Below are 57080 nucleotides of genomic sequence, written 5' to 3'. Positions count from 1 at the left end.
CGGAACTGGCCGATTAGTTCCTCGAAGTGAGCGAGTTTGACAGGTTGCAGGTCTGTTTTGTGGCCATGATTTCATGGTTCGTTGAGTGAACCATCGCAAACGTTCGAGATTGGCCGAAGCTCCTCAACTTCGTCATCCCTGGGCGTAGCAGGAGCGAAGCTCCGTCGCGGAGACCCCAGGATGACGAAGCGATGGACGCTTCAACTAATCTCCAAGACATGAGAACCGTCACGCGTTCAAACGGCAGCCGAGCATGGTTAACGAAATATCTCGCTCGAATTTACCTAGATTTCATGAGTGGTACACATTGGTAAATTTTTCGCGGCGCCGGTAAGGTTTTGTTAAGGCCCGGCATCGATAGTCGTGCGTAACTTGAGGGAGAAATCCCGTTCCTCTAAATCCCCAGAGGATCTGAATTCGCTCAAGCCCCCGTTGTAACAGCAATCCAATCATTCAAGGCGTCCTGTTGGACGCCTTTCTTTTTAACTAATCCGCGAGCACGCGGGTCGACGGGAAAGCGACTTCGACCAGGGTGCCCTCGCCGGGGGTCGAGTTGATGGTGAACCGGGCCCGGTTCGCCTCGACCATGGCCTTGGTCAGCGGCAGCCCGAGGCCGGTGCCGTCGCCGCGCCCACGCTTCAGCGCGTTGATCTGTTTGAACGGCTTGAGTGCCTGCTCGATCTCGGACTGGCTCATGCCGATGCCGGTGTCGCGCACGCGCATCACGACGTCGCCGGAGATCTCGTAAGCTGTCGATACGATCACCTGGCCGCCGGCCTGCGTGTAGCGGATGGCATTCGACAGGATGTTCAGCGCGATCTGGCGCACGCTGCGCAGATCGGCCACCACTTCCGGCAGCCGTGAGGCGAAGCTGGAGCGGATGATGACACGTTCGCGGTTGGCTTGCGGCTGCATCATCGCCACTGTCTCGGCCAGCGTGTCGTTGAGCGACACCGCCTCATAGGCCATCTCCTGCTGGCCGGCCTCGATCTTCGAAATGTCGAGCAGGTCGTTGACCAAGTCGAGCACATGGTTGCCCGACCGGTTGATGTCGCGCAGATAGTCGCGGTAGCGGTCATTGGCGACCGGCCCGAATTTCTCGTCGACCATCAGCTCGGAAAACCCGATGATGGCGTTGAGCGGGGTGCGGATCTCGTGGCTGATGCGGGCGAGGAAGTCGGTCTTTTGCGAGGAGGCGCGCTCGGCCACAGCGCGCGCCTGGGTCAGGTCCTCTTCGGCCCGCTTCCATTGGGTGATGTCGCGCACCACCGCGCAGAAGCCGCTGTCGTTGGGCAGGCTGCCGATGGTCATGAACAGCGGAATGAAGCGCCCCTGCGCCTCGCGTCCGATCACCTCGCGGCCGTCGTTGAGCACACTCGCCACGCCGGGCTCGGACAGTCCGTCGAGATAGTCTCGCGCGGCGCGCTGGCTTTCGATCGCGAACAGCGAGACGAAGGGCTTGCCGGCCACCTCGTCGCTGTCGAAACCGAACAGCGCTTCCGCCGGGCGGCTGATCGAGCGGATCGTTCCGTCTCGGCTGATCAGCACGACGCCGTCGGTCGCGGTGTCGATGATGGTCCGCATCTCGGCGATGCGTGCCTTGAGTTCGGAAGTGTCCGGCTGCGTCTTGTCGTCGGCGGCGCCATGCGGAATGGCTGCCTCGTCGTCGCCGGAACGGCGCACGACCAGCATCAGCGCCTTGCCTCCACGCCACGGCACTGAACGCAGAATGGCCTCGATCGGGAACTCCTGACCGTCATGCGTCTTCAACCGCAATGCGTGATCGGTTCCGTCGGAGGCGCTGCCGTCGTAAGGATCGGCAAACAGCGCGCCGAGGCCACCGGCATCCTCCAGATCGTCGAGCGTGTCATAGCCGGTCAGGCTGAGGAATTCCTCATTCGCATAGTGAAGATCGTCGCCGGAATGGATGAGCAGCGGCACCGGCAGCTTGCCGAGGATCGAGATATCCGGAGCCTTGTTGTCATCTGCGGTCGAAAAAGCCGATGGCACGAAGCCTTCGAGCTTGAGCGGCGGCGCCGGCAGGCGTGGCGGTTCGATCGGCGTCGGCTCCACGTCGCCGGCATCGCCGATGTCATCGGTTGACGAACGGGCTTCGTCGTCATCGGGCCGCGCCCAATCCTCGTTGTCTTCTGCGTCACGGAAATCGGCAGCCGTCATGCTGTCATCGTCTTCGGCGGCGGTCGATCGACCACTCGTGTCGGTGGGTTCGACCACCTCTTGCGCCGCCTTGTCCGGCTCCGAAACCGGCGCACCGTCGCTGTTGTCGGCGACATAGTCCCGGTCGGCGTAATCGAGCAGCGAGCCTGAGCTGCCGGACACGGTTGCTTCCGGCTGCTCGCCGTCGAGCCTTGCGACATCGTTCTCGTCTTCGACATCGGTTTCGGTCGGTTCCGCCGCAGCCGGTATTGCAGCATCGGGCTGTTCGGTCGGGGGATTGTCCTTCTTGAGCCGCTCGCCGATCTCACGGAATGCACTGCGTTCCAGCGTCGACAGGCCTTTGTCGTTGGCCGGCTGCCTGTGCTCGGCCAAACGGATCACCTTGTCGGCAAAGCGCCGCTCCGGCTTCGGCACGATGGTCAGCGCCGGCACCTCGCCCTGGAACGGGTCGGTTTCGTCAGGCATTTCGGCGACTTCCGGTTCGACGGCTGCGGTGGCCTCGGCATTGGGGACAAGCGCCATACCGATCGCTTCGGGATCGACCACTGCATCGCTGGTGCGAGCAACGCCGAAGCCGCGAAAACCCTCGAAGGCACGGCTGCGGCCGTAGACAGGCAGCGCCGCCAGGTCGACGGGTATCTTGAAATCGGTGCCGGCAACCGGCCACAGCACCGAGCGGCCGGACCAGGTGTCGCGTCGGTCGAGCAGGCCGGCGATCTCGCCGGACGCATCGAGGTCGAAGGTGGCCGCGACGTCCCTGAAGCGCCGGCCAATCACATCGGCGGCAGGCTTGCCGACGAGTTCCGCGAATTCCGGCGACAGCGCACTGAACCTGCCTTCGGCGTCGGTTCGCCAGACGAAACGCAGGGGCGGCGCCGCGCGGTCGATCGAGGGGATGGCACGCTCAGTCGGGGAGGCGGCCCTGATGGCATCCTGTGCGGAACTTTCCGCCGAAGCATCCGCCTCGACATGTCCGGACGCATCCGGTCCCGGCTTTTGCGCCTCATCCTCGCTGGCGCTGAAATACCAATGGTCATGCTGAGGAGGCATTCCGCCGGCTGCTTCCGGACCCTGCTCGGTCGAATCAGGCTCGGTTGAATCAGGTCCTGTCGAATCGGGCCGGGCCGAATCGGGCCCGATGGAATCGGGAACGTCATGCTCCGCCGACACCGATGTGTCTTCGCCGGCTGCCGGGACTATCTCTGCCGCATCCGTCTTCGCGACTGCTGCCGGCGCATTGTCCTGTTCTGCCTTTGGCCGGACTGCGGCAACGGCCGCCGCGGCCCCGGTTGCGGTTTCCATCCCCGCGCTGCGCTCGCCAGCAGAGGCTTCTTCGGAGTCAAGCCGGTCCTCGTCGATCACCACCAGCAGGTGCCGCTCGTCCGTCAGCCGGGCGAGGCCGGCCGGATAGGAAGTGGTGCCGCCTGGAACGAGGCGTTTGACGATGCGGTCGCTCTCGTGCGCCACATCGGCCACAAGCGCTGCCAGCGTTTCGGGCAAGATGCCGAGCGCCGAAAAACCATCGGAAGCGGCCTCGATGTTGCCCTTGGCGTCGACGAAGGCGATGTAATGACCGTCTTCGGTAAAGCCGCTGATGGCCCGAGCGGCGATCTCGGCGGCGCTGCGCGAGCCGGTCTGCGCCGCCGGCACCGCCAGCATAATCGCGTTCTCGCCGTCAGGCATTGTCACCGCGCTGGCCAGAAAGCCAACCGCGCGGCTGGTCAGGCCGGTTGCCAGCCGCACCGTGATGGCGCGGTCGCGGCCGATCTGTGGAAAACCGCTTGTCGCCATGATCTGGCGCCTGGCGATCAGCGGCAAGCCTGTCGAGGCGCCGATGATGGCCTCGATGTCGGGATAGCCGAACACCGCTGCCCCTGGTCCGTTTGCCCAGATCACCTGTTCGAGGTCTGCCGACAGAAGCGCGATCGCGTCGCCGGCGGCAAAGCGCTTGCGGACCGCGTCGAGCACGGCGACGTCGAGGAAGGAGTAGTTTTCGGACGGCATGCGCTTTGGGAGCCCTCACACAGCGGCAGTTTGCGGTTAACGCTTTGTTAATAAAAGCCGACGGCGCGAAGGTCCACAAGCCATAGCGTGCAACCGCCGGAATCTCTGGCCTCGTGGTTAACGCTGGGAGAGAAATTCTATGGTGCGCTGCAACAAAGATATTGCAATGCACAAAATTTGCCTTTATATTGCCATCATACATGAACGAGACGGCTTTCTGTCGAAGCCGCTGCCACTGCAAAGGATGGAAAATGTCCAAGACCAAGACCGCTGAAAACGTCGAATTCCCGAGCTTCGACGCTTCCAAGGCCACCGACCAGATCCGCGCTTTCGCCGAAAAGGGCGTCGAGCAGTCGAAAGAGGCCTATACCAAGCTGAAGACCGGCGCCGAAGAGACCCAGAAGGCTCTGGAGTCGACCTTTGAGACCGCCAAGACCGTTTCCAACGACCTGTCGCTCAAGACCATCGCCGCTCTGCGCGCCAATACCGAAGCCGGCTTTTCGCATTTCGAAGCGCTGATCGGCGCCAAGTCGCTGTCGGAAGTCGTCGAGCTGCAGACCGCATTCCTGCGCAAGCGCGTCGAGATGACCGTCGAGCAGGCAAAGGATTTCCAGGCCGTCGCCTCCAAGGCGGCCGAGGACGTCTCCAAGCCGATCAAGTCCGCCTTCGAGAAGGCGATGAGTGAAATTAAGGCCGCCTAATATTTGCGCATATTTCGAAGATGCAACAAAAGGTCGCATTTCTTCGAAGAGGATTATGTGAGATATAGTGGTCAAGCGAATACCCGGCGGGTGGAACCTCCTCCCTCTGCTCTCCGGGGTGACCAGCCAGCACCTCCTCCCGCTGGCTCGTAACAGGAAAAGGTCGGCACCTCCTCCCGCCGGCCTTTTTCTTTGCCCGGCGAAAGGTGACGATCTTTGCCTACAGCAAAGGACGCTGTAGAGCTTTGGATTTTGCGCATGATCCTTTCCGAAAATCGATTCTGATTTTCGGGTCATGCGCGGCCAAAAGCCTTGAATTAAACTCCGATAGCCCGTATGGACGCATCGCCGAACGACAGAGCGGGTCCTGGAGAATGAACGGTCCATTCGATCCCGCTCGGGCAATCGTGCCGTTGTAGCTCAGATGGTTAGAGCGCCGGATTGTGGATCCGGAGGTCGCTGGTTCGATCCCAGCCAACGGTACCATCAATTTCCTCAATAAACTCAATGCGTTGTGTAGACGACCAATTGTCGCTTGCAGGCATTTTGTGTCGCGTCATGTTGCAAACCGCTACCGTTGATTTCCAAGGGTTCCCTGTCACACTCGGCAGGTCCACGTGACATGGGCGCGAGATAGAGAGGGGAAACTGAATGTGGAAGGAGATCGAGATCAAAACCGGCGCGAAGACCGCCGAGATTTGGAAAACAATCCAGGACGGCTTTGAAACGATCTTTATAGCGGCTGGCGGTCCAGAGGACGCCGCAATGTATTTCAACTCACGAATTCCCGGCAATGACGTGTGCCCGGCTTGACCCACTGCGTTGCCGGCCACGTCTTCATGGCCTGTGGCGGCGGGCCTGGGTGTTCCTACCCGCGTCCAGTTCTGGCGCACTGCCTAAAACTCGTATCCAAATCGCTCTATGTCAGTCCTGTAGATAGTCCACACCATGTTCCTTGTCTCGGGCGTGTAGTAGTTGCGGTAGTCGGCCTTTCGAATTGACTTCTTGCTATGCGGCAAAGCGAGGTTTGCTAACCCGATTCTCTCGGAAACGTGGGTGAATTCCTCACGGATCTGCTCAAAGCGCCCGACGTGATCAACTAGCAAGCTTCCATCATGGTCATCAATGAACAGGTGTTGTGCCCGCCATTGAGGATGATCGACGCGTTGGATAGCCGTCAGATACGAGCGGAAAGACATAAAGCGGGTCAGACCAAGGATTTTGCGCAAATCACGGCGCCAAGTCTTGGTGTAGAGAAACTGTGAAACGGCTTTGTCCCATGGGTTTCTGACGAGGGAAAACTTGAACATACGATCAAAAGTCTCCGCCCCTATCTCTGACCGGATTTGGGCGGCGGTAAGATGATGCAGGCCTTCTTTCTGGTGACGGTTTAGTTCTGGATTCTTCCAATATTGGTCAGCCGTTCGGCTTACCCGATCCGGCCAAATGGCATCTTCGATACTGGTGCCACCATTCTTCGGTATGTGAATAAACAAGCAGCCCAATTCTCGGCTCAGCATTTTTCCCGCCCCTCGATCCCACCGCGATCGATAGCATCGAAGACACTAAATTAGAAGTGGTGCATGACATGGCCTATAGTTCGCCCCAGCCAGCACAGCGCCTCCTCTTCGATCGTCATGATGCTGGACGTTTACAGCCACCTGTTCCCAAGGGGCGACGATGGCGAGCAGATGGCGGCTGCGGAAAAGCTCTTCGGCTGAACGCAACACAAATGCAACATGCCGTAAAAAAACTCCAACGAAATCAACAGATGCTCTCGGATTGTGGATCCGGAGGTCGCTGGTTCGATCCCAGCCAACGGTACCATCGCTTTATTTGCTAAATCACTGAATTGTTGGGCGGCCGCGCTGCCTATCTGTCAGCCGCAATCGTCGCCTGCAGCCATTGCGTGATGGCATCGAACGCGATCGGTTTGGTCGTGTCGACGTCAAACAGCGGTCCGCGCCGCAGCGGCTCGGCGCGGTTGGCCAGTTCGATCAGTTCGGGGATGTAGGCCGCGCCGGGATGGCCGGCGGGACGCTGGTCGAGCCGTGCGCGATAGCGCTCGGCCAGAACCCCGCTGGGAGCATGACACCAGATTTCGGCGGTCTGCTCGACGCCGGCCCTTCGCAGATGATCCTCGAGCACCTGGCGCGGCTGGAAGCCGAACCAGGCGTCGACGACAAGTATGCTGCCCGCCGGAGCCTCGCCGACGACCGACCAGATGGCTTGGTAACTGGCGCGGCCGAGCGTGCGGTTGAATTCGCGATCGCCGCCGCCGAGCACTTCGAGGAACGGGTTCTTGATCGTATCGAGCGCGAGCAATGGCCAACCCATGCGCTCGGCGATGCCGCGCGAGACGGTGCTTTTGCCGCTGGCGGGTATGCCGTTGACGAGCACGGCGCGCCGGCTGGGCACGGCGCGCCGGCCGGGCACGGCAAGCCGGCCGGGGTTGAGCCGGGCAGATGGCAAGGACACGGGCGCGACTGCCGCCATCGTCGCGAGCGCTTGCAGACCGGCGCCGATGACGCCGGCATCGTCGCCAAGTTGCGCCGCTTCGACCGGGCATTGGTACCACGGAGCCAGGGCGGGAGCCCTGGCAAGCGCCCGATGGGCCGCCAGGCCAAGTCCGCCGCCGAGCAGGACCAGGTCGGGATCGAACATGGCCACGGTCGTATCGATTGCCGCACGCAGCGGTCCGGCCCAGGCTTCAAGTACGCCGCGCGCCAACGGATCGCCGCCCGCATCCCGGGCAAAAAGCTGATCGACCGAAACATCCCGACCGAGGCCTGCCCGCGCGATGTGACGGCCAAGCGCGGTGCCGGAGCTGGTGGTTTCAACGCAGCCGCGCCGGCCGCAGACGCACGCTTCGCCTGATATGTCGACCGTGATATGGCCGAGCTGCCCCGCCGTCCCCTTGCCGCGGACGATCCGCCGGTCTTGGATCACGGCACCGCCAATGCCGGTCCCGATCGTGAACATGACGATGCTTTCATGGCCCCTGGCGGCGCCGAGAGCCATTTCCGCGATCAGTGCCATGTTGCAATCATTGTCGATCACCACGGGCTTGCCCGCCAGGCTTTCCAGTCGTTGCGCCAGGGAGATCGAGGCAAGGTTGACATAGCCTCCGGACAAGACCGCGCCAAGCCGCGCATCGACGCGTCCGGGGACGCCGATGCCGATGGCGGCAACTTCGGGGGAATCAAGCCGGCGCACCATTTCGGCGATCCGGGAGAGCACGAACTCGGGGTCCGGCGCGCTCTTCTCGGAAATACGATCGAGGATTTCGCCCGTGCCGGAAATGCGGGCGGCGCGCAGATTGGTGCCGCCGATATCGATTCCGATGGCCATCGAACTAAGAGGCATGACGTCCTGTCATGTACTAAGCGGCTTTCTGCCGGTAGTTTCCGATCACCGCCTGAAGCTCGCGCAATCTCGACACTGCGATGGTCTTAAGCCTTTCCCGCTGAATGTCACGGTCAAGCGAGATGCAGTCCTTCCACAGCGACCGGCCGGCGATCACGCCTGACGCGCCGTTCCTCATCGCGATCTCGACCTGGCCCAGGAACGTTGCGTGGTTTACGCCGGCGGAGAGGACCGCCCATGGCACCTCGCCAGCCATGCTGCTGATCCTGGCGCAGGCTTCCGGCGTTCCGGGATAAGGAAGCTTGAGCACCTTTGCCCCGCATTCCAGCGAAATCCGGGTGCCCTCTTCGACGAGCCAGGGGACCTTGGCCGTATAGTCTTCAATGCTTTCCCCTTCGAGCTGATAGGTCAGGAACTCGACGACGAGCAGGAGGTCCTCTTGCGCGAAGTCGGCGATGCATTGGCGCAGAATGGCGACATTGTGCTCATTCGCCTCAGGCCTGTCGGCCCTGAGGTAGACCATGATCTTGCCGCCGGTGCCGCCGACCTCGCGGACGCGGCGCGCGCCGATGCCAGGAGCGAGGCGCGACAGGCGGTAACCGGCGGGCGAGACGTCGAAGCCCGAGGCATCGAGGCCGATGAGCAGAGCCGTATCGCGGTTCAGCACCCCTTCATCGACAACCCGCGGCACCGCGCAGAGCGGGTCGAGCAGCACGCAGGACGCCTGGCTGGCGAGGTATCGCGTGATGTCCGACTTGGTGTCGCCGAGCATGTCGTTGGTGATCTTGGCCTGTTCTGCAGGGTCCGCCGCAAGCAAGGTTCGCATGCCGCCACGCTGGTCACAGGCGATGGCCATGATGGCCCCGTCTTGGCCGCATATCTGCTGGTACCCGCGCAACTCTGCGGTCGTCATCTTTGTCATGGTCTTCTGTCCGATGTTGGCGCGCCCATTCACCAGGGCGCAGATCCGTGGAACAAGAAAGGTTTAGTTCTTACCTGCCTGTCGGCAGGAGAATTTGCCGCTTTGATGCGCTATCGAACCGAGAAATTTGCCCCTGGCCCGCAATTTGCCGTGGAAACGAGCCCACGTTGCGAGTCAGCCGAATTTGCGCGATAACTGCCATCGGTCGAGGTCTGTAACACATTGCTGAAAGGAATTGCAAGCTGGCTGTCCCTCCCGCACAAGATGCGGCCGCATCGCGGACGATGCTGCATACGGTCGCCAAACTGCACTATGAGGCTGACATGTCGCAGGTCGATATCGCGCGGCGGCTTGGTGTCTCCACCGCGACCATATCGCGTCTCCTGCAGCGGGCGAGAGCAGAGGGCATCGTGCGGATCGAGGTTCTCGATCTTGCAACGCCCGAAGGCATCACCACGCAATTGGTCGAGGGACTCCAACTTCGCGACGCGGCGGTCATCGAAACGCCGGCGGCCGGTGCGCTGACGGCCCTCGCTGCGCCGCTCGGCGCCTTGCTCAAGCAGTCGGAACTGACGGCCGGCTCCGTGGTCGCCATTGGCTGGGGGCGAGCCATTCGCGAGGTGATCCAGGCAGGCCTGCCTCGCATTCCCGGCGTTCTTACCGTCGCTGCCACCGGCGGTATGCAGCAGCAGGCGCCGCATTTTCAGATCAACGAGTTTGTGCGGCTCGCCGCCGAAGAGTTGGGCGGGACGCCGCATTTCATCCATGCGCCCTATCTGCCGTCCTCCGAATTGCGTGAGGTCTTCCTCGGCGATGCGGCCATCCGCGACAGCGTCGCGCTTTGGGACCGGACCGACGTTGCGATCGTCGGCATCGGCCTGCCCCATGCCATCAATCCGCCCGAAGCGAGTGCGGCCACGCTGAGCGAGCAGGCCCTGTTTCATGCGGCTGGAGACGTTATCCGTCATTACTTCGACGCCGAAGGTACGCTCATCCCGTGGGAGGGGGAGGGCCGGATGATCGCAATGTCGCCGGCCCAGCTTCGAGCCGTCCCCCTGTCGATCGGCGTTGCCGCCTCGCCGGAGAAGGCGATGGCCATCATCGGTGCCGTCCGCGCCGGGCTTATCAACGCGCTGGTTACAGACACGAAGACGGCCCAGGCCATCCTCGAGGCTCTCCTGCCCCGATAATGGTGGGCACCCCGATGTGTGACATCGGCACAGCTGATCGATCCCAAACTGATTGACACCAAACGCGGATCACGAGCCCGCCGCCGCGAAATCATCAGTTGTGTCGTCAAAGAGTTGGGGCAATAGTCTGCGTGAGGGGCTCTGCGGAGCAGACAGATGGTGTCCGGTTTGAAAGCGTTTCGATCCCGGAAATACCTTGTTGCAATTTCTTTCAGCAAAGTGTTACAACCTTGCGGCTAGGCAAGCATGCGCGCCGAGCGGCGCTGTTCCCTGCACCTTGCGGAGGCTAGGAACGGGACTGCGCATCAGGCTGGTCGGTTTCGACTGGCTGACCTAACGACTGGGGGGCGCTCGGGAGGAAAGCTGCCCATAACAGCAAGCAGGCGAAAGCTGTTTCTCGCCGCCAGCACTTTACATAGCCGGAACGAATTGACGGCCATTTCAATGTCGATCGCAACCGCAAATCTGCCAACACCATGAGGAGGATGCTATGAAGAAGATTGTTGCCGCCCTGGCGGCTCTCGCCATCGGCGCAACGGCGCTGGTCACGCCGGCGTTGGCGCAGGACAAAAAGTTCACCATTGCGCTTATTCCGGGTCTTACCACCGACGGCTTTTATATCACCATGCGCAAGGGCGCCCAGGCGGCAGCCGATGCCCTTGGTGTGACCCTGGTTTTCCAGGGCGCCCCGGATTTCAATCCGGTAACGCAAGTCCCCGTGCTTGACGCGGTCATCGCCAAGAAGCCGGACGCCATCCTGATCGCGCCGACCGACAAGGTTCAATTGGTCGAGCCGCTCCGCAAGGCCAATGATGCCGGCATTCCGGTGATCACCGTCGACACTTTCATCGGCAGCGGCGTCTACCAGACCGGCGCCGGCGAGGCGGATTTCCCACTGTCCTATATCGCTTCGGACAATATTCTGGGCGGCGAGATCGCCGCGCGGGCATTGGCCAAGGCCATAGGCGACAAGGGCAAGGTCTACGTTTCGAACGTCAAGCCTGGCATTTCGACCACCGACCAGCGTGAAGAGGGCTTCAAGAAGGAGATGGCGGCCAACCATCCCGGCATCACCGTTCTCGAAACCCAGTTCAACGACAACGACGCCAACAAGGCCGCCTCGCAGCTGCAGGCTGTGTTCGCGCGCAATCCCGATCTCGTTGGCGTGTTCGGTGCAAATCTGTTCTCGGCGCTCGGCGCGGCGAATGGCGTCCAGCAGGCCGGGCAGACCGGCACCGTCAAGGTCGTGGCGTTCGACGCGCCGACCAGCATTGTCGACAACATCAACACTGGCCTTGTCGACGTGGCGATTGCCCAGCATCCCGCGGAAATCGGTTATTTCGGCGTCATGTCGGCCTATGCCCATCTGACCGGCCAGTCGATCCCGGTTGCGGTCGGCACCGGCTTTACGATCATGGACAAGGCCAACATCGCCGACCCGAACATCTCGAAGTACCTCTATTCCGAATAAGTCCAGCAGGTCTCCTTCCGGCCTGCCGGAAGGAGACCTGCGCCGGGTCCCTTTGACCCTGTTTGACGGAGGCCGCGCTGCGGATCGGAACCATTCATGACTTCAACATCGCCAATCGAAACGCAGGTCGCTCCTCAGGCGGATCACGGTGACCCGGCCAGGAGTTGGCTCGCACGCGTCGCCGAAGGACGCGCCTGGCTGTTCCTCGCCGCCCTGATCATCTGTTTCGAGGTCTGGTCGAGGCTCTCCTTCGGCGCGACCTTCGTGCTCAACCCGTTCAACGTGCAGTCCATTGCGATATTTGCCGTGGCGCCGCTGCTGCTGGCGACTGGGCAGACCTTCGTCATCATTTCGGGAGGCATCGACCTTTCGCTGGGCTTTATCATGGGTCTCGCGGCCGTGGTTGCGGCCCACGCCACGAATATGGCTGGCGTCGCTATGCCGGTGCCTCTGGCCATGACGTTGGGCATTCTGGCGGCCGTGATCGTCGCCGGAGTACCTGGCGTCATCAACGGCTTGCTGATCTCGCGGCTTCGAATTCCACCCTTCATCGGCACGCTTGGCATGTTTGGCGTGGCGCGTGGCGCTGCGTTCCTGCTGGCCGGCGGCACGACGGTGCCGGTCCAGAATTCCTGGTTCGCGCTGCTTGGTAACGGCAGGTTCTACGGTGTGCCTTATCTCGTCATCATTGCCGCCGTCTTTGTCGTCGTGATGCACTACATCCTGAGCCAGACCCGGTTTGGCCAGCACAACTACGCCATCGGCGCCAATGTGCAGGCGGCGCGTCGCGCCGGCATCGACATCAGGGGCCACATCCTGCGCCTCTACGTGCTTTCGGCGATGTGCGCCGGCCTCGGGGGCGCGCTCTATGCAGCGCGCTTCACCGCGGGCGCCGCCCAGGCCGGCGAACCCTTGCTGCTCGACAGTGTCGCAGCCGTGGTGATCGGCGGCGCCAGCCTGTTCGGTGGCTCCGGCACCATCTTCGGGACGGTCGCCGGCGCCTTGGTGATCGCGGTCATTCAATACGGGCTGGTTTTCGTCAATGTCGAGCCGTTCTGGCAGTTCATCGCCGTCGGCCTCGTCATCATTATCTCCGTCCTTATCGACCAGGCGCAGCGCCGGTTCAGTGGAGCTCGCCAGGATGAATAGTTCCGAACAAACCACCCACCTTCTCGAAGTCCGACACCTTTCCAAGCATTTCGGTGCGGTGCAGGCGCTGAACGATTTCTCCATGGCCGTGCGGCCGGGCGAAGTGGTGGCGCTGGCGGGCGACAACGGCGCCGGCAAGACGACGCTGATCAAGGCGATATCGGGCGTCTTTCAGCCGACCGGCGGTGAAATTCTGCTGAGAGGGCAGCCGGTGACGTTCGCGACGCCGCAGGAGGCGCGCGAAAAAGGCATCGAGACCATTTACCAGGATCTCGCTCTCGCCGACAATTTGTCCATCGGCGCCAATATATTCCTCGGCCGTGAACCCATGCGCAAGGCCTTCGGTTTCTTGCCGGTGCTCGATCGCAAGGCCATGGCCGTCGCCGCCAAGCAGACCATGGGACGGCTGGACTTCCATGTCAGCCGGCTCGACGCCCCGGTCAGCAATTTCTCCGGCGGTCAACGGCAGGCCGTTGCCATCGGCCGGGCCGTCTATTGGGACGCGCAGATCCTGATCATGGACGAACCGACCGCGGCTCTTGGCGTCCCGGAGCAGCGCAAGGTCATTTCGCTCATCCACCAGCTCAAGGCGCAAGGCCGGGGCGTGATCTTCATCTCGCACAATCTGCAGGATATTTTCGCCGTTTCCGATCGCATCGTCGTGCTGCGCCGGGGCGTTCAGGCCGGCGAGCGCAAGATCTCGGAGACCAACCATGACGAAGTCGTCAAGCTGATGGTTGGCGGCTAATGCATGTCGCCCAAAAGCTTGCCCTCGGGCTTGACCCGAGGGTGCGCCGCGGGTTTGGAACAACGACATGCATAAAAACAAGAATTTAAAGCGCGTCGCATGAAATCCCTTCAGACGCGACGCGCTTTAGGCCGAACCTTTCGATTGCTGAAACAACGCACTTCCCGAGGGGATCAGCTTCCCGGGTGGCGAGCCGGCCAATGCGGCAATGTCTCCGGCGAGAAGCGACTGCGACAGGATCGCTGGCACAGCTACCGCGCCTAAAGCGCGTCGCATTTGACCGGCCTCACGCGACGCGCTTTAGGTTGTTGTTTTATGCATGTCGTTATCGCAAAACCGCTGCACACTTTGCGCGACATGCATTAGCTGCTCAGCATCTCAATGCGTCCGCCCGATTTCCGGCGAAATATGTTCGCCCCCGACGATGACAAAATGCCATCCAGATATGCTCGGCGCGGCGGAAAGAAGCAGGATGGCGAACAGAGTCGACATTGCCTGAGGATGTCACTATATAGCGGCGGCTTTGGCAGCGTATCCTAGGATCGCGCAGCGAATGGCGCCGCAAACGTGCCACGTATGTGACATCTATTGTCATACAAATTGACTGGATTACCAGAAAAAAGCAAGTAGAAACAATGGCGTGATCCGGGACATGATCCCAGCCAACGGTGCCAGTCTCCTCAAGAAAATAGAATCTCCTCAAGAATTAGAATGTGCTCCTTGAACCTTCGATTTCCGTCAGCCCTGTGGAGCTTGGGCAAGATCGGCTTGCCGGGTGACGGCGACTCGGTTGGAATAGGAGCGTGCATCTTTTCGGGGATGCCGGCGTTTATGATTACCAACCGGCGCAGCCGCCAGGGAACAGCAGCATGAGCGAACACGCGATCGAGTTCTTGCAGGAGTGGATCGGCGAAAAGGTCCACTGCCAGTCCTCGCTTGACAGGATCGAGGAGCAGGCCGAGACCCTCGCCAGGGAATGCGCGGCGAAGGCGGCTGAGGCCGGCATACCGCTGGAGGATATCCAGGAAGAGGTCGGCGACATTCAGGAACTTATCGCGTCGAGGCTGGAAGAGGCGGCTGAGGCCGACCAGGACGAAAAGAATTCGTACTAATGCATGTCGCCCAAAAGTGCGCAGCGGTTTTGGGATAACGACATGCATAAACAAAGAACTAAAGCGCGTCGCATGAATCCCTTCAAACGCGACGCGCTTTAGCGAGTGACATGCCGACCCGGCGAAAGGCATCTATCTACCAGGCTCAACCATTTCCAAGACCTGTGCGACGCGTGACACGCCACACAGTCCTACTTTCCCTGACTTGCACCGAATTTGCCCTTGAGCCATGCCTTCGGCAGCGCCGGCACGAAATTGCCGTCGCGCCCGGTCATGTCGTCATTGGCGACCAGCGCATTGAGGATTGCTTCCTCCACACATTCGATCACGGTGTCGAAGAACGGGTCGATGTCGCTATCCGGGATAAAATCGGCGCTGGCGATGCCGCCTGACGGCGCCAGCGCCGCCTCGCGGTTGGCGGTCGAAAAGGCCAGGAAAATATCGCCCGAGCTATGATAGCCGAAGCCGCCGGTCATGGCGACGCCGAGCGGCATCCGGCGGGCGAGCCGCTTCATCTGATGCGGCAGCAACGGCGCATCGGTGGCGACGACCCCAATGATCGAACCTTTCTCGGCGCGCGGCGTGCTTTCGCGGATCGCCGGTTCCACGAGATCTGGCCCGGCGCGCAAGCCGCGAATGATAAAATTGCTCCGCTTGCCGAAATTCGCCTGCACGAACGCGCCGACCGTGTAGCGCTGGCCGTGCCATTCGACGATGCGCGATACCGTGCCGGAGCCTGCCTTGAAACCGAAGGCGATCATGCCGGTGCCGCCGCCGACGCTGCCTTCCTCGATCGATCCGCCGGTCGCGCCATCGAGTGCCGCGGCGACATGCTCTGATCTGAGATGGTGGCCGTTGATGTCGTTCAGGAAGCCGTCATAGGTTTCCGCCGCCACCGGCAGGCCCCAGCCGCTGTCGAGCGCGGCCGGCAGCACGCGCTGCATCCAGCGCAGCGTTCCGTCGCGTGAAACGCCGCAGGAATGCGTGTTGGTGATGGTGATCGGCAAATTGAAGGCACCGGTTTCCTCGATGATGTGCGAGCCGGTCAATTCGCCATTGCCGTTCTGGCTGAAGATACCGGCAAAGACCGGCGTGGCGAGATCGTCGCGCGGTCTGGGCAGGATAGCGGTCACGCCGGTGCGCACCGGTCCCTTGCCGACCACCAGCGCACCATCGCCCGAAATCAGCGTCGAATAACCAACCGCAACGCCAGCCACATCGGTGATGGCGTTGAACGGTCCGGGCGTGCCGTCAAAACTAATGCCGAAGGCTCTTGCACGCGACCTGCCGGAAGGCGTCCGGTGATGTGGATTGCCGGTCATGGGCATTCGGAAGTCATCGGGATGATGGGCGCCTGAAAATAATCATGGGCACTTAGAACAGGGAGCCTTGATTGCCGGGCTCCTTGGCTTTGGCGGCCGGCTTTGCAATTGTTTTCGGTCTTGCGGTACCGCTGGTCGCAACCGCATCGGCGGTTCCGTCAGCGAACTCCAGCGAAAGTGCCATACCCGGCACCACTTCCGCAGCTTGCTTGATCACTGCGCCGTCGGCGTCTTTCACCAAGGCGAAGCCCCGCGCCAGCACCGCCTTGTGCGACAGCGTCGCCAGCAGCCGGTCGGCCTGGGTCAGTTTTCCGCGCAAGCGTTCGAGCCGCACCGAAATCACCCGGTCCTGTCGCCGCGACAGCGCCGACAGGGCATCGGCCTGCAATTTCTGCCGCCTTGCGATCGGCGCGGGCGACAACCGCGCCGCGGTGCGCGAAAACCGCGTTCGCCGCTCGCGCACGATGGCGAAGAACGCCGCCTGCGCACGGGCGAGATCGCGGCCGGCCAGCGTGCGCGCCTCATTCATGCGTCGCGACAGAGTGGCCGGCGTCAGCCGCTGCGCTTGAAGCCTGGCTCGCTTGCGCTGGACGCTGACGGACAGCGCCCGGCCGAGCCGGCTCGTCGCCTCGTCGAAACGCCGGCGCGGCAGCGCCAGCAACTGGTCGGGCGAGGGCAGCGCGCGGGCGGCGGCACGGACCGCCTGGCGCTTGCGCTCGAAATTGCGCGATACCGCGGCCTTGAGCCGCGCACCAAGGCCGGCAAGCGTTACTTCGAGGTCGGCGCGCACGGGCACGGCGATTTCGGCGGCACCCGTCGGCGTCGGCGCCCGCACATCCGCCGCCAGGTCGATCAGCGTCCAGTCCGTTTCATGGCCGACAGCGGAGATCACCGGAATGCGCGAAGCGGCGACGGCGCGGGCCAGCGCCTCGTCATTGAACCCCCAAAGGTCCTCGAGGCTGCCGCCGCCGCGCGCCACGATCAACAGGTCGGGGTGCGGGATAATGCCATCCTGCGCCAGTGCGTTGAAGCCGTTGACGGCGGCGGTCACTTCCGCCCCTGCCGTCTCGCCCTGCACCCGTACCGGCCAGACAAGCACATGCAGCGGAAACCGGTCCTTGATCCGGTGTATGATGTCGCGGATGACGGAGCCTGTCGGCGAGGTGACGACGCCGATGACACGCGGCATGAACGGCAGCAAGCGCTTGCGGCCGGCATCGAACAGGCCTTCGGCCTGCAGCCGGCGCTTGCGCTCTTCCAGCAGCGCCATCAGCGCCCCGGCGCCGGCCGGTTCCAGATTGTCGATGACGATCTGGTAGGTGGACTTTCCGGGATAGGTGGTGAGCCGGCCGGTGGCGATCACCTCCATGCCTTCTTCGGGGCGGAATTTCAGCCGGCTCATCGTGGTTTTCCAGACCACGGCGTCGAGCCGTGCGCGGTCGTCCTTGAGGCAGAAATAGGCATGGCCGGAGGAATGCGGCCCGCGATAGCCTGATATTTCGCCGCGCACCCGCACATTGCCGAAGACGTCCTCGACTGTGCGCTTCAGCGCGCCGGAAATCTCGCTCACCGTGTATTCGGTGGCGTTGGTGCGTGATTCGGATACTGCGTCGCTCATTGGCCGATTGGGGGGCGGTTGTCCGTCCGCGTCAAGACGGGTGTATCCGGTGCCGGCCAATTGCGGGGGTTTTTCACCAGCCCGGCGAGATCTGGTTCGGCTTGGTCCGCTTCGTCTTAGAGAAGGCAAATGCCGGGAAGTCGAAGCTTCCCGTGTCTTCGCCGAGCGGCACGGAAATATTGTCGAGGCTTTCCGAAATGTGACGGGCCAGCGCGTCGACGATCTCCGGACGCGACGTCTGGCCGCGCATGATGCCGATGCGGCAATCGGGCAGGGCGCCGAACCCGTCGGCGTCGCCCAGAACCCGCATGCCGGGCCGCAGCGCGCATTCCGGCAGCACCGAGATCGCCAGGCCGGAAAGCACCGCGGCGGTGATGACTGTCGCCGAGAAGCTGGTGAACAGGATACGGTAGTCGCGGTTCTGCCGGTCGAGTACGTCGACCGCAGCCCGCCGCCAGATGCAGTTCGGCCGGCCGAAGGCCATCGGCAGAACTTCCTGCTCATGCGTGGCGTGGTTGGCCGAAGTGACCCACAGCAGCGGTTCGCGCCGCACCACTTCCGACTGGCCGTGTGCGTCATTGTGCGTCACCAGCGCCAGATCGAGATTGCCGCGCTTGATATGATCGACCAGCCCCGGCGTCGGCTCGCAGATCACGGTCAGTTCGACACGTGGATTGGAACGGGCGAAGCGGGCCATGATCTCGGGCAGGAAGCGGTCGGCATAGTCGTCCGGCGTGCCGATGCGGATCGTGCCTTCGAGCCGCCGGTCGTCGAAGGCGGCCAGCGTTTCCCGATTGAGGAACAGCAGCCGTCTTGCGTAGGAGAGCAGCCTGTCGCCTTCCTCGGTTAACCTGTTGATGCGGCCGTCCTTTTCGAACAGCGGCTTGCCGATCCGTTCCTCCAGCCGGCGCATCTGCATGGACACCGCCGACTGGGTCCGATGCACCGCTTCTGCCGCGCGGGTAAAGCTGCCGGTGTCGACGATCGAGACGAAGGTCTGCAACTGATCGAGATCGAGTGGCGCTTTCATCGGTCTCATCCATCACTAGTGTTGATGCTAAAGATTAGAAACATTCGTTGGATTAATCAATCGAACGATGGCAAATTTACGACTGTCCACATGACGGCATGTGAATCGGGACCGGAACGGCCGCTGTTTCCAGCGCCGATCGCCCGTCTTCGTCCGTTCGAATATGAAGGAGACTGACATGGCTACGTTTGATTTCGCCACCGAGACTTCGCGCATCACGTCGCGTCCGGCTATTGCGACGCGCGTGGTCAACACCATCTCCAACGTCTACCGCGCCTGGAAAAACCGCCGTGCGTTCTATCGCCTTGGTGAGATGTCGGATGCCGAACTTGCCGACATCGGCTTGACGCGCGCCGATCTCCACGTCGCCATCGACGTGCCTTTCGGCCGTGATCCAACCGAGAGGCTTCGCGTCATCGCGGCCGATCGCGTAGACACGATCGAGGACCTTGCCCGCAAAATGACCTGATCGCGTTGGTTGCGTGCCCTTGGGGTGCGCGGCGCTATAGGATTTCGCAGGCTCCCACTCCCTGCCGGTTCCCCGCCGGCCCGCCTGCACACTGCCCGGTCCTCCTAAGGACCGGGCATTTTCTTTGGGCGGCGCTCAAGATCAGGTTGCGGCCGCCTCGTCGGTTTAGCGCCGGTCCATGCCTCGCTTGAACTGATCGAAGATCGATTCCACGCCCTTCTGGTAATCGTCGCGCTGCTGCGCGCCCGCCTCGAACATTTTGCCGAACAAATCGTCGAACGGATTGCGTGGCCTGCCGCTCGGATTTGCCTGTGGCTGGGGCGCTTCGCGCTGCTGTGGTGCCTGACGCGGCTGCGACTGTTGCGCACCGCCGCCGAACATGTCCTGCAGCACCTTGCCGAGCGGATTGTCGCCGTAGGGATTGGGCGCCTTCTGCGGCTGACCCTGCGGCTGCTGCGCGCCGCCGAACATGTCCTGCAGCATTTTGCCGAACGGATTGTCCATCGGGCCGGGCTGTGGTGCCGGCGCCTGTGCCCCGCCAGCCTGCCGCATCATCTGCTCGATGATCTCGCCGAGCGGATTGCTGCCGCCGCCAAATCCGCCTGCTGCCTGCATCTGATTTGTGGTCTGCTTGAACAGGCCGCCCATCATCATCGAAGCCACGACCGGCAACATCTGCTGCAAGATCTGCTGGCTGACGCCGCTCGCCTGCGCTGCCTGGCTGGCAACGGCGCGGGACAGGTCTTTCGAGCCGAACAGATGGCCAAGAATGCCGTTGCCTTCATCGACGCCCTGCGGTGAGAAGGCCCGGCCTGCGTCCTCGAAATATTTGGCGTGCTGGCCGCTGGCCATTGCCGTCATGAACGCGCCGAGCCCGTAGGGGTCGGAGGTGCTGCGCTTCAGCCCCTGTGAAAAGGCCGGCAGCAGCGCCTCGACCGCCGATTGCGCTTGCTGCTGCGAAAGCCCGAACTGTTGGGCCAGGGCCTGCATGCCGTTGCCGTTCTGCGCCTGCGCCAGAATGTCGAACAAGGAAGGCATTGGTTTTCTCCTCCGGGAAATCCTCGTAGGAGAGAGCCTATCGCATCGGCCCGAAAATCGGAATCGATTTCGGAAAGCGCCTTTCCCGAACTGTCGGCCAGGCCGATAGCAAACGGCTAATAAGCATACTCCATGAACACCGGCTCGATCGAGCCGCCCCAGCGCGTATGATAGGCGGAGAGCAGCTCTTCGGCGCTGGTGGTGCCGCGCGCGACGACTTCGTCCAGCGTGCTGAGGAACGAAGTTTCGTCGTAGCCGTCGCGGTTCTTGCGGCCGCGGTTCTTCAGCCCCATGCGCGAGACGACGAGCACGTCGCGGGCGATCTCGCGCAGTGTCGTGTTGCGGAACGGCGCCGAAATACCCTGTTCCGGCACGGCGTTGCGCATCGCCAGCACTTCTTCATAGCTCCAGCTCGAGGTCAGCGCCTCGGCCGCGTCGAGCGCCGCCGCGTCATAGAGCAGCCCGACCCAGAAGGCCGGCAACGCGCAGATGCGCCGCCACGGCCCGCCATCGGCGCCGCGCATTTCAAGGAAACGCTTCAATCGCACGTCGGGGAACAGCGTCGACAAATGGTTCGCCCAATCGCCCATCGTCGGCAGCCCGTCGGGGATCTCGTTGCGGGCCGCACCCGCCATGAACTGCCGGAAGGTGACGTGCGTCATGTCGTGGTACTGGCCATCGCGGATGACGAAGTACATGGGCACGTCGAGCGCCCATTCGACATAGTCGGCGAAGCCGAAATCGGGCGAGAAGCAGAAGTCGAGCAGGCCCGAGCGCTGGTTGTCGGTGTCGCGCCAGATGTCGCCGCGCCAGCTCTGAAATCCGTTGGGCCGGCCCTCGGTGAACGGCGAGTTGGCGAACAGCGCCGTCGACAGCGGCTGCAGCTTCAGCGACACCTGCATCTTGCGGCGCATGTCGGCCTCGCTCTCGAAGTCGAGATTTACCTGGATGGTGCAGGTGCGGTACATCATGTCGAGGCCTTTGGTGCCGACCTTGGGCATGTAGCGCGTCATGATCTCGTAGCGCGATTTCGGCATTTTCGGCGTCTCGGCCAGCGACCATTTCGGGCTGCCGCCGAGGCCGAGGAAACGGATGCCCATCGGCTCGGCGATCTCGCGCACCTGCGCCAGATGCGCATTGCCCTCGCGGCAGGTCTGGTGGATCGTCTCCAGCGGCGCGCCGGACAGTTCGAACTGGCCGCCGGGCTCCAGCGAGATCGCGCCCTGGCCGGTCGGCTCGACCAGGCCGATAATGCGGCCGGCATCCATGATCGGATCCCAGCCGAGTTTTTCCTGCATGCCTTCGAGAATGGCGCGGATGCCGTGATCGCCGCCATAGGGCACCGGCGCATTGCCGTCGACATAGAATGGGAATTTCTCGTGTTCGGTGCCGATGCGCCATTTGTCGCGCGGCTTGTTGCCTTCAGCCAGATGCTCGACAAGCTCGTCGACGCCTTCGATCGGCCGGAAATCGGTTGTGTCGCGCGCCATGAACAGCCCTCCGACGCATGACCCGAAAATCGGCATCGATTTTCGGTGGGGATCATGCGCCAAACCAAGTGCTACAACGTCCTATGCGCGTCCGAAAGGACGCGCGGCGCTGCAGGCGGCCGGACGACCGCCGGCGCTAGATGGACGAAATGTCAGTAGGCGATCAAGCGAAAAATCCTGAGCCACAGGGTAATTGGAATTGATCACCAATCCCCGACCGTCGCCTGTATCACCGCCAGTGCCGCCACCGCAGCCGTGTCGGCGCGCAGGATGCGCGGACCGAGCGGAATGGCCGTGACGAATGGCAGCGCCCTCAGCATCCTCCGTTCCTCGTCGGAAAACCCGCCCTCGGGCCCGACCAGCAGCCCGAACTTCTTCTCCCGTAGCGCTTGCAGCGCCGGCAGCGGATTGTTGGTGGAGGCATCCTCGTCGCAGAAGATCAACCGCCGCTCCTTGTCCCAGCCGGCCAGCAGGCGTTCGAATTTTTCCGCTTCGCGCACGTCCGGCACCGCCAGGATGCCGCATTGTTCGGCGGCCTCGACGACATTGGCACGCACGCGTTCGATGCCGGGCTTTGCCACTTGCGTGTGCTGGGTGATGACCGGTTGCAGGACGCCGGCGCCCATCTCGACCGCCTTCTGCACCAGATAGTCGAGCCGACCCTGCTTTATCGGCGCAAAGCAGTAGACGAGATCTGGCAGCGGCGGCTGCGGCCGCTGCAACGCCAGCACCTTCAGGCGTACCGCCTTTTTTGATTTGGCGGCGATCGCCGCCGACCATTCGCCGTCGCGGCCGTTGAACAACAGGACTTCGGCACCTTCGCCGAGCCGCAGCACATGCATCAGGTAATGGCTATGCTGCGGGCTCGCCTCGAACTCGATATCCGGTCCGAGGTCGTCCGGCACGAACAGCCGCTGCATCTTGTAATTGGCGCGCATCGCCGAGGAATGGGCGAGCCAAACCCTGACGTCAAGCCTCAGCGCTCGCGTGCCAGACCGGTTCGTAGCCTTGCCTCAGCACGGAAACGGTGGTTGTCGGCGTGAGCAGGCGGATTGGGCGGTCGGCGAAGCCGCCGAACGCTACCGGTTCGTCCCCCACGCGATCACCATAGCCTGCGAACGACCAGCGCAGTGCCTTGCCGCCGCGCATCGCGTAGGCGTTGCCGCCGTCCGCAACCATGGCGCCGTCCGGCAACCCGGCAAGCTCTTCTGCAGATACGACCGGTGCCGGCCCACCCGACGCCAGCCGCTCCTTATGCAGGCGCTTGTCGACTTGCGGCGCACGCGGCTCGGCAATGCCGAAGGCGATGCCGAAGCGCTGGACGAAATCGCTGGCCCGGTCGCGCCGGCAGAAGAAGCAAGGCCGATGCCCGGCCGAGAGCGCGGTCACCTCGTCCAGGAAAAACAGCTCGGTCCAGCCGGCCTTGCCACCATTCCTGTTGCGGCCCATTGGCTCACGCCGCACATCGCGGAATTCGCAGACGCAGATGATCCAGGCCTGCAGCGCCCAGCGCTTTTTCAGCAGCGTCTTCGTTTCGGGGTCATGGATGATGCCGCGATTGCCCATGAACAGGCCGCGCTCCGGCACGGCGTGGATGACGCCGAACGGGTCGACCCGATTCTGCAGTGGCATAGCTTTCTCCCCGAATACGCATCTTGGCTGGAACGACGGCGGCATGATATCGCTCGTCGCATCATTTTCATGTCAGCAGGTTTGTCGATGCGGGTGCTGGTGGTCCAGAATTTCGACAGTGAGGGCCTTGGCCAGATCGGCGCAGCTCTTGTCGAGGCGGGCGCCGATATCGACCTGCGACGGCCCTATTGTGGCGAGGCGCTGCCGCACGACAGCACTGCGCACGACGCCATGGTCGTGCTCGGCGGCGCCCAGAATGCGCTGGATGACGAGATTTGTCCGTATTTTCCTGAACTGCTCGACCTGACGCGCGATTTCGCCGGCAAGGATCGCGCCGTGCTCGGTATTTGCCTTGGCAGCCAGCTGGTCGCACGTGCCTTCGGCGGCGAGAACCGGATCGGCGCCGCCTCGGAATTCGGCTGGCACAAGGTCTCGCTCACACCGGCGGCGAAGGCCGATCCGGTGCTCGCCGCACTGCCCGAAAATTTCCCCATCTTCGAGTGGCACGACGACACCTTTGTCTTGCCAGAAGATGCCGTGCGGCTCGCCGGAAACGAAGTCGCCGAGAACCAGGCGTTTCGCATCGGCCGGGCCGTCTATGGCTTCCAGTTCCATTTCGAGGCGGACCGGCCGATGGTCCGCGACTGGAGCACATCCTTCGCATCGCTCATTGCCGAACGGCATCCAGACTGGAGCGACCGGCTCGACGACGAAATGGCCGGCAACGGAGCGGATGCCGATGCCGCCGGGCTGGCCATCGCCCGCGCCTGGGTGGCGACGATCTGACGGCTGTCGGTGCCGACGTTGCATATTTGGCACGCCGGCAAAAATCCGCTGTGGACAGCTTGTTTCCTCATTGGCTTGTGGCCGCCCGCCACCCTAGAAGGCACGCGCTCTGCATCTTCCGTGCAACGCGATGAACCTTTTGGGTCACTCGCGCGACACACCGCCGATACAGAACATGCCTAGAAGCGCGAAATCGTCGAAACTTTGCGACGCATTTTCCGTTTCAACCCAATCGTAACCCGCCTCGTGCACAGATGCAGAAAGCTCAACAAGAGATGACGTCCGTGAAAGCAGCGCTTCTGTCCTTTGTCATGTTGTCGGCCATCGTGTTGTGCGGCTTCGGCACCTATGCCGGCGACGCAGCCAACAACCACAACGCCGTCGACGGCTACGGCGTCACCGCCGCGCTTCGCTAAAACAAAGCCTTGAGGCGCGACGCGCTTTAAGCCTTCTCGCCTGACACCACCAGGATACGCTTGTCGGCGCCGTCGATGACGAGCGCGCTGAGATTCCCCGTCTGGTAGGCGAGCGTGTCGATATTGACGCGGTTGACCATCACCTCCGCCTCTGGCACCGGCGTGTGGCCATGCACCACGATCTTCGGATGCAGGCCGGAATGGTTGTGGAAGACATCGCGGATCCAGATCAGGTCCTGGGTGCTCTGACTTTCGAGCGCAATGCCTGGCCGGATGCCGGCATGGCAGAAGAAGAAGTCGCCGAAGGTCAGTGAAAACGGCAGCGACTGCAGGAAGTCGACATGGCTTTTCGGCACGGCCTGGACCAGCGCGGCATGGCCTTGCCGCAGCGCCGCCTCGGATCTGCCAAACCACGCGCCGCCACCTTCATTGAGCGCCACGCCATAGGATTGCGCGGTCTGGATGCCGCCATAGCGCATGAAAAGTCCATCCGCATCGGGAGCATTGAGGAAGTCGAGGAAGCCGATGTCGTGGTTGCCGGCGAGCATCAGGTGGCGCGGGTCGCGTTTCCGCACTTCGATCAGGAAATCGATGACGCTCTTGGAGTCCGGGCCGCGGTCGACATAGTCGCCGAGATGGATGACACGCCAGTCGGCCGGCCGCGCCTGGCGGATCTCGGCCGCAATCCGTCGGTACATGGCGGCGAGCAGGTCGAGCCGGCCATGCACGTCGCCGACCGCATAGATGCGCATGCCTTCCGGTCCGCGCGCGTCGAGAAAGTGGATGCCGGGGGTGGTCAATGCGTCCATCTCCGTGATCATGCCGTCACGGGCGTCTAACGCCGAAGCTGATCCTTGCCCATGTCGGTTACCAGACGCTTTCCGCACAGTGCCAGCGTTATGTCCATCTCCTTGCGGATGATTTCCAAGGCTTTTGTGACCCCTTCCTTGCCTAGCGCGCCGAGGCCGTAAAGGAAAGGCCGGCCGATATAGGTGCCCTTGGCGCCGAGGCACAGCGCCTTCAGCACGTCCTGGCCCGAGCGGATGCCGCCGTCCATATGCACCTCGATCGTGTCGCCGACCGCGTCGGCGATCTCTTCCAGCACCTCGATCGACGACGGCGCACCGTCGAGCTGGCGTCCGCCATGATTGGAGACGATGATCGCGTCGGCGCCGGTCTTGGCTGCCATCAGCGCGTCTTCCTTGTCGAGGATGCCCTTCAGGATCAGCTTGCCGCCCCAGCGCTCCTTGATCCAGGCAACGTCCTTCCACGACAGATGCGGATCGAATTGCTCCGTCGTCCACGATGACAGCGAGGTGAGGTCGCCGACGCCCTTGGCGTGGCCGACGATGTTGCGGAAGGTCCGGCGCCTGGTGCCTGCCATGCCAATGCACCAGCCCGGCCGGGTCGCCACCTGCCAGACATGCTTCGGCGTGAAGCGCGGCGGCGCCGAAAGCCCGTTGCGGATATCCTTGTGGCGCTGGCCGAGGATCTGCAGGTCGAGCGTCAGCACCAGCGCCGAGCATTTCGCCGCCTTCGCCCTGTCGATGAGACTGAGGACGAAATCCTTGTCGCGCAGCACATAGAGCTGGAACCAGAACGGCTTCTTGGTCACTGATGCAACATCCTCGATCGAACAGATGCTCATCGTCGACAGCGTGAACGGCACGCCGAACTCCTCCGCCGCCTGCGCCGCCAGCATCTCGCCGTCGGCATGCTGCATGCCGGTCATGCCAGTCGGCGCCAGCGCCACCGGCATCGCCACCTTCTCGCCGATCATGGTCGATTCCAGCGATCGGTTGCTCATGTCGACCATCACGCGCTGGCGGAACTTGATCTTTTGGAAGTCCTCCTCGTTGGCCCGGTAGGTGCTTTCGGTCCATCCACCGGAATCGGCATAGTCGAAGAACATCTTCGGCACGCGGCGGCGCGCCAGGTCCTTGAGATCGGCGATGGTGAGGATCATGCTCATGGGCTTCCCGCTGATTGTTCGCTAATTCGTCGCTGTTGATTTTTCTTAGCTGGCGCTCACGAGCGTCTCCTTGCCGGCTCGCCGTCGCCGGCTTCGGAGCGCTGCATCAGTCTCAGCCGCGACACACGCTGCCAGTCGCCGCTGCGCTCGGCCTCGGCCATGGTGCGTTCGACATGGGTGATGTGGTCCATCGCCGCTTGCCGTGCGGCCGCCGGATCGCCGGCCTTCACCGCCGCGTAGATCGCCCGGTGCTGCGAGAGCAGCGCTTCGCGCGCGCCCGGCACGTTGAACACCAGGAGCCGGTTCTGGAAGACGCCCTCCGACAGCAGCCGGTAGCACGAGCGCAGCGTGTGCAGGAGGATGATGTTGTGCGCGCATTCGCAGATCGCGTGGTGGAACTCGACGTCGATTTCCGCCTCGTCGTCGAAATTGCCGGTCCGGTGCGCCTCGTCCATGCGCGCCATGATGCGGTCGAGCAGCGCCAGGTCGTCTGATGTGGCGCGCCGCGCCGCATACTCGGCCGCCACCGCCTCGATCTCGCGGCGGTATTCCAGATAGTCGGTCGCCGCCTTGCGGTGCATGGATATCAGGTCCGTCACCGGCTTGGTGAACAACTGGCCGATGACGTCGGCGACATGGGTGCCGCCGCCGGGCCGCGTGGTCAAAAGCCCGCGCCCCTCCAGCGCCTTCAGCGCATCGCGCAGGATCGGCCGCGACACCTCGAACCGGCGTGCCAGCTCGCGCTCGCCCGGCAGCCTGTCGCCGGTGCGCAGAACGCCTTCGAGGATCAGGCTCTCGATCTGCTGCATCACCTCGTCGGCGGTGCGGGAATGCTCGATCCTGGAGAAAATGTCGCTCAACGGGGATGCCTGGGGATTGAACCGGTGCCGCGCAAGATAAAGCCAGCGTCGCCAACTGGTCAAATTATTTATCCAATTCGTCGGTTTGGCCGGGTTCAACCTCGTCGCGGCATATCGCTTTCGGCTAACTTGTCGTTTGCGTCCCCCGGCAATTGGCTCTAGAGGGACGCGAGTGCACCGAGCCCGGGGGACCAGCCGTGGCAGATGACCCGTCCAATCTCGAATTTCAGCCGCGCGTTGAGGGCAGCGTCATGGGCTTTCCCGCGCATGAGGGACGGCCTGGCGCGCTCGGCGAGGTTCACGCCCGTCCGCATCCGCTGGTCGAGAAACCGCGCGTGCTGGTGCAGCTTTCGTTCATGACCGAAGCTGGGTCCGGCGTCGACCAAGCCGTGCTTTCCGAATTGTCGCGGCGCCTCGGCATCGCCGTGCCTGACCCTCATGCCCGCCACCACGCGATGAAGTGGGGCAAGGGCTCGCTGCGCTGGGAACGGCACACGGAATTCTCCACCTATCTGTGGGAAGGACCGCTCTCGGAGAGCGGCCAGCGCCAGGAAGGTTCGCCTTTCGGCAACGGGTTTTCGCCGCCGGGAACGGTGATTTCCGGCATCAGACTCGAAATCCGCAAATGGACGCAGGCGAGCGAAAGGCTGATCGCCGGCTTCGACCCGACCAGCCTGTGCTATTCGCTGGTCGAGCGCGGCAACGCCGCCATCGTCACCGATTTCCGCCAGGACGGTGACGGCATGACCCGCATGCTGGTGCTCGACCGCGGCCTGACGCCGGCACGCACCGGCGCGCTGGCGCAACGGCTGATCGATATCGAAACCTACCGCACGCTGGCCATGCTTGGCCTGCCGCTGGCGCTGATGCTGTCCGGTCGCGCGCGCCGCATTGAGGACAGGCTGGCACAGACCACACTGGAAATGAAAGTCGCCGAAACCCGCGACAACCAGACGCTGCTTGCCGACCTGACCGAGCTTGCCGCCGAACTGGAGGCCGATGCAGCCTCCAGCCTCTATCGCTTCGGCGCCAGCCGCGCCTATGACGGCATCGTCCGCGAACGGCTGGAGGCGCTGGAGGAAGAAGCGGTGCCCGGCTACGACACCTGGGGCGGTTTCCTGCAGCGCCGCGTCGCCCCAGCCATGCGCACCTGCCGTTCGGTCGAGGAGCGTCAGGCCAATCTGTCGACGAAACTCACCCGCGCCACCACGCTGCTGCGCACCTGGGTTGACGTCGAGGTCGAGAAGCAGAACCGCGATCTGCTGGCGTCGATGAACAACCGCGCCCGCCTGCAATTGCGGCTGCAGCAGACAGTGGAGGGTCTCTCGGTCGCGGCCGTCTCCTACTACGTCGTCGGCCTCATCGGCTACGTCGCCAAGGGCGCCTCGATCTTCGGCCGTGCCGTCGCGCCCGAGGTCGTCACCGCCGCCTCGGTGCCGCTCGCCATCCTGCTGGTCTGGTGGGGCGTGCGCCGTGTGCGCCGCCTGCACTCCGAACCCGCCAAGCAGGCAGCGGAGTAAAAGCCTTACCCTCCCCCTTGTGGGGAGGGTCGGCGAGCAAGCTGAGCGAAGCGAAGTTTGCGAAACAGGGTGGGGATGCTCATAAAGCGCGTCCCTCTCGCCGACCCCCACCCGCTCACTTCGTTCGCGACCCTCCCCACAAGGGGGTGTTTGGACCGGGGACATCGCGCTCGTGTCCTCGAATGGCATCTCGAACCTCCCGGCGCAAAGCGCGCCAAACTGTTCGCGATGTCCTCGCACACCTGTTCGCGATGTCCCGGTCCAAACAAGGGAGAGGGTAAAACTGCAGCGGCAGATTGTCGCCGCGGAAGGCGGTGCAGGTGTCGGCTCCGATTTCGGCCAAAGCAGGATTTGCAACAGGCGCCTCCCGCTGGTAAAAGATTTTTACCAGTCGATCGAAGGAGACTGTTGATGTCCGGCCTGCTGATGCCGAAGCCAGACGACGCCACGATGCGCCGGCGCGACGAGATCGTCGCCGATATGCGCATCATCGTGCCGGGCGAAGGCGTCGTCGACGCTGCCAATTCGATGCGCGCCTTCGAGAGCGACGGCCTCACCGCCTATCGGCAATTGCCGCTGGTCGTGGTGCTGCCCGAAACGGTGGTGCAGGTCTCGCGCGTGCTGAAATATTGCAACGACCGTAACATCCGCGTTGTGCCGCGCGGTTCCGGCACCTCGCTGTCCGGCGGCGCGCTGCCGCTGGAAGACGCCGTGCTGCTGGTGATGAGCAGGTTCAACCGCATTCTCGAGATCGATTTTCCCAACCGCATCGTCGTCGCCCAGCCGGGCGTCACCAATCTCGGCATCACCACCGCCGTCGAGCAGGAGGGCTTTTATTACGCCCCCGATCCATCCTCCCAAATCGCCTGCTCGATCGGCGGCAATGTCGCGGAGAATTCCGGCGGCGTGCATTGCCTGAAATACGGCCTCACCGCCAATAATGTGCTCGGCATCGAGATGGTGCTGATGAACGGCGAGGTGGTGCGGCTCGGCGGCAAGCATCTCGACGCGGAAGGCTACGACCTGCTCGGGGTGATGACCGGTTCCGAAGGGCTTCTCGGCGTCGTCACCGAGGTCACCGTGCGGATACTGAAGAAGCCGGAGACGGCGCGCGCGCTGCTGATCGGCTTCCCGACCAGCGAGCAGGGCGGTCAATGCGTCGCCGACATCATCGGCGCCGGCATCATCCCGGGCGGCATGGAGATGATGGACCGCCCGGCGATCCACGCGGCCGAGGATTTCGTCCATGCCGGTTATCCCTTGGATGTCGAGGCGCTGCTGATCGTCGAGCTGGACGGGCCGGGCGTCGAGGTCGATCATTTGATCGGCCTTGTCGAAGCCATCGCCCACAAGAACGGCTCGACGACCTGCCGAGTATCGCAATCTGAGCAGGAGCGGCTGAGTTTTTGGGCCGGCCGCAAGGCTGCCTTTCCGGCGGTCGGCCGCATTTCGCCAGACTATTACTGCATGGACGGCACCATTCCGCGCAAAGAACTGCCGCGCGTCCTGCACGGCATGCGCGAACTCTCCGAAAAATACGGGCTCGGCGTCGCCAATGTCTTCCATGCCGGCGACGGCAATCTGCATCCGCTCATCCTCTATGACGCCAATGTGCCGGGCGAACTCGACAAGGCGGAGAGTTTCGGCGCCGACATCCTGCGGCTCTGCGTCAAGGTCGGCGGCGTGCTGACCGGCGAGCACGGCGTGGGGGTGGAGAAGCGCGACCTGATGCCGGACATGTTCAACCAGATCGACCTCGACCAGCAGATGCGGGTCAAATGCGCTTTCGACCCCAACCATCTGCTCAACCCGGGCAAGGTGTTTCCGCAGCTGCGCCGTTGCGCCGAGCTCGGACGCATGCACGTGCATCGCGGCCAGACGGCGTTTCCGGACATTCCGAGGTTTTGATGGTAGCGTCGCAGAATGGCGGTTCCTCGCCCCCGCAAAGCGGGGGAGAGGTGGCTCGGGCGAGCCCGAGACGGAGAGGGGGGCGACCGATGCGCCGAGCCGGCGTTCACCGGAAAAGATCACACGCGCCCGTGCGCTTCGGCGCGGCGATAATCTGGCGGAAGCGACCCTCTGGAACGAACTGAAGGCCAGAAGGCTAGGCAGGTACAAATTCGTGCGTCAGATGCCGATTGGGCCATACTTTGCCGACTTTGCGTGCCGGAGCGAAAGGCTGGTCGTTGAGCTGGACGGAAACCAACATGCCGAGAATTCTTACGACAGACGACGTGATGAATTCATGCGTGGTGAAGGGTTCTCGGTGATGCGGTTCTGGAACGTCGACGTTCTGAAAAAATCGAGGAGCGTTTGCGACACCATTCTCGCGACACTGGAAGGGCGATTAGCCGAAGACGTGGCTGCCCCAGACCTGCGCTTCGTTTTTGCGGCCAAGAAGGTTGGAGGTGGCGCTCTATGATTGCCCCCTCTCCGGTTTGCTTCGCAAACCACCTCTCCCCCACTCTGTGGGGGCGAGGAACCCAAGTTCTGCTACCTCATTCCCGGGCGTTCGGGGCTTTTGAGACGACGGCGTATCAAAATGAAGGTTCCTCGCCCCCGCAAAGCGGGGGAGAGGTGGCTCGGGCAAAGCCCGAGACGGAGAGGGGGTCTGCGGCCGATGTGCGCCCAGGACGGCCATGACCACCTTCACCCCCTCCAGCGCCGCCGAAACCCTCGCCACCGTCGCCTGGGCTGCCGCGGAAGAATCGCCGCTCGAAATCATCGGCCATGGCTCCAAGCGCGGCATCGGCCGTCCGCTGCAGACCGAACACACGCTCGACCTGTCGAAACTGTCAGGCGTGACACTCTACGAGCCGGCCGAACTGGTGCTGTCGGCGAAGGCCGGCACGCCGCTTGCCGAGATTGAAAAATTACTTGCCGAAAACGGTCAGCAGCTTGCCTTCGAACCGCTGGACTATGGCCCGCTGCTCGGCGGCGAAAAGGGAAAAGGCACGATCGGCGGCGTGCTGGCCGCGAACCTTTGCGGCCCGCGCCGGCTGAAGGCCGGGGCGGCGCGCGACCATATTCTCGGCATAGCAGCGGTTTCGGGTCGGGGCGAGGCGTTCAAGTCGGGCGGTCGCGTGGTCAAGAACGTCACCGGCTACGACCTCTCCAAGCTCATGGCCAACAGCTGGGGCACGCTTGCCGTCCTCACCGACGTCACCTTCAAGGTGCTGCCGTCAGCCGAGACCGAAGTCACGCTGGCTTTGCGCGGCCTGCTTGACGATCACGCCGCCGCCGCCATGGCGCTGGCGCTCGGCTCCAGCGCCGAAGTGTCGAGTGCTGCCCATCTTCCCGAACGCGTTGCCGCACGGGTCGCCGGCGGCAGTCTCGGCAGCGCGGCGGCGACGCTGCTGCGCGTCGAGGGGTTCGGGCCGTCGGTCGCCTACCGCATCGCCACGCTGAAAGATCTGCTCGGAAATGCCGGCCCGCTCGAGGAAATTTCGGGCGAGATCTCGCGCTCCGTCTGGCGCGATGTCCGCGATTGCGCGCCGTTTGCCGACGGCCTGGAAAAGCCGGTGTGGCGCGTGTCGATGGCGCCGGCGCAAGGCCACCAGATGGTGCTGGCGCTGCGCATGCAGGCGGCGGTCGATGCCTTCTATGACTGGCAGGGCGGACTGATCTGGCTGCGAATGGAGCATGGCGATCCCGAAGCCGATCTTCTGCGCGGACTGGTGAGACAGTATGGCGGCGGCCATGCGACGCTGGTGCGCGCCGCCCCCTCGCATCGCGCAGCTGTGCCGGTGTTCGAGCCGCAGGTGCCGCAGCTGGCAGCATTGTCGGCCAGGCTCAAAGCCGAATTCGATCCCAAGAATATCCTCAATCCCGGCCGTATGGCGCCGGCTGCAGGCTCTGCTACTCTTGGCCCGGCAACCGAGGGAGCAGCATCATGAGCGACACCAATCCAGGCCCGGTTGATTCAAATAAGCCCGCACCGCGCCAGACCGACCGCTGGCTGGAGCCGGGTTCGACCAACGCACTGGTCATCTACATCCTTTATCTCGCCAGCCTCGTCATCGGCGTCACCGGTATTGTCGGCATCGTTCTGGCCTATATCAACCGCGGCAAGGCTGGCGGCTTCGTCGAGAGCCACTACACATTCCTGATCCGCACCTTCTGGATCGGTCTGCTCTATGCGCTGATCTCGGCTGGGCTGATGATGGTGGCGATAGGCTTCGTGCTGATGTTCGCCGTCGCCGTGTGGTTCATCGCCCGCTGCATTCTCGGCCTGCAGGCGCTGCAGCGTGGCGAGCCGGTCAAAGACCCGGAAAGTTGGTTCCTCGGATTATAGGTTTTTTGCGTGCAGACCAATTTCTCAGCTGCCCAGCTTGCCGATCCGCATGTCGCGGAATCGGAAAAGATCCTGCGCAAATGCGTGCATTGCGGCTTCTGCACGGCCACCTGTCCGACCTATGTGACACTAGGCAACGAGCTGGATTCGCCGCGCGGGCGGATCTACCTGATCAAGGACATGCTGGAGAACGGCCGCCCCGCCGACAAGGAGATCGTCACCCATATCGACCGTTGCCTGTCCTGCCTCGCCTGCATGACCACCTGCCCGTCTGGCGTCAACTACATGCATCTGGTCGACCATGCCCGCGCCCATATCGAGGAAACCTACAGGCGCCCGCTGCCCGATCGGCTGACGCGCGCCATGCTGGCCTTGGTCCTGCCTTATCCCTCGCGCTTTCGCGCTGCGCTCAAGCTGGCGAGGCTCGCGCAGCCATTCGCCGGTCTGTTCGAAAAGATCCCGGCGCTGAAGCCGCTTGGCGCGATGCTCAAGCTCGCTCCGGCGTCGGTTCCCGCGGTCTCGCCAATGGCTTCTCCGGGCATCCATGCCGGGCAGGGCGCAACAAAAAACGGCCGCGTCGCCATCCTCACCGGCTGCGCACAATCCGTGCTCGATCCCGGCATCAACGATACGACGATCGCCCTGCTGACGCGGCTCGGCGTCGAGGTCGTGGTGCCCGAGGGCGAGGGCTGCTGCGGCGCGCTGGTCCATCATATGGGTCGCGAGGAGGCAGCGCTTGCCTCGGCGAGGCGCAATGTCGACGCCTGGACACGCGCGATCGACCGGGGCGGGTTGGATGCCATCGTCATCACCGCGTCCGGGTGCGGCACTACGATCAAGGACTATGGCTTCATGCTGCGACTCGATCCGGCCTATGCGGAAAAAGCGGCGCGCGTGTCGGCGCTGGCCAAGGACATCACCGAATATCTGGCAAGCATCGATCTGCCCGAGCCGGTGCGCCAGCCCGGCACGATCGTCGCCTATCACTCGGCCTGCTCGATGCAGCACGGCCAAAAAATCACCCGCCAGCCGAAGGAGCTTCTGGCCAAGGCCGGCTTCGTCGTGCGCGAGCCGCGCGAAGGGCATCTATGCTGCGGCTCGGCCGGCACCTACAACATCCTGCAATCCGAGATTTCGGCTCAGCTGCGTGACCGCAAGGTCAGGAATATCGAGGCGACGGGTGCTGAAATCGTCGCCACCGGCAACATCGGCTGCATCACCCAGATCGCCTCGGCTGCGAAGCTGCCGGTGGTGCACACGATAAAACTGCTCGACTGGGCCTATGGCGGCCCGAAGCCGGACGGCGTTCCGGACAAAAGGGCAGTCGTGGCGGCGGAGTGATTCACTGACGCTCGCGAAGCGCTCCGTCTTATTCCGCCGCCAGCTTATCCGCCGTCCCGTAGGTCGCTTGGTAGCGCGCGCGTTGCCGGCTGAGCGCTACCATCGTGTTGCGCAAAAGGATCGCCACGGTGATGGGGCCGACGCCGCCTGGCACCGGCGTGATCCATGACGCCACCTCCTTGACGCTCTCGGCGTCGACGTCGCCGACGATGCGGCTCTCCCCGTCCGGTCCTGTCTCGGCATTGATGCCGATGTCGATGACGGCTGCACCAGGCTTGACCATGTCGGCCTTGATCAGCCGCGGCCTGCCGACGGCGACGAACAGCGCGTCGGCGCGGCGCGCATGCGCTGCCACCGAGCGCGTCATGTGATGGCAGACCGTCACCGTCGCGCCCTCGCTCATCAGCAGGAAGGCGATCGGCTTGCCGACGATCTCGGAGTGACCGACGATGACGACCTCGAGCCCCTTCAGATCGAGACCGGTCTCCTTGAGCAGTTCGACCGAGGCTGCCGCCGTGCACGGCGCGAGGTCGAGCTGGTTATAGACGATGTTGCCGATCGAAGCCGGATGCATGCCCTCGACATCCTTGAGCGGATGCACCGCCGCCTGAAGGATCTTGATCGGGATATGCGCCGGCACCGGCCGCTGGATGATGATACCGGTGACGCGCGGATCGGCATTCAGGCCGTGGATCGCCGCTTCGAGTTCGCCGGCGGTGATGTCGGCGGCAAACCGCCTTTCCTCGAAGCCGATACCGGCCAATGCCGCCTTGGCGCGCTGGTTGCGCACGTAGACATCGACTGCAGCTGTGTCGCCGACGGTGATCGATATCAGGTTGGGCGGAAAACCTTCGGCGGTGGCGACCGCTGCATCCTCGCGCACGGCAGCGATGATGCGCTGGGCGACCGGGCCGCCCCTGAGATAGCGGTTGTCATCGGACAGGGACATGGAGATAGGCCTTTGTCTGGAAGCGTTGCAGCCGACATAGCAAAATAACGAGGAGAATGGCAGCGAGAATGCGAACCGCCATACCTCTGGCGCGACGTACCGGCCAAGCCTGATCCCGCCAACCCTGATCCTATCGTGTCCCAGAAACAAAAAGGGCAGCGCGGCAAACCGCGCTGCCCTTTCGTGACTGACCGCATCCCCACACGGCCCGTCCCCCGTATCCGATGATCCAGAGTCTTCTGGACAGAATCGGCAATAAGATCAACTGCAGATTACATCACCACAACCGTCGTGCCAACATTGACCCGTTCATAGAGGTCGACGACGTCCTCGTTGCGCATGCGGATGCAGCCCGACGACACGGCGCCGCCGATCGTCCAGGGCTGGTTGGTGCCGTGAATGCGGTAGAGCGTCGAGCCGAGATAGAGCGCGCGCGCGCCGAGCGGGTTCTCGACGCCGCCGGCGACATAGGTCGGCAGATAACGGCCTTTGGCGGCCTCACGCGAAATCATCACCGCCGGAGGTCGCCATTCGGGCCAGACCTTCTTCTGCGAGATATTGTGCTTGCCGGCCCATTCGAAGCCCGGCTTGCCGGTGCCGACGCCGTAGCGCCGCGCCTTGCCGTTGTTCTCGACCAGATAGAGGAAATTCTCCCTCGTATCGATGACGATCGTGCCCGGCTTCTCCGGACCGTCATAGGCGACTTCCTGCGGCAGGTAGATCGGGTCGATCTGCGGGCGCGCCACCAGGCGCTTCTTGGCCGGCGCCTGCATCGCCGCCGTGTGCAGCTGAGCCGGTTGCGCCTGCCGTTGAGAACGGCGCTGCGGCTTTTGCATCTCTTGCCGGTTCTGGCGGACGATGCCCGGCGCGCGGCCAAGCTGCAGCACCCAGGGCGCCGAAAGGTCGGGGCTCACCATCACCGGCGGCCTGTCAGCATAGCGGTCGTTGGCGCTGGAGGATGTAGCGGCAGTGGCCAGCACGGCTGCGGCGCCGAGCAGCGGGAACAAAAATGTCTTCATCGGAACGCACCTTGATCGTCGAACACGCCGGGCGCAAAAGCGTCCCCGGTTCGCGGACATTGGGCGCGGAGCAGCAACCGAAACATGAATCGGAATGCGTAAAATGCTCCATTGTCAGTAAAGCTTTCGGTGTGGTTACCGGCCGGTTCAGGAATCTGGTAAAGCCGCGGTAAAGGCAGCGCTGAGGCGCATTAACGAATGGAATTCCGCCATGGATGAGAAGACAGGCCTGCTCGCCGGCCCCGATGGTATCGCGCGCTGCTTCTGGCACGGCAATCTGCCGGATTATCTGCACTACCACGATCATGAATGGGGCCGGCCGGTCACCGACGACCGCAGGCTGTTCGAAAAGATCTGTCTCGAAGGCTTTCAATCGGGCCTGTCCTGGCTGACCATATTGCGCAAGCGCGAGAACTTCCGCGAGGCGTTCGCCGGCTTCGATGTCGACAAGATCGCCGCCTTTACCGACGAGGATGTCGAGCGCCTGCTCGGCAATGCCGGCATCATCCGCCACCGCGGCAAGATCGTCTCGACCATCAACAACGCCAAGCGCGCGCGTGAATTGGCCGACGATGCCGGCTCACTGGCGGCCTGGTTCTGGAAGTTCGAACCCGGCCCGGACGAACGGCCCGAAATCGTCGATCTCGCCCATCTGCGCGCCAACCCGACCACGGCGGTCTCGGTGCGCATTTCCAAGGAGCTGAAGAAGCGCGGCTGGAGCTTTGTCGGCCCGACCACCGTCTACGCCTTCATGCAGGCCATGGGGCTGGTCAATGACCATCTCGAGGGTTGCGTCTGCCGTGAGCAGGTCGAGGCGGAGCGCAAGGCGTTCAAGCGGCCGAAGTAGCATCCTTCTTGCCTTTTCCCACACGGGGAGAAGGCAAGGGGCGCTCAAAAACTCAAACGCCGCCGGCGCCGGCCAGAAAGAGCCCGGCGACGATGGCTGCCAACGTGGCGAAGGCCGGATAGATGACCAGCAGGCCAGTTATCAGCGCATCGCGCATGGTCGGTCCCGTACGCTTGTCTGCGGCAACCTCGAATGGTCCCGCCATTTGGGCTGCAGGTCTCGGTGCATGATGATCGGCCGGCCGCAGCCGGGGCAGCTCGCGGGCGCCGCTGTCGATAATGTCGAATTTCCGTGCCGTGGTCATGGCCCGAACCCCTTGTTTCGGCGCGCTTTATCGGCTGCGATTGTGTCGGCACGATGCCGCGCTTATGGCGGAATTGTTTCAGCTTTTTCCTTCTCCCCTTGTGGGAGAAGGTGGATCGGCGCGTAGCGCCGAGACGGTTGAGGGGTGTTGGACGGAGCGCGGTCGATGCCAAGCGGAGCCTGTCCTCGGGCTTGCCGAAGGCAAGACCCGTGGGCTCGGGCACCTTCTTCCACACGGGGAGAGACAGGCGGCAAACCCTTGCCGCGCCAAGTCCCATCGGTTAGGACACGCCCACTCGAAATAAGTCAGTTTTTACTTAGCAAAAAGACCCATGCCATGGCCGACAAATCGGAAAAGATGAAAGCGCGGCTGCCGCGCGGGCTTGTCGACCGCGGCGCCGACGACATCCGCGCCGTCGAGAAGATGATGGCGACGATCCGCGCGGTCTATGAGCTTTACGGCTTCGAGCCGGTCGACCAGCCGCTGATCGAATACACCGATGCGCTGGGCAAATTCCTGCCCGATCAGGATCGGCCGAACGAGGGCGTATTCTCGTTCCAGGACGACGACGACCAGTGGCTGTCGCTGCGCTACGATTTGACTGCGCCGATGGCGCGCTTCGTCGCCGAGAATTACGAGCGCCTGCCGAAACCCTATCGCAGCTACCGCTCCGGCTGGGTGTTTCGCAACGAGAAGCCCGGCCCCGGTCGCTTCCGCCAGTTCATGCAGTTCGACGCCGATACTGTGGGCACGCCGGGCGTTGCCGCCGACGCCGAGATGGCGATGATGATGGCCGACGTGATGGAAGCGCTCGGCATCAAGCGCGGCGACTACGTCATCCGGGTCAACAACCGCAAGGTGCTCGACGGCGTGCTCGAGGCGATTGGCCTCGGTGGCGACGAGAACGTCGGCCGCCGGCTGCAGGTGCTGAGGGCTATCGACAAGCTGGATAAGTTTGGTCCGGAAGGCGTCAAGCTTTTGCTGGGCGAAGGTCGTTGGGACGGCGGTAAGGAAGGCGAGGGGGATTTCACCAAGGGTGCTGGACTGGACGAGGTTCAAGCAGAGTTCGTTGTCGCCGTCATTCTTCATAGCCAACACGTTGAGGCTGGGCTCAAAAACCATGTAGGGAAATGGAACGGGGCACTTGAGGCCAACCCCACGGCCGAAGCGGGATTTGCTGAACTCAAAGAGATTGAAGCGCTTGTCCTAGCTGCCGGCTATGGTCCGGACCGCATTCGCATCGACCCCTCGGTCGTTCGTGGCCTCGAATATTACACCGGTCCGGTCTACGAAGCCGAGCTCCTGGCCGAGATCCCCAATGAAGAGGGAAAAATCGTGCGCTTCGGTTCGGTCGGCGGTGGTGGCCGTTATGACGGCCTTGTCTCGCGCTTCCGCGGCGAGCCGGTGCCGGCGACCGGCTTTTCCATCGGCGTCTCACGCCTGATGACGGCGCTGAAGAACCTCGGCAAGCTCGACATGTCGGATGTCGTCGCCCCGGTCGTCGTGCTCACCATGGACAAGGACACGGAAAGCCTCGGCCGCTACCAGAAGATGGTGGCCGAGCTGCGTGCCGCCGGCATCCGCTCCGAAATGTATCTCGGCGGCGCCGGCATGAAGGCGCAGCTCAAATATGCCGACCGCCGCGGCAGCCCGGTCGCCATCATCCAGGGCGGCGACGAGCGCGCCAAGGGCGAGGTGCAGATCAAGGACCTGATCGAAGGCGCGCGCATGTCGGCCGAGATTGTGGACAACGCCGAATGGCGCGCCGCGCGACCGGCGCAGGTGACGGTGGCGGAAAGCGAGCTGGTCGCCGAGGTGAGGAAGGTACTTGCCGCGCAGGCGGAGGAGCGGGCGCGTGGCAAGTAGAGGTCGCGTTTCGTCGCGCCCCCCTCTGTCCTGCCGGACATCTCCCCCACACGGGGGGAGATCGGCCGTCGTCACCGTTTTCGCCAATCACCGACGCTGGAAGGCTGGAGCTGCCATTGAAGCTGCCGATCTCCCCCCAAGTGGGGGAGATGTCCGGCAGGACAGAGGGGGGCGCCATAGAACGCCAACCTCCGCACTCCGTCCAGCACCCCTCATCCGTCTTGGCGCTTCGCGCCAATCCACCTTCTCCCACAAGGGGAGAAGGGAAGGTGACGCCCTATGACATCCCGCTACCCCGCCATCGCATCAGACATCGCCAAGCTCTTCGCCGCGCGAAACACGCATGCGGTCGAGGTGGCGGTGCTGCAGCCGGCCGAGCCATTCCTCGACATGGCGGGAGAGGATCTGCGCCGCCGCATTTTCCTCACCGAAAACGAGACCGGCCTCACGCTTTGCCTGCGGCCCGAGTTCACCATTCCGGTCTGCCTCGACCACATCGCCAGCCAGGCCGGCACGCCGCGCCGTTATTCCTATCTCGGCGAGGTCTTTCGCCAGCGCCGCGAGGGCGGCAACGAGTTCTTCCAGGCCGGTATCGAGGATCTCGGCGACAGCGACACGGCCGCCGCCGATGCCCGTTCGCTGGCCGATGCGCATGCGCTGCTTTCGCTGGTGCTGCCGGACCAGGCACTGGCGATCACGCTCGGCGACCAGACTATATTCGAAGCGGTGCTCGCCGCGCTCGGCCTGCCGCGCGGCTGGCGTATGCGGCTGGCGCGCGCCTTCGGTTCGGCGGCGATGCTGGAGGCAGCGCTTGCCGACCTCGCCAACCCGCCGCGCAATGGCCAGATCGCCGGCCCGGTCGCCGCGCTTGTCCTCGATGGCGATCTGGAAGGGCTTTCGTCGCACATCGCCGGCGGCATGGAGCAAGCGGGTCTGTCGGCGTCTGCCGGGCGCTCGCCGGCCGACATTGCGCGACGCTTGATCGAGAAGGCCGAATTGCGCAGCGTCAGGCTGTCGAAAGCGGCGTTTTCGGCGCTGAAGGATTTTCTGGCGATCGATGTGGCGCTCGACGGCGCGGCAAAAGCGCTCGAAATCTTCGCGGCCGGCGCCGGCCTTTCGCTGGGTGCGGCGCTGGACAATTTTTCCGCGCGTGCAAAGTCGATCGAAGCTCTTGGCCTGCCCACGGCAAAAATCCGCTACGACGCCGCCTTCGGCCGCCCGCTCGATTACTACACCGGCCTGGTCTTCGAGATCGCGGCGGAAAACGGCGACCGGCCGTTGGCCGGCGGCGGCCGCTATGACCGCTTGCTGACGCTGCTCGGCGCGAAAACGCCGATCCCCGGCGTCGGCTTTTCCGTCTGGCTCGACCGCATCGAAGCGTTGCGGGAGAACGCGCAATGATCACGCTGGCGATCCCATCGAAGGGCCGGCTCAAGGAGCAGGCGCTGGAGGTGCTGGCCAAAGCCGGGCTTGCCGTCAGCCTGCCCGGCGACGAGCGTAAATACCGCGCCCGCATCGAAGGTGTGGAGAGCGTCGAGGTGGCGTTTCTGTCGGCGTCCGAAATATCAGGCGAGATCGGCCAGGGCTCGGTCGACCTCGGCATCACCGGCGAGGATCTGTTGCGCGAAAGCCTCGCCGACTGGGAAGCGCGCGCGGAGATCGTCGCCCGCCTCGGCTTCGGCGATGCCGATGTCGTGGTGGCGGTGCCCGACATTTGGCTAGATGTCGACACAATGGCCGATCTCGACGATGTCGCCGCCGATTTCCGCCAGCGCCACGGCAGGCGGCTCAGGATCGCCACCAAATACTGGCGGCTGACGCAGCAGTTCTTTTCGCAAAAGCACGGCATCCAGGTCTATCGCATCGTCGAGAGCCTGGGCGCCACCGAAGGCGCGCCGGCGGCAGGATTGGCCGATGTCGTCGTCGACATCACCACGTCAGGCTCGACGCTGCGCGCCAACCATCTGAAGGTGCTCGCCGACGGCGTCATCCTGCGCTCGCAGGCCTGCCTAGTTGCATCTAGGAAGACGCGTGCGGCGGCCGACGAGGCAATCCTGCGCGACATCGCCGCGAAAATGAACGCAATCCTTCCTCCTTGAGGGGAGGGTGCCTCGCGGAGCGAGGCGGGTGGGGTCGTCTCACGTCGAGCACTGCCGCAACGACCCCACCCGTCCATCCGCCTTCGGCGGCTGTCCACCCTCCCCTCAAGGGGGAGGGATCGCGCTCCAGTACCATCAACGGGATTTCCACCACCCCGGCAGGCTGATAGACTCGGTCGCCTGCGGAGGAGACGGCGATGCCGATCAATCTCGACGAGTTGAAGAATGCCACCAACCTGCGCGCCCGCCGCCTGCGCAACGGCGCCACGTTCGTCGCGCCGGTCGACGGCAGGGCGCATGTGTCGGGCGAGCGCACCATGCCGCTGCTGCAGCAGACCATCCCGGCACTGCTTTCCGATACCGTCAGCAAATACGGCACGCTCGATGCCGCCGTCTTTGTCGACCAGGACAAGCGCTTCACCTGGAGCGAACTTTCAGACACGGTGGACGCGCTGGCCGCAGGCTTCCTGGCGCTTGGCCTGGCAAAAGGCGACCGCGTCGGCATCTGGTCGCCCAACCGCTGGGAATGGCTGGTGACGCAGTTCGCCACCGCGCGCATCGGCCTGATCCTGGTCAACATCAACCCGGCCTACCGGCTGACCGAGCTGGATTATGCGCTGAACAAGGTCGGCTGCCGAGCGCTGGTCACGGCCGTCAAATTCAAGAGCTCCGACTATCCCGGCATGATCGAGACGCTGGCGCCGGAGATCGCGACTGCGACACCGGGCAAACTTGAGGCGAAAAAGTTGCCGGCGCTAAAAATCGTCATCCGCATGGGCGAGGAGAACTCGCCCGGCATGTTCAATTTCGCCGACGTGCTGGCGATGGCCGGGCGCGACGAGCATGACAGCCTCGACCGGATCTCCGAGGGGCTGAAGCCCGGCGACGCCATCAACATCCAGTTCACGTCAGGCACGACAGGCGCGCCAAAGGGCGCGACGCTGACCCACAACAACATCGTCAACAACGGCAATTTCGTCACCTCGGCGATCAGGCTGACCGTCGACGACCGGTTGTGCATCCCGGTGCCGCTCTATCACTGCTTCGGCATGTCAATGGGCACGATCGGCTGCGTCACCAAGGGCGCGACCATGGTTTTCCCCGGCGAGGGGTTTGATGCCGGCGCCACGCTGGAGGCGGTGGCGGGCGAGCACTGCACCGGCCTTTACGGCGTGCCGACCATGTTCGTCGGCCTGCTCGACCATCCGGATTTCGACACCTTCGACCTCACCAGCCTGCGCACCGGCATCATGGCCGGCTCGCCGTGCCCGATCGAGGTGATGAAGAAGGTGGTGTCGCTGATGCACATGGCGGAGGTGACAATCGCCTATGGCATGACCGAGACCAGCCCGGTGTCGTTCCAGAGCAGCGTCGACGACCCGTTGGAAAAGCGCGTCTCGACGGTCGGCCGCGTCCACCCCCATGTCGAGGTCAAGGCGATCGATGCCGATGGCGCCACCGTTGCGGTCGGCGCGCCGGGCGAACTCTGCACGCGCGGCTATTCGGTGATGAAGGGCTATTGGGACGACGAGGAAAAAACCCGCGAGGCGATCGATCCCGACGGCTGGATGCACACCGGCGACCTCGCCACCATCGATGCGGAGGGCTATTGCAACATTGTCGGCCGGGTCAAGGACATGGTCATCCGCGGTGGTGAGAACGTCTATCCGCGCGAGGTTGAGGAGTTTCTCTACCGCCACCCCAAGGTCAGGGAAGTGCAGGTTTTCGGCATTCCCGACCCGAAATACGGCGAGGAGCTTTGTGCGTGGATCGTGCTCAAGCCGGGCCAGATCGCCACCGAGCAGGAGATCAAGGACTTCTGCGCCGGCCAGATCGCCCATTACAAGATCCCGCGCCACATCCGCTTTCGCACCGAATTGCCGATGACGGTGACCGGTAAGCCGCAGAAGTTTCTCATGCGCGAGGCGATGGTTTACGAACTGGGGCTGGTGACGCCGAAGACCGCCTGAGCGGGCAACGGGCTCCCGTTCGTACTTACGCGTTTCAAGAACAGAGGCGTTGTCTCAATGTCGGGCGACAATGACCCGGTCGAACGCGGCGTCCCGGCTGAGATCTGCGACGACGGACCCCGAGCCAGCACCAGTGACAGGCAGCGATAATGTCGTACTGCTACCCGGGAAGTGTAGGTGTGTACTCCCGCCTCGTCTTTCGCGCGGCGCGCCACTCCTCGAATCGCTGCAGGATTACGAACAAGGAAGGCACGAAGAGAACGGCGAGGCAGGTGGAGGCGATCATGCCGGAAAAGACCGTGATGCCGATCGACCTGCGTGCGCTGGCCCCGGCGCCTGTCGCAAACACCAGCGGTGCGACGCCGAGGATGAAGGCGAAGGACGTCATCAAGATGGGCCGGAAGCGCGCGCCCGCCGCCTCGATCGCCGCTTCCACGATCGGTCTGCCGGCGTGACGCAACTCGCGTGCGACCTCGACGATGAGGATGGCGTTCTTGGCCGACAGCGCGATCAGCAGGATCAGGCCGATCTGGACATAGAGATTGTTGTCGATGCCGACACCGGTGAGGACCAGGACCGGGCCCACCAGCGACAGCGGCGCGGCGAGCAATATCGAGATCGGCGCCAGCCAGCTCTCATATTGGCCTGCCAGCACCAGATAGACCAGCAGCAGCGCCAGGCCGAACACCAGATAGATCTGGTTGCCGACGAGCTTCTCCTGGAAGGAGAGCGCAGTCCAGTCGAAGCCGGTGCCGGGCGGCAATGTGTCGGCCGCGACCTCCTCCATCAGCTTGATCGCCTCGCCCGACGAGAAGCCTTGTGCCTGCACGCCAATGATCGATGCCGAGGGATAGAGGTTATAGAGACTGATCAGCGAAGGGCCGACGCTTGGTGTGATCGTCAGCACCGTTCCGAGCGGAATCATGTCGCCGTTCTGGTTGCGCACATTCAGACGGTCGATGTTCTCGGGCGTCAGGCGGAATTGTGAATCCCCCTGCACATAAATCTGGAACACCCGCCCGAACTTGTTGAACTGACTGACGTAGGTCGAGCCGAGATAACCGGCGAGCGTCTGAAAGACCTGGTCGGTAGTCAGCCCGAGGGTTTGCACCTTCTCGCGGTCGAGCGTGACCGTATATTGCGGGACGTTGGCCCGGAACGGCGCCGAAACGCGCTGGATGCCCGACTGCGTCTCAGCGGTCCTGGTCACCGCGTCGACCGCGCCTTGCAGCTTTGCGAGGTCGAAACTGCCGTCACGCAGTTCGATCTGCATGGTGAAGCCGGCGGCGTTGCCGATGCCCTGGATTGGCGGCGGCGGCAGCACCAGCACACGTCCGTCCTGCATGTCCGACAGGCTTTTGTTGAGCGTCGCATAAAGCGACGCAAGGTCCTCGCCCTTGCCGCGCAAGCTCCAGTCCTTAAGGATGATGTAGGCAACGCCGGCGTTGGCGAGCGTCGAGTTGTTGTCGAGGGCCGAGATGCCCGCGATCGTCACGACTTGATCGACGCCCGCGGTGGCCTTGGCGATCTTCGAAACCTGTTGCAGCGTCTCCTGCGTACGGCCGAGTGCGGCGCCATCGGGCAACTGGACCGTAGCAAGCAGGTAGCCCTGGTCCTCGATTGGAATGAAGCCGGTGGCCACGCGCGACATGCCATAGCCCGCCGCTCCGATAATCAGCAGCGCAATGACGCCCATCACCGTGCTGTGACGCACCATGGACCCGATCAGTCGGGCATAGCGGTCCTCCATGCGCTGGTAGACTGCGTTGAAGCCGCGAAAGAAGAAGTTGCGCTGGTCCAGCGGCACGGGACGCCTGAGCCAGGTCGCGCACTGCGTCGGCTTGAGCGTCACCGCGTTGATGGCGCTGATCAAGGCAGTTGCTGCAATCACCAGTGCGAATTGCGCATACATTTGCCCTGTGAGGCCGGGCAGGAACGCAGCCGGCAGGAACACAGCCATCAGCACCAGGGTGATGCCGATGATCGGCCCGAGCAGCGCGTTCATGGCGGCAATCGCCGCATCATGGCCCGACAGGCCGCGCTCCATGTTGTGAGCGGCTCCCTCGACCACGACGATAGCGTCGTCGACGACGATGCCGATGGCGAGCACGATAGCGAACAGGGTCGACAGGTTGACCGAAAAGCCGAGCGCGGCCATGGCCGCGAACGCCCCGATGATCGTCACCGGCACGGTCGTTGCAGGCACCAGCATCGCCCGCCAATCCTGCAGGAAAAGGAGGATGACGATGAGCACAAGCACGGCGGCTTCGATCAGCGTCTTATAGACTTCGTGGATCGCCTGGCTGACGAAAATCGTGGTGTCGAAGGGGGTCGAGTATGTCAGACCTTGCGGAAATTCGCTCGACAGCTCCTTCATCCTGGCCGCGACCTTGCCGGCCACATCGAGCGCGTTGGCGCCCGGCGACAGGAAAATGGCAAGGCCCGCCGCCTGCTGGCCGTCGAGATTGAAGAATTGCCCATAGGTCTGGGCGCCGAGCTCGACCCGGCCGACGTCGCGCACGCGCGTCAAATCGCCATTGGCGCCGGTCTTGACGATCACAGCGCCGAACTGTTCGGGATCGTCAAGTCGGCTGGATACTTCAATCGTGTACTGGAAGGACTGGCCGTCGGGCGCCGGGGGAGCGCCGATCTGGCCCGCGGTGACCTGCTCACTCTGCTGCTGCAGCGCCTGGACGACATCCTGCGCGGTCAGTCCGCGAGCCTGCATCTTCTCCGGATCGAGCCAGACGCGCATGGAATACTGTCCGGCGCCGAACACATTCACGTTGCCGACGCCCGGTATCCGGGAAAGCTCATCCCTCAGCCGGATGGTCGCGTAGTTAGCCAGATAAAGGCTGTCATATTGTCCGTCCGGCGAAGTCAGGGTAACGATCTCGAGGATTGAGGTCGACTTCTTCTGAACGGTGACACCCTGCACCTGCACCGCCTGCGGCAGCGCCGCCAGGGCGGCGGACACACGGTTCTGCACAAGCACCTGCGCCTGGTCGAGATCCGTGCCGATAGAGAACGTCACGGTCAGGTTGTAGCTGCCATCCGATGCGGCGAACGACTGCATGTAGATCATGCCCTCGACGCCGTTGACCTGCTGCTCGATCGGCAGCGCCACCGTGTCGATCACCGTGCGGGCGCTCGCGCCCGGATAGCGCGTGGTCACCGAAACGGTGGGCGGCACCACGTCCGGATACTGCGCCACCGGCAGGGCGAAGAGCGAGATGATGCCGATGAGGACCGTGAGGATGGCGATTGCGTTCGCCAGGACCGGCCGCTCGATGAAGAACTTGGAGATCATTGCGCCGCGCCGTCCGTGGCGGCCAATTCCAGCTTCTTCACTTGCGGTTCGATCTTCTGCCCGGGTACGGCCGTCAGCAGGCCGGAGACAAGGACACGGTCGTCCGCCGCGATTCCCTTGGTGATCACGCGCAACGCTCCGACGAGTTGTCCGATCTCTACCGGGCGCTGCTCGACGACGTCATCCTTGCCGGCGACGAGCACGTAGCGTCCTCTCTGGTCGCTGCCGATCGCCCGATCGGGAACGAGCAGCATGCCCGGTTCTTCGCCCAGCGGTACGCGCACGCGCACGAAATAGCCCGGCAGCAGCGCCCGGTCGTCATTGGGCAGCACGGCGCGGACCGCGAGCGTGCCGGTGGAAGCCGTAACCTCTGGCGCCGCGTAGTCCATCGTTCCCTTGTGGGGATAGCCCGTCTCGGTCTGCAAGCCGACCTCGACCGGTATTTTCTTGAGGTCCTGCCTGGTCATCCCACGCTTCGCCATGGCGGCTCGAATGCGCAGCACGTCCTGCTCCGAGACGTTGAAGTTGACATATATGGGGGCGAGCTGAACGATGGTTGCGAGCGTGGTGGGACTGCCCGCCCCGACGAGCTGCCCCAGCGACACCTGGCGGGACGTGACAATGCCCGCGAACGGCGCCTTGACCTCGGTGTAGCTCAGATTGAGTTCAGCCTGCTTGACGTCGACCGCGCTCTGCTGCTGCTTGGCGGTGTCGACGGCCGCCGCGGCGGAGGACTGGTCAAGGGTCGATTGCGAGATGAATTTCTGGGACAGCAGCTCCTGCTGCCGCTTGAGGTCGGCACTGGATTGCTTGACGGAGGCATCGGCTGAACCCTGCCCGGCCTTGGCCTGCTCGAGCGCCAGCTGGTAGGTATCGGGCTCGATCAGGAACAGCCGCGTGCCGGCCTTGACCTCGTCGCCGTCCTTGTAGTCGATTTCCTGGATGAAGCCCGAGACGCGCGCTACCAGCGTCGTCGTGTTCACCGCCGCGGAGTTGCCGGTGGCCTCGAGATAGGGGGTCACGTTCTGCTTCATCGGCAGCGCCACGTCGACCTTGGGCGGAGGCGGCGGTACGTACGCGTTTTCCTCGCTGCACGCGGACAATAGTAGTGTAACGGCGAACAAGCCTGCCGCCTGCACGATTCTACCCGATACGAAAAGCATTCTCCCCTCTATATACTTCCCGGTGTATATTGCATTATCTAAAAGTGAGCTAATCTACATGTTTGAGGGGAGTTTGTCATGCGGATTGCGTTGAGCGTGCTTTTCTTGGCAACTCAGATGGCAACCACTGTGGCACTGGCGCAGACGGCGGTCGAGCGTGAGGCCTGCCAGGCAGATTACCAGAAGTTCTGCAAGGGCGTGTTGCCGGGCGGCGGCCACGTCATCAAATGCCTGGCCGATCACATGAGCGAGCTGACGCCCGAATGCCAAAAGGTCGTCAAGGCGAACACGCCTGGATAGCACCACTGTGCCTTCCCGAGCCGCAGGTGAACATGACGTGTCGGACTGGAACGCCGGTCGGCGAGGTCTGCGGGTGCCGGATCGTGGCCCTGTCGTCTGGTTAGGGGTCGCAAAATTGGTCCGCTTTTGCGGACTTTCCAGACATTTCCCGCCGCATTTCAGGAGCGGACCTTCGCTTATCATCCGGAACCCGGCCCAAAGCGGACAGCGACATTAAGGTAAGCTGCCCCTGCGATCGCCCGGGCGAGACGGACGCTTCCGGGGTGGAGAAAAGCGGTTGGCTACCTATTTCGGAAGGGAGCGGATGGGGCAACGAGGCCGAAATCTTGGCTTCAAAGCGAAAGGAACCCGCAAATGGCAAAGAATACGATTTGTCTCTGGTACGATAAGGACGCCGAGGCTGCCGCCCGCTTCTACTCCGAGATCTTTCCTGACAGCGTGGTGAGTGCCGTGCACCGTGCACCCAGTGACTACCCAGCCGGCAAAGAGGGCGACGTGTTGACGGTCGACTTCACAGTTGCGGGCATTCCTTGTCTCGGCCTCAACGGTGGTCCCGCGTTCAAGCATAACGAAGCCTTCTCGTTCCAGATCGCCACCGACGATCAGGACGAAACCGACCGTTACTGGAATGCCATCGTCGGCAACGGCGGCCAGGAGAGCGCGTGCGGCTGGTGCAAAGACAAGTGGGGGATTTCCTGGCAAATCACGCCGCGCGTGCTGACCGACGCCATGGCGGCTGGCGGCGACGAAGCAAAGCGCGCGTTTGATGCCATGATGACCATGAAGAAAATCGACGTCGCCGCGATCGAGGCGGCGCGGCGCGGTTGACGCTCCATCGCGTCTTGCGGCAAAATTGCTGCCAGCGTGTCAGCTCGCCACCCAGTGCGGCCGTCCAGCCGCCAGCTCGCGTTGCGGCGACCATCAGTCACCTACGACTGGGTAGCGCCAAATGCGGACCTTTGTATCCTTGGCGAGAGCGGTCATTCAGTGGTGCGATGCGTAACTGCTACTCGCCCATTGCTTGGGAAAGTACCGGCACCTGTCCTTAAGGGAAAACCGCACTAGTTTTAGGCGATGGGACGTGCGCTGCAATTTTTGCTGGGCCGTCTTTGAGTAGTATTGTCGGACATGGGCTTGAAAAGCCGACACCTTCGGGAGGAACCGATGACTAAAGCAAGTATCCAGAATATGAGGTCGCGCCGCAAGTTCCTTGGCGAGGCTGCCGTGGCAGCTGCGGCGATCGTTGCCGCGCCAAGCGTCGTCAAGGCACAGGGGCCGGTCAACATGCGCTGGCAGAGCACATGGCCTTCCAAGGATATCTTTCATGAATTCGCCCTCGATTTCGCCAAGAAGGTCAACGACATGACCGGCGGCGACCTGAAGATCGAGGTGCTGCCGGCGGGCGCCGTGGTGCCGGCCTTCGGCCTGCTCGACGCAGTGTCGCAAGGAACGCTCGACGGCGGCCACGGCGTGCTCGTCTACCACTACGGCAAACAGACGGCGCTGGCGCTGTGGGGGTCCGGGCCGGGCTTCGCCATGGATGCCAACACGCTGCTGGCCTGGCACAAATATGGCGGCGGCAAGGAACTGCTCGCAAAGCTCTACGAATCCATCGGCGCCAATGTCGTTTCGTTCCCTTATGGGCCGATGCCGACACAGCCGCTCGGCTGGTTCAAGAAGCCGGTAGCGAAGGCCGAGGATCTCCAGGGCCTGAAGTTCCGCACCGTCGGCATTTCCATTGACGTGTTCACCGGTCTCGGTGCTGCGGTCAACGCGCTGCCGGGCGGCGAAATCGTCGCGGCATTGGATCGCGGCCTTCTCGATGCGGCCGAGTTCAACAACGCGTCGTCCGACCGGGTGCTCGGTTTTCCGGACGTCTCCAAGATCTGCATGCTGCAGAGCTATCACCAGAATGCGGAGCAGTTCGAGATCATGTTCAACAAGACGAAATACGAGGGCCTGCCCGATCAGATGAAGGCAATCATCACCAATGCGGTCGAGGCGGCCTCGCAGGACATGGCTTGGAAGGCGATCGACCGTTATTCGAAAGACTATTTGGAGATGCAGACGCAGGACAAGGTCAAATTCTACAAGACACCGGAAGCGATCCTCAAGCGACAGCTGGAGGTCTACGACGAGGTCGTGAAGAAGAAGGCGGCCGAAAACCCGCTGTTCAGGGAGGTCCTTGAATCGCAGCTCGCCTTTGCCCAGCGGGCAACGCAATGGGAACAGGACGTAGTCGTCAGCCGCCGCCTGGTCTTCGATCATTACTTCGGACCTGACGGGGCAGCAAAGAAGATCTGAAGCATAGTTCGAGCCGACAAGGCACCATCGGGGCCATACCGAAACGGTGCCTTGCCTTCTTACCAACACTCTGGCCATCCGGCTGCCTCGCATGAACGTCCAGCATTTCCTGAATACAGTCGATGCAATCAGCACGTGGGTCGGCAAGGCCGCGGCGTGGCTTATCATCGGGTTGATGACGCTGGTCTGCGTCGAGGTCTTCAAGCGCTACATCCTGAACATGCCCACGGCGTGGATATACGACGCCAGCAACATGTTTTACGGCTCGCTGTTCATGCTCGCCGGAGCCTATACGCTGGCGCAGAATGCCCATGTGCGCGGCGACTTTCTATACAGCTCGATGCGGCCCCGCACCCAAGCCGCGCTCGATCTGTTGCTGTACGTGGTTTTCTTCCTGCCGGGGATCGCGGCCCTCGTCTATGCAGGCTACGACTACGCCGCGATTTCATGGCGGATCGGGGAGCATTCGACCGTGACAGCGGAGGGTCCGCCGATCTACCATTTCAAATCGGTCATTCCGCTGGCCGGCGCCCTGGTGATGCTCCAGGGCGTGGCCGAGATCGTGCGCTGCATCGTCTGCCTCAGGACCGGGCAATGGCCCAGCCGGCGCAAGGACGTTGCGGAGATCGACGTCGTGGAGGAACAGCTCGCGCTCAGCGAATATGTGGATGAAGAGACGCGCAAGACCGCAATCGAGCGCGCACAAAAGATAGACGAGGAAGCGCGCCAGCGCGGAATGGGTGGAGACCTGCAGAGTTGAGCGATCCAGCCCTCGGACTCACGATGCTCATGCTCATCGTGGTCGTCATAGTCATGGGTTTCCCGACAGCCTTCACGCTGATGGGCCTTGGTATGTTTTTCGGGTTCTACGCGTTCTACAACCCGGCGGAGCACTGGATCGACAACCGCGTCTTCGATCTGATGGTCCAGCGCACCTATGGGGCAATGACCAATGACGTCCTGATCTCCATCCCGCTTTTCGTGCTCATGGGATACGTGATGGAACGCGGGGCGCTGGTCGACAAGATGTTCTACAGCATCCAGCTTTCGTTCCGAAGGGTACCGGCGTCGCTGGCCATTGCCACGCTCATCGTCTGCACCTTTTGGGGCATCGCCAGTGGCCTCGTCGGCGCCGTTGTGGTCTTGATGGGGGTGATTGCCTTCAATCCGATGCTGCGCGCCGGATACGATGTGAAGCTCGCTTCCGGCGTGATCACCGCGGGTGGCACGCTGGGCATCCTGATCCCGCCGTCAGTCATGATCATCGTCTATGCAGCGGTTGCAGGCCAGTCCGTCGTGAAGCTCTATGCTGCGGCGATGTTCCCTGGTTTTTTCCTCGCCTTCCTTTATCTCGTCTACATTCTTGGCTGGGCGACAATCAGTCCGAAGATCGCCCCGCCTTTGCCGGAGAATCAAACAAAGGTTCCGGTGCCTGCGTGGATGCGAAGCCTTCAGACAGTTTACTCGCGCAACATGCTTGTTGGACTTCTTTCCGCCTTGTTCTCGCCGTCCAGGGCGATGGCGCTCGAGACGGAGAACGGACGCCTCACATATTGGGAGCTGTTCAAGAATTTCTGCGCTGCGCTGGTACCCCTCGCGTTGACAGCACTCACCCTCCTGCTGGTGTGGTGGTATGTCGTCATCCATCCGCAAGCGTCGGCCGACGTCGAAGCTCCAGAGGGATTGGAGCAGCTCGGCGCTCCGGCAGTGGAGGAACTCGGCGCACCCGCAGTGGACGCAGGGCCGGCAACCAGCTTCTACGCCACCTTCGGCATCATCGCAGCACTCGCCGCAGTGGTGCTCGTCCGTTACTACCGGAACATGACTGCCGAACGGCTCGAGGTCGTAAAGCTCCTGGTCTCGTCGGTCATGCCGCTGGCCATACTTACCGTCGTCGTGCTCGGCGTCATCCTGTTCGGAATCACGACGGCGACCGAGTCTGCGGCAGTCGGCGCCGCTGGTGCCTTTCTGCTGGCGTTACAGGCCCGAACGCTCGACTGGAAGCGCATCAAGGAAGCAGTGTTCCTGACGGCCAAGACCACAGCCATGGTTTGCTGGCTCTTTGTCGGCTCGGCGCTGTTCTCCGCCGTTTTTGCGATCCTCGGCGGCCAGGCACTTCTCGAGCAATGGGTGCTCGCGCTCGACCTGACGCCCGTGCAGTTCATGATCCTGTCGCAGGCGATCATCTTCATTCTCGGCTGGCCGCTCGAATGGACCGAGATCATCATCATCTTCGTGCCGATCTTCCTACCGATGCTGACGCACTTCGACATCGATCCGGTTCTCTGGGGCGTTCTCGTTTTCGTCAATCTGCAGGCGGCGTTCCTGTCACCCCCGGTCGCGATGTCGGCCTACTATCTCAAGGGCGTTTCGCCTCCGCATGTCACGCTCAACCAGATATTCGCCGGGATGATGCCCTACATGCTGATCGTCATCCTTTGCATGATCCTCATGTATATCTGGCCCGGCATGGCGCTCTGGCTTCCGAACTATCTTTACGGCGGCTGAGAAAGACTCCGTTCTCGGACGCCTTCCGCGACCGCGCGTTTTCGGCCGCTTCGACCCACGGGATGTTCTTTTGAACGCTAAAGCAGGATCTCGGAGATACAGGCGATCGGAAGGTCTACTTTCGGGCGGTATGGGCGTGAACTCGGCCGAGGGCGAACGAGCTTCGGCAAAGGCTCATAACAGACTTTCCGTTGGATGGTACGACGCGCCTCATCCAGCCCGCGGATGATCTTGGTCATCTCAACACGCTCGTCGTGCCTCCCTTGTTGCGCCGCTACGGCTTCGGTTCCTGGAACGGCACGATCTTCAGATCGCGCATGTTGGCAAAGGCTAAACCGCCGGTCCTTCGAGCCCGCTTCTCTCGTGCGATTTCCATAGGAACCAGCCGAGGACGGTACCGAAGAAGAATGTGTGGGCAATGAACTGCACGACCGGGCTTGCCTGCAAAAACCAGGGGAATGCGATCGGCGCGATCACATAGAAATTGACGAGCCACAAGGCGAGGCCAAAGACGCTGCCGAGACCAATGAAGGCTGCTCGCCCTCGCAGCATTGCGGCAATCTCCCCGAACACGATCCCATAGGCGATGGCCAGGATCATGTGCACGATCACGCCAGCGATGCTGGCCGTCAGGAGCGAATAGCCGGGATCGAGAGCTTCCGGTCCAAGCGCGATGGCGCCGATCATGCGCAGGGGCATGAAGAACGCTTCCGCCCCCATCATGAACGCACTCGCCGTCATTTCGAACGCCGCAAAGACGAGGCCTGCGACAATGCCCGCAACGGCCCCCTGCTGGAGTCCCCATCGGATGTCGCGCGGCGTCACTGGCGTATGGATGTAATCACGGTAAGCCATAATACTGCTCCCTGTTCTGGACGCAGATTCCTCCGTAAAATCAATGCCGGGAACGCGTCGGCGGTTCCGGGCGTTCGGTACAATTCACGAGGATTTGATTGAAGTTGATGTTTCTCACGCCGAGCGGACGCTACGTGCGGAGCCAACAGCATGCCTGCTGAATCGCCCGACCACAGCCTGGTCCGCCTGCGGGGGGCGGCCGGAAACGATCTATGTGAGCAAAGGCCCGCTTCACGTGTTTCCGCAACCAAGCCCCTGGTCGCTTACGGCAAGCTACTGGCGCGCCAAGGACATCCTAATGAGCCCGGCACCGGGGCACTTGGATATGCCAACCAGCCAATCTGATTGGCATGCGTCTTATGCCGCGGCCATCGCTTGTCGCCGCACGCACGCGCCGCCAACGCGTCTGTCGGTATGGTGGCGGCGCATCACCTTGCCGAGGTCGATCGCATCGTGCGCGGCCGCCGAGCCCGTGCGCCACCATCTGCAACAGCGTCGCTGGTCGCGCCGTAGCTTGGCCATCGCCACCGGCCGCAGACGGCCAGCGCCTGTTCGCGCAAGGCCTCACGCCGCCAGCACCGCCGCATCCAGCCCCCGAATAATCTTCGCCAGCTCCACACATTCGTCGTGCCGGACCTTGTTGCGCCGCCAGGCGAGGCAGATCGTGCGCTGGGGCATCGGCTCCTGGAACGGCACGATCTTCAGATCGCGCATGGCGCTGGCTGGTCCTGCCGCCATTTCCGGGACGAGCGTGACGCCGAGCCCGTGCGCCACCATCTGCAGCAGCGTCGTCAGGCTGGTTGCGCCATAACTCGCCATTGCAACCGGCCGCACGCTGCCGCAGACGGCAAGCGCCTGTTCGCGCAGGCAATGGCCTTCCTCCAGCAGCATCAGCCTTTCCAATGCCGGGCTTTCCGGCGGAACCGGCGGCGAGGCGAAGGCGGGGTCGCCGGCCGGCACGGCAAGGAAGAACCGGTCGGAGAAAAGCGGCTCGGTGATCAGCCCAGGCTGATCGAGGGGAAGGGCCGCGATGAAGGCGTCGAGCTTTCCCATGGCGGTGTCCTCGACCAGCGACGCAGTCACCGCTTCGCGCAATTCGAGCTGCAAGGCCGGAAAATGCCGTTTCAGCTCCGGCAGCACATGCGGCAGGAGATAAGGCGCCACCGTCGGGATGATGCCGAGCCGGAAGCGCCCCTCCATGGCGGGGCGGCCACGCCGGGCCGTAGTCTCGATTTCGCGGATGTCGGCAAGAATACGCTCGATACGCGGCAGCATGGCCAGTGCCTCGTCGGTCATCCGCACCGATTTGCCGCCGCGCTCGAACAACCGGCAGTTGAGCCGCAGCTCCATCTCGGCGATCTGTGAGGACAGCGCCGGCTGGCTGACGCCGGCCAGCTTCGCGGCGCGGCCGAAATGCAGCGTCTGGGCCAGTGCCTCGAAATATTGCATCTGCCGGACGGTGAGACCAATCATAAGGAAAACCTATCGCAACAAACAGGAAAGGCAATTTGTTTTTATCGGCAATGCGGCCTAGTCTGGAACCATTCCAGAATGGCGTGGCTCAGGGCCCGTCGGAAAATCAGCAAATCCCGGAAATCAGCAAATCCCGGAAATTAACAAATCGGAGAGAACGATGGACGCAAAGACCGATGACACCAGCGCGGGAAAATGCCCGGTCGTGCACACAGCGGTAGCCAGAGCCAACCGTGACTGGTGGCCGAACCAGCTGAATGTCCAAGTCCTCCACCAGCAATCCGCACTGTCCGATCCGATGGGCGAGGCGTTCGATTACGCCAAGGAATTCCGGAGTCTCGACCTGAACGCCGTGATCAAGGACCTGCATGCCCTGATGACGGACTCGCAGGAGTGGTGGCCGGCCGACTTTGGCCATTACGGGCCGCTGTTCATCCGCATGGCCTGGCACAGCGCCGGCACGTACCGCATCGGCGACGGCCGCGGCGGCGCCGGAGCCGGCCAGCAGCGCTTCGCACCGCTGAACAGCTGGCCGGACAACGTCAACCTCGATAAGGCCCGCCGGCTGCTGTGGCCGATCAAGCAGAAATACGGCCGCAAGATCTCCTGGGCCGACCTGATGATTCTCACCGGCAACGTCGCCCTGGAATCGATGGGCTTCAAGACCTTCGGTTTTGCCGGCGGGCGCGCCGACGTCTGGGAGCCCGAACAGGACATCTACTGGGGCCCGGAAGGCAAATGGCTGGCCGACGAGCGCTACAGCGGCGACCGCGATCTCCAGAATCCTCTCGCCGCCGTGCAGATGGGCCTGATCTACGTCAACCCGGAAGGGCCGAACGGCAATCCGGATCCGCTGGCCGCGGCGAGCGACATTCGCGAGACCTTCGCGCGCATGGCCATGAACGATGAGGAGACCGTCGCGCTCATCGCCGGCGGCCACACCTTCGGCAAGACCCACGGCGCCGGCGATGCGACGCTGGTCGGCCCGGAGCCGGAAGCCGCCGGCATCGAAGAGCAGGGCCTCGGCTGGACGAACGCATTCGGCACCGGCAAAGGCGGTGATGCAATCGGCAGCGGCCTGGAAGTGACCTGGACGACGACGCCGACGAAGTGGGGCAACAACTTCTTCGACAATTTGTTCGGCTATGAATGGGAGCTGACCAAGAGCCCGGCCGGCGCGCACCAGTGGACGCCGAAGGGCGGCGCCGGCGCCAGCACGGTGCCGGATGCGCATGACGCAGCCAAGCGTCACGCGCCATCGATGCTGACCACCGACCTCGCTTTGCGGTTCGATCCTGCCTACGAAAAGATCTCACGGCGCTTCCATCAGAATACGGACCAGTTCGCCGATGCCTTCGCCCGCGCGTGGTACAAACTGACCCACCGCGACATGGGCCCGATCGTGCGCTATCTCGGCCCGCTCGTCCCCAAGGAAGAGCTGCCGTGGCAGGATCCTATCCCTGCAGTCGATCATGTGCTGGTCG

General features: G+C 63.1%; 50 protein-coding genes and 1 tRNA gene (2 of these 51 cut by a window edge). 30 read left to right on the top strand and 21 right to left on the bottom strand.

The annotated features are described in order from the left end of the window. A protein-coding gene (locus AC0L3N_RS18585; protein WP_473548976.1) for an acetoacetate--CoA ligase crosses the window boundary here: on the top strand, positions 1 to 17 show its end. Its footprint begins 1966 nt before the window's first position; the window shows 17 of its 1983 coding nt (coding positions 1967-1983); its start codon lies beyond the left edge, outside the window; its stop codon occupies positions 15 to 17. A 469-nt stretch (positions 18 to 486) separates the two neighbouring features. On the opposite strand, the gene AC0L3N_RS18580 is transcribed toward AC0L3N_RS18585, so the two are convergent. Next, positions 487 to 4182, bottom strand: a complete 3696-nt coding sequence (locus AC0L3N_RS18580) for a PAS domain S-box protein (RefSeq protein WP_473548975.1) — start codon at positions 4180 to 4182, stop codon at positions 487 to 489. 251 nt (positions 4183 to 4433) lie between these two features. Between AC0L3N_RS18580 and AC0L3N_RS18575 the strand changes: the two genes are divergently transcribed. The 3 genes from AC0L3N_RS18575 (at position 4434) to AC0L3N_RS18565 (ending at position 5696) form a co-directional block, all read left to right on the top strand. After that, complete coding sequence (locus AC0L3N_RS18575) at positions 4434 to 4883, top strand: phasin (protein ID WP_123146709.1); 450 nt, start codon at positions 4434 to 4436, stop codon at positions 4881 to 4883. Positions 4884 to 5292: 409 nt separating this feature from the next. Beyond that, a tRNA-His gene (locus AC0L3N_RS18570) sits at positions 5293 to 5369 on the top strand. 165 nt (positions 5370 to 5534) lie between these two features. Then, complete coding sequence (locus AC0L3N_RS18565; protein WP_165848440.1) at positions 5535 to 5696, top strand: hypothetical protein; 162 nt, start codon at positions 5535 to 5537, stop codon at positions 5694 to 5696. A gap of 83 nt (positions 5697 to 5779) precedes the next feature. On the opposite strand, the gene AC0L3N_RS18560 is transcribed toward AC0L3N_RS18565, so the two are convergent. Beyond that, the gene (locus AC0L3N_RS18560; protein ID WP_123146710.1) at positions 5780 to 6403 is read right to left on the bottom strand and encodes a sulfotransferase family 2 domain-containing protein; all 624 of its coding nucleotides are present in this window, start codon (positions 6401 to 6403) and stop codon (positions 5780 to 5782) included. A gap of 63 nt (positions 6404 to 6466) precedes the next feature. Between AC0L3N_RS18560 and AC0L3N_RS18555 the strand changes: the two genes are divergently transcribed. Further along, the gene (locus AC0L3N_RS18555) at positions 6467 to 6604 is read left to right on the top strand and encodes a hypothetical protein (protein WP_473548973.1); all 138 of its coding nucleotides are present in this window, start codon (positions 6467 to 6469) and stop codon (positions 6602 to 6604) included. 151 nt (positions 6605 to 6755) lie between these two features. On the opposite strand, the gene AC0L3N_RS18550 is transcribed toward AC0L3N_RS18555, so the two are convergent. Both AC0L3N_RS18550 and AC0L3N_RS18545 read right to left on the bottom strand, forming a co-directional pair. After that, entirely contained in the window at positions 6756 to 8249 is a 1494-nt protein-coding gene (locus AC0L3N_RS18550) for an ROK family protein (RefSeq protein ID WP_473548972.1), read from the bottom strand. A 16-nt stretch (positions 8250 to 8265) separates the two neighbouring features. Then, complete coding sequence (locus AC0L3N_RS18545; protein ID WP_473548971.1) at positions 8266 to 9171, bottom strand: tagatose-bisphosphate aldolase; 906 nt, start codon at positions 9169 to 9171, stop codon at positions 8266 to 8268. Between the two features lie 284 nt (positions 9172 to 9455). Here AC0L3N_RS18545 and AC0L3N_RS18540 point away from each other — a divergent pair, with 284 nt between their 5' ends. The 5 genes from AC0L3N_RS18540 to AC0L3N_RS18520 all read left to right on the top strand — a co-directional run bounded on the left by AC0L3N_RS18540 (position 9456) and on the right by AC0L3N_RS18520 (position 14841). Further along, on the top strand, positions 9456 to 10361 hold the full coding sequence (locus AC0L3N_RS18540) for a sugar-binding transcriptional regulator (RefSeq protein WP_473548970.1): 906 nt from the start codon (positions 9456 to 9458) through the stop codon (positions 10359 to 10361). Between the two features lie 490 nt (positions 10362 to 10851). Further along, positions 10852 to 11832, top strand: coding sequence for an ABC transporter substrate-binding protein (locus AC0L3N_RS18535; protein ID WP_473548969.1), 981 nt, complete (start codon positions 10852 to 10854; stop codon positions 11830 to 11832). A 96-nt stretch (positions 11833 to 11928) separates the two neighbouring features. Then, on the top strand, positions 11929 to 12981 hold the full coding sequence (locus AC0L3N_RS18530; RefSeq protein ID WP_473548968.1) for an ABC transporter permease subunit: 1053 nt from the start codon (positions 11929 to 11931) through the stop codon (positions 12979 to 12981). Then, on the top strand, positions 12974 to 13729 hold the full coding sequence (locus AC0L3N_RS18525) for an ATP-binding cassette domain-containing protein (RefSeq protein ID WP_473548966.1): 756 nt from the start codon (positions 12974 to 12976) through the stop codon (positions 13727 to 13729). Before AC0L3N_RS18530 ends, AC0L3N_RS18525 begins: the two co-directional genes overlap by 8 nt. Before the next feature lie 869 nt (positions 13730 to 14598). After that, a complete protein-coding gene (locus AC0L3N_RS18520) occupies positions 14599 to 14841 on the top strand; it encodes a hypothetical protein (RefSeq protein WP_473548965.1) in 243 nt (80 codons plus the stop codon). A gap of 191 nt (positions 14842 to 15032) precedes the next feature. On the opposite strand, the gene AC0L3N_RS18515 is transcribed toward AC0L3N_RS18520, so the two are convergent. From AC0L3N_RS18515 to AC0L3N_RS18505, 3 genes are all read right to left on the bottom strand, one after another. Beyond that, the gene (locus AC0L3N_RS18515) at positions 15033 to 16163 is read right to left on the bottom strand and encodes a DmpA family aminopeptidase (RefSeq protein ID WP_473548964.1); all 1131 of its coding nucleotides are present in this window, start codon (positions 16161 to 16163) and stop codon (positions 15033 to 15035) included. A gap of 52 nt (positions 16164 to 16215) precedes the next feature. Then, positions 16216 to 17781 (bottom strand): exodeoxyribonuclease VII large subunit, encoded by a 1566-nt coding sequence (gene xseA / locus AC0L3N_RS18510; protein WP_473548963.1) that lies wholly within the window; start codon positions 17779 to 17781, stop codon positions 16216 to 16218. A gap of 73 nt (positions 17782 to 17854) precedes the next feature. Continuing rightward, positions 17855 to 18811: a LysR substrate-binding domain-containing protein gene (locus AC0L3N_RS18505; protein ID WP_123146720.1), complete on the bottom strand. Its 957-nt coding sequence runs from the start codon at positions 18809 to 18811 to the stop codon at positions 17855 to 17857. Positions 18812 to 18989: 178 nt separating this feature from the next. Between AC0L3N_RS18505 and AC0L3N_RS18500 the strand changes: the two genes are divergently transcribed. After that, positions 18990 to 19280: a DUF1127 domain-containing protein gene (locus AC0L3N_RS18500; RefSeq protein ID WP_123147428.1), complete on the top strand. Its 291-nt coding sequence runs from the start codon at positions 18990 to 18992 to the stop codon at positions 19278 to 19280. A 165-nt stretch (positions 19281 to 19445) separates the two neighbouring features. On the opposite strand, the gene AC0L3N_RS18495 is transcribed toward AC0L3N_RS18500, so the two are convergent. The 4 genes from AC0L3N_RS18495 to AC0L3N_RS18480 all read right to left on the bottom strand — a co-directional run bounded on the left by AC0L3N_RS18495 (position 19446) and on the right by AC0L3N_RS18480 (position 23440). After that, positions 19446 to 20318, bottom strand: coding sequence for a DUF937 domain-containing protein (locus tag AC0L3N_RS18495; RefSeq protein ID WP_123146721.1), 873 nt, complete (start codon positions 20316 to 20318; stop codon positions 19446 to 19448). A 116-nt stretch (positions 20319 to 20434) separates the two neighbouring features. Further along, complete coding sequence (locus tag AC0L3N_RS18490) at positions 20435 to 21808, bottom strand: glutamate--cysteine ligase (RefSeq protein ID WP_473548962.1); 1374 nt, start codon at positions 21806 to 21808, stop codon at positions 20435 to 20437. A gap of 203 nt (positions 21809 to 22011) precedes the next feature. Further along, a complete protein-coding gene (locus AC0L3N_RS18485) occupies positions 22012 to 22746 on the bottom strand; it encodes a 16S rRNA (uracil(1498)-N(3))-methyltransferase (RefSeq protein WP_123146723.1) in 735 nt (244 codons plus the stop codon). 31 nt (positions 22747 to 22777) lie between these two features. Beyond that, the gene (locus AC0L3N_RS18480; protein WP_123146724.1) at positions 22778 to 23440 is read right to left on the bottom strand and encodes a hypothetical protein; all 663 of its coding nucleotides are present in this window, start codon (positions 23438 to 23440) and stop codon (positions 22778 to 22780) included. Between the two features lie 87 nt (positions 23441 to 23527). On the opposite strand from AC0L3N_RS18480, the gene AC0L3N_RS18475 reads away from it, so the two are divergent. Beyond that, entirely contained in the window at positions 23528 to 24226 is a 699-nt protein-coding gene (locus AC0L3N_RS18475; RefSeq protein ID WP_123147429.1) for a type 1 glutamine amidotransferase, read from the top strand. Positions 24227 to 24510: 284 nt separating this feature from the next. After that, the gene (locus AC0L3N_RS18470) at positions 24511 to 24642 is read left to right on the top strand and encodes a hypothetical protein (RefSeq protein ID WP_258124092.1); all 132 of its coding nucleotides are present in this window, start codon (positions 24511 to 24513) and stop codon (positions 24640 to 24642) included. Between the two features lie 26 nt (positions 24643 to 24668). On the opposite strand, the gene AC0L3N_RS18465 is transcribed toward AC0L3N_RS18470, so the two are convergent. From AC0L3N_RS18465 to AC0L3N_RS18455, 3 genes are read right to left on the bottom strand one after another with little or no spacing between them, the layout of a single operon-like run. After that, positions 24669 to 25442: a metallophosphoesterase gene (locus AC0L3N_RS18465; RefSeq protein ID WP_473549016.1), complete on the bottom strand. Its 774-nt coding sequence runs from the start codon at positions 25440 to 25442 to the stop codon at positions 24669 to 24671. Positions 25443 to 25477: 35 nt separating this feature from the next. After that, positions 25478 to 26614 (bottom strand): alpha-hydroxy acid oxidase, encoded by a 1137-nt coding sequence (locus AC0L3N_RS18460; protein ID WP_123146726.1) that lies wholly within the window; start codon positions 26612 to 26614, stop codon positions 25478 to 25480. Between the two features lie 56 nt (positions 26615 to 26670). Further along, on the bottom strand, positions 26671 to 27474 hold the full coding sequence (locus AC0L3N_RS18455) for a FadR/GntR family transcriptional regulator (RefSeq protein WP_473548960.1): 804 nt from the start codon (positions 27472 to 27474) through the stop codon (positions 26671 to 26673). Between the two features lie 197 nt (positions 27475 to 27671). On the opposite strand from AC0L3N_RS18455, the gene AC0L3N_RS18450 reads away from it, so the two are divergent. The 6 genes from AC0L3N_RS18450 (at position 27672) to glcF (ending at position 34629) form a co-directional block, all read left to right on the top strand. Continuing rightward, entirely contained in the window at positions 27672 to 28994 is a 1323-nt protein-coding gene (locus AC0L3N_RS18450; protein ID WP_123146728.1) for a DUF3422 family protein, read from the top strand. A gap of 411 nt (positions 28995 to 29405) precedes the next feature. After that, positions 29406 to 30902 carry an FAD-linked oxidase C-terminal domain-containing protein gene (locus tag AC0L3N_RS18445; RefSeq protein ID WP_473548958.1) on the top strand — a complete coding sequence of 499 codons (1497 nt, stop codon included), beginning with the start codon at positions 29406 to 29408 and terminating at the stop codon, positions 30900 to 30902. A gap of 118 nt (positions 30903 to 31020) precedes the next feature. Then, on the top strand, positions 31021 to 31416 hold the full coding sequence (locus AC0L3N_RS18440) for an endonuclease domain-containing protein (protein WP_473549014.1): 396 nt from the start codon (positions 31021 to 31023) through the stop codon (positions 31414 to 31416). A 217-nt stretch (positions 31417 to 31633) separates the two neighbouring features. Next, a complete protein-coding gene (locus AC0L3N_RS18435) occupies positions 31634 to 32890 on the top strand; it encodes an FAD-binding protein (protein WP_473548957.1) in 1257 nt (418 codons plus the stop codon). After that, a complete protein-coding gene (locus tag AC0L3N_RS18430) occupies positions 32887 to 33288 on the top strand; it encodes a DUF4870 family protein (protein ID WP_123146732.1) in 402 nt (133 codons plus the stop codon). Before AC0L3N_RS18435 ends, AC0L3N_RS18430 begins: the two co-directional genes overlap by 4 nt. A 9-nt stretch (positions 33289 to 33297) precedes the next feature. Beyond that, entirely contained in the window at positions 33298 to 34629 is a 1332-nt protein-coding gene (gene glcF / locus AC0L3N_RS18425) for a glycolate oxidase subunit GlcF (protein WP_123146733.1), read from the top strand. A 28-nt stretch (positions 34630 to 34657) separates the two neighbouring features. Here glcF and AC0L3N_RS18420 read toward each other — a convergent pair whose 3' ends face one another. Further along, positions 34658 to 35578, bottom strand: a complete 921-nt coding sequence (locus tag AC0L3N_RS18420; RefSeq protein WP_473548955.1) for a bifunctional 5,10-methylenetetrahydrofolate dehydrogenase/5,10-methenyltetrahydrofolate cyclohydrolase — start codon at positions 35576 to 35578, stop codon at positions 34658 to 34660. A gap of 272 nt (positions 35579 to 35850) precedes the next feature. Then, the gene (locus tag AC0L3N_RS18415; protein WP_473548953.1) at positions 35851 to 36597 is read right to left on the bottom strand and encodes a L,D-transpeptidase; all 747 of its coding nucleotides are present in this window, start codon (positions 36595 to 36597) and stop codon (positions 35851 to 35853) included. 211 nt (positions 36598 to 36808) lie between these two features. Between AC0L3N_RS18415 and AC0L3N_RS18410 the strand changes: the two genes are divergently transcribed. Beyond that, on the top strand, positions 36809 to 37444 hold the full coding sequence (locus AC0L3N_RS18410; protein ID WP_473548951.1) for a DNA-3-methyladenine glycosylase I: 636 nt from the start codon (positions 36809 to 36811) through the stop codon (positions 37442 to 37444). Positions 37445 to 37496: 52 nt separating this feature from the next. Here AC0L3N_RS18410 and AC0L3N_RS18405 read toward each other — a convergent pair whose 3' ends face one another. Next, on the bottom strand, positions 37497 to 37748 hold the full coding sequence (locus AC0L3N_RS18405) for a hypothetical protein (RefSeq protein ID WP_123146737.1): 252 nt from the start codon (positions 37746 to 37748) through the stop codon (positions 37497 to 37499). A gap of 336 nt (positions 37749 to 38084) precedes the next feature. Between AC0L3N_RS18405 and hisS the strand changes: the two genes are divergently transcribed. The 4 genes from hisS to AC0L3N_RS18385 all read left to right on the top strand — a co-directional run bounded on the left by hisS (position 38085) and on the right by AC0L3N_RS18385 (position 43683). Then, positions 38085 to 39614, top strand: a complete 1530-nt coding sequence (gene hisS / locus AC0L3N_RS18400) for a histidine--tRNA ligase (RefSeq protein WP_473548950.1) — start codon at positions 38085 to 38087, stop codon at positions 39612 to 39614. A gap of 279 nt (positions 39615 to 39893) precedes the next feature. Then, positions 39894 to 41015 (top strand): ATP phosphoribosyltransferase regulatory subunit, encoded by a 1122-nt coding sequence (locus AC0L3N_RS18395; RefSeq protein WP_473548949.1) that lies wholly within the window; start codon positions 39894 to 39896, stop codon positions 41013 to 41015. Next, on the top strand, positions 41012 to 41713 hold the full coding sequence (gene hisG, locus AC0L3N_RS18390) for an ATP phosphoribosyltransferase (protein ID WP_473548947.1): 702 nt from the start codon (positions 41012 to 41014) through the stop codon (positions 41711 to 41713). Before AC0L3N_RS18395 ends, hisG begins: the two co-directional genes overlap by 4 nt. 197 nt (positions 41714 to 41910) lie before the next feature. Then, positions 41911 to 43683 (top strand): AMP-binding protein, encoded by a 1773-nt coding sequence (locus AC0L3N_RS18385; protein WP_473548945.1) that lies wholly within the window; start codon positions 41911 to 41913, stop codon positions 43681 to 43683. Between the two features lie 160 nt (positions 43684 to 43843). On the opposite strand, the gene AC0L3N_RS18380 is transcribed toward AC0L3N_RS18385, so the two are convergent. Then, positions 43844 to 46993, bottom strand: coding sequence for an efflux RND transporter permease subunit (locus AC0L3N_RS18380; RefSeq protein ID WP_473548944.1), 3150 nt, complete (start codon positions 46991 to 46993; stop codon positions 43844 to 43846). After that, positions 46990 to 48156, bottom strand: a complete 1167-nt coding sequence (locus AC0L3N_RS18375; RefSeq protein ID WP_473548943.1) for an efflux RND transporter periplasmic adaptor subunit — start codon at positions 48154 to 48156, stop codon at positions 46990 to 46992. The genes AC0L3N_RS18380 and AC0L3N_RS18375 overlap by 4 nt, the downstream gene beginning before the upstream one ends. A 117-nt stretch (positions 48157 to 48273) precedes the next feature. Here AC0L3N_RS18375 and AC0L3N_RS18370 point away from each other — a divergent pair, with 117 nt between their 5' ends. The 5 genes from AC0L3N_RS18370 to AC0L3N_RS18350 all read left to right on the top strand — a co-directional run bounded on the left by AC0L3N_RS18370 (position 48274) and on the right by AC0L3N_RS18350 (position 53268). Next, positions 48274 to 48456 (top strand): cysteine rich repeat-containing protein, encoded by a 183-nt coding sequence (locus AC0L3N_RS18370; protein ID WP_473548942.1) that lies wholly within the window; start codon positions 48274 to 48276, stop codon positions 48454 to 48456. 354 nt (positions 48457 to 48810) lie between these two features. After that, entirely contained in the window at positions 48811 to 49284 is a 474-nt protein-coding gene (locus AC0L3N_RS18365) for a VOC family protein (RefSeq protein ID WP_473548941.1), read from the top strand. Between the two features lie 336 nt (positions 49285 to 49620). Next, on the top strand, positions 49621 to 50760 hold the full coding sequence (locus AC0L3N_RS18360; protein WP_473548940.1) for a TRAP transporter substrate-binding protein: 1140 nt from the start codon (positions 49621 to 49623) through the stop codon (positions 50758 to 50760). Positions 50761 to 50851: 91 nt separating this feature from the next. Further along, positions 50852 to 51520 carry a TRAP transporter small permease subunit gene (locus AC0L3N_RS18355; protein WP_473548938.1) on the top strand — a complete coding sequence of 223 codons (669 nt, stop codon included), beginning with the start codon at positions 50852 to 50854 and terminating at the stop codon, positions 51518 to 51520. Next, a complete protein-coding gene (locus AC0L3N_RS18350; RefSeq protein ID WP_473548937.1) occupies positions 51517 to 53268 on the top strand; it encodes a TRAP transporter large permease in 1752 nt (583 codons plus the stop codon). The genes AC0L3N_RS18355 and AC0L3N_RS18350 overlap by 4 nt, the downstream gene beginning before the upstream one ends. 330 nt (positions 53269 to 53598) lie before the next feature. On the opposite strand, the gene AC0L3N_RS18345 is transcribed toward AC0L3N_RS18350, so the two are convergent. Further along, positions 53599 to 54123 carry a hypothetical protein gene (locus AC0L3N_RS18345; RefSeq protein WP_258122081.1) on the bottom strand — a complete coding sequence of 175 codons (525 nt, stop codon included), beginning with the start codon at positions 54121 to 54123 and terminating at the stop codon, positions 53599 to 53601. 564 nt (positions 54124 to 54687) lie between these two features. Further along, on the bottom strand, positions 54688 to 55596 hold the full coding sequence (locus tag AC0L3N_RS18340; protein ID WP_258122082.1) for a hydrogen peroxide-inducible genes activator: 909 nt from the start codon (positions 55594 to 55596) through the stop codon (positions 54688 to 54690). A 160-nt stretch (positions 55597 to 55756) separates the two neighbouring features. Between AC0L3N_RS18340 and katG the strand changes: the two genes are divergently transcribed. Beyond that, positions 55757 to 57080 carry the 5' portion of a catalase/peroxidase HPI gene (gene katG, locus AC0L3N_RS18335; protein WP_473548936.1) on the top strand. 872 nt of this gene lie beyond the right edge of the window, so the window shows 1324 of its 2196 coding nt (coding positions 1-1324); the start codon lies at positions 55757 to 55759; its stop codon lies beyond the right edge, outside the window.

Source organism: Mesorhizobium sp. WSM4807 (assembly GCF_055811615.1).
This window is presented reverse-complemented; position numbering and strand designations above follow the sequence as displayed.

Coding starts and splice junctions, on each gene's coding strand:
- xseA (WP_473548963.1), bottom strand. CDS start 17,781: ATGAGCGACGCAGTATCCGAATCACGCACCAACGCCACCGAATACACG.
- AC0L3N_RS18540 (WP_473548970.1), top strand. CDS start 9,456: ATGCTGCATACGGTCGCCAAACTGCACTATGAGGCTGACATGTCGCAG.
- AC0L3N_RS18420 (WP_473548955.1), bottom strand. CDS start 35,578: ATGTCCCTGTCCGATGACAACCGCTATCTCAGGGGCGGCCCGGTCGCC.
- AC0L3N_RS18530 (WP_473548968.1), top strand. CDS start 11,929: ATGACTTCAACATCGCCAATCGAAACGCAGGTCGCTCCTCAGGCGGAT.
- AC0L3N_RS18565 (WP_165848440.1), top strand. CDS start 5,535: ATGTGGAAGGAGATCGAGATCAAAACCGGCGCGAAGACCGCCGAGATT.
- AC0L3N_RS18520 (WP_473548965.1), top strand. CDS start 14,599: ATGAGCGAACACGCGATCGAGTTCTTGCAGGAGTGGATCGGCGAAAAG.
- AC0L3N_RS18550 (WP_473548972.1), bottom strand. CDS start 8,249: ATGCCTCTTAGTTCGATGGCCATCGGAATCGATATCGGCGGCACCAAT.
- AC0L3N_RS18360 (WP_473548940.1), top strand. CDS start 49,621: ATGACTAAAGCAAGTATCCAGAATATGAGGTCGCGCCGCAAGTTCCTT.
- AC0L3N_RS18525 (WP_473548966.1), top strand. CDS start 12,974: ATGAATAGTTCCGAACAAACCACCCACCTTCTCGAAGTCCGACACCTT.
- AC0L3N_RS18435 (WP_473548957.1), top strand. CDS start 31,634: ATGACCACCTTCACCCCCTCCAGCGCCGCCGAAACCCTCGCCACCGTC.
- AC0L3N_RS18345 (WP_258122081.1), bottom strand. CDS start 54,123: ATGGCTTACCGTGATTACATCCATACGCCAGTGACGCCGCGCGACATC.
- AC0L3N_RS18395 (WP_473548949.1), top strand. CDS start 39,894: ATGACATCCCGCTACCCCGCCATCGCATCAGACATCGCCAAGCTCTTC.
- AC0L3N_RS18490 (WP_473548962.1), bottom strand. CDS start 21,808: ATGGCGCGCGACACAACCGATTTCCGGCCGATCGAAGGCGTCGACGAG.
- AC0L3N_RS18480 (WP_123146724.1), bottom strand. CDS start 23,440: ATGCCACTGCAGAATCGGGTCGACCCGTTCGGCGTCATCCACGCCGTG.
- hisS (WP_473548950.1), top strand. CDS start 38,085: ATGGCCGACAAATCGGAAAAGATGAAAGCGCGGCTGCCGCGCGGGCTT.
- hisG (WP_473548947.1), top strand. CDS start 41,012: ATGATCACGCTGGCGATCCCATCGAAGGGCCGGCTCAAGGAGCAGGCG.
- AC0L3N_RS18580 (WP_473548975.1), bottom strand. CDS start 4,182: ATGCCGTCCGAAAACTACTCCTTCCTCGACGTCGCCGTGCTCGACGCG.
- AC0L3N_RS18515 (WP_473548964.1), bottom strand. CDS start 16,163: ATGACCGGCAATCCACATCACCGGACGCCTTCCGGCAGGTCGCGTGCA.
- AC0L3N_RS18485 (WP_123146723.1), bottom strand. CDS start 22,746: ATGCGCGCCAATTACAAGATGCAGCGGCTGTTCGTGCCGGACGACCTC.
- AC0L3N_RS18500 (WP_123147428.1), top strand. CDS start 18,990: ATGGCTACGTTTGATTTCGCCACCGAGACTTCGCGCATCACGTCGCGT.
- AC0L3N_RS18375 (WP_473548943.1), bottom strand. CDS start 48,156: ATGCTTTTCGTATCGGGTAGAATCGTGCAGGCGGCAGGCTTGTTCGCC.
- AC0L3N_RS18365 (WP_473548941.1), top strand. CDS start 48,811: ATGGCAAAGAATACGATTTGTCTCTGGTACGATAAGGACGCCGAGGCT.
- AC0L3N_RS18505 (WP_123146720.1), bottom strand. CDS start 18,811: ATGAAAGCGCCACTCGATCTCGATCAGTTGCAGACCTTCGTCTCGATC.
- AC0L3N_RS18405 (WP_123146737.1), bottom strand. CDS start 37,748: ATGACCACGGCACGGAAATTCGACATTATCGACAGCGGCGCCCGCGAG.
- AC0L3N_RS18380 (WP_473548944.1), bottom strand. CDS start 46,993: ATGATCTCCAAGTTCTTCATCGAGCGGCCGGTCCTGGCGAACGCAATC.
- AC0L3N_RS18445 (WP_473548958.1), top strand. CDS start 29,406: ATGTCCGGCCTGCTGATGCCGAAGCCAGACGACGCCACGATGCGCCGG.
- AC0L3N_RS18410 (WP_473548951.1), top strand. CDS start 36,809: ATGGATGAGAAGACAGGCCTGCTCGCCGGCCCCGATGGTATCGCGCGC.
- AC0L3N_RS18460 (WP_123146726.1), bottom strand. CDS start 26,614: ATGAGCATGATCCTCACCATCGCCGATCTCAAGGACCTGGCGCGCCGC.
- AC0L3N_RS18560 (WP_123146710.1), bottom strand. CDS start 6,403: ATGCTGAGCCGAGAATTGGGCTGCTTGTTTATTCACATACCGAAGAAT.
- AC0L3N_RS18475 (WP_123147429.1), top strand. CDS start 23,528: ATGCGGGTGCTGGTGGTCCAGAATTTCGACAGTGAGGGCCTTGGCCAG.
- AC0L3N_RS18575 (WP_123146709.1), top strand. CDS start 4,434: ATGTCCAAGACCAAGACCGCTGAAAACGTCGAATTCCCGAGCTTCGAC.
- AC0L3N_RS18340 (WP_258122082.1), bottom strand. CDS start 55,596: ATGATTGGTCTCACCGTCCGGCAGATGCAATATTTCGAGGCACTGGCC.
- AC0L3N_RS18355 (WP_473548938.1), top strand. CDS start 50,852: ATGAACGTCCAGCATTTCCTGAATACAGTCGATGCAATCAGCACGTGG.
- AC0L3N_RS18370 (WP_473548942.1), top strand. CDS start 48,274: ATGGCAACCACTGTGGCACTGGCGCAGACGGCGGTCGAGCGTGAGGCC.
- AC0L3N_RS18385 (WP_473548945.1), top strand. CDS start 41,911: ATGCCGATCAATCTCGACGAGTTGAAGAATGCCACCAACCTGCGCGCC.
- AC0L3N_RS18430 (WP_123146732.1), top strand. CDS start 32,887: ATGAGCGACACCAATCCAGGCCCGGTTGATTCAAATAAGCCCGCACCG.
- AC0L3N_RS18415 (WP_473548953.1), bottom strand. CDS start 36,597: ATGAAGACATTTTTGTTCCCGCTGCTCGGCGCCGCAGCCGTGCTGGCC.
- AC0L3N_RS18495 (WP_123146721.1), bottom strand. CDS start 20,318: ATGCCTTCCTTGTTCGACATTCTGGCGCAGGCGCAGAACGGCAACGGC.
- AC0L3N_RS18535 (WP_473548969.1), top strand. CDS start 10,852: ATGAAGAAGATTGTTGCCGCCCTGGCGGCTCTCGCCATCGGCGCAACG.
- AC0L3N_RS18555 (WP_473548973.1), top strand. CDS start 6,467: ATGACATGGCCTATAGTTCGCCCCAGCCAGCACAGCGCCTCCTCTTCG.
- AC0L3N_RS18545 (WP_473548971.1), bottom strand. CDS start 9,171: ATGACAAAGATGACGACCGCAGAGTTGCGCGGGTACCAGCAGATATGC.